Source organism: Rhodococcus sp. RS1C4 (genome assembly GCF_002258225.1).
Lineage (GTDB): Bacteria > Actinomycetota > Actinomycetes > Mycobacteriales > Mycobacteriaceae > Rhodococcoides > Rhodococcoides fascians_E.
This window is the reverse complement of sequence record NZ_NOXZ01000003.1, coordinates 1-57,671: the sequence shown is the minus strand read 5'-3', so window position 1 is coordinate 57,671 and position 57,671 is coordinate 1. Positions and strand designations below refer to the sequence as shown.

Genomic DNA, 57,671 nt, shown 5'->3' with positions numbered 1-57,671 from the left:
CCGAGGTGACGTCGGTGATCAGTCGCCGTGAGCGTCTCTTCCGCCAACGGGGTATCGATTCGATGGCCGAATTCAGACGCCGACGGACCGAGCATCCCGTCGATCCCGAGGATTCGTTCGGAGACGTGTTCCTGGTCATCGACGGGTGGGGGAGCATCAGAACGGATTTCGAGCCGCTGGAGCAGCAGCTCGCCGCCGTCGCCGCGCAGGGGCTGTCGTACGGCGTCCATCTCGTCGTCACTGCGACGCGGTGGGCCGAGATCCGGCCCGCGACGAAGGACCTGATCGGTACTCGAATCGAGCTCCGTCTCGGTGACGCATCGGACTCGGAGTTCGGACGGGTCAAGGCGGCCAGGGTGCCGGAGAACAGGCCCGGCCGCGGAATCACGAAGGACGGGCTGCACCTGCTGGTCGGCCTACCGCGCCTCGACGGTGCGTCGTCGACCACGGATTTGGGCGCAGGAATCACCGCTGCGCTGCGCAGTGTTTCGGCTCGATACGGCGACAGAGCCGCTCCTGCCGTACGCATGCTTCCGGACAGCTTGCCCCTCGCGGACCTCAGGCGGGTACTGGTCGGTCGATGGCCGCGGGTGCGCGGAGACGTCGCGGAGCTGTGGGTTCCGCTCGGCATCGACGAGGCCGAACTGAAACCCGTCGCGATCGACTTCGCCGAGCAAGCCCACTTCCTCGTGTTCGGAGACACCGAATGCGGAAAGACGTCGTTGCTGAAGTCCATCAGCTCCTCACTCGTGGAAGCGAACACGCCTCAGCAGGTCAAGATCATCTTCGCGGACTATCGACGGACGATGCTCGGTCTGGTGGACACCGATCATCTGGCCGGATACGCCGCGTCGCAGCCGGTTCTGACCACCATGATGACCGAGCTGGCGTCCAAACTGGCCGAACGCATGCCAGGCCCGGACGTCACGTCGCAGCAACTTCGCGAACGGTCGTGGTGGACCGGGCCGGACATCTTCGTGATCGTCGACGATTACGATCTCGTGGCCACCGCGTCGGGAAATCCCCTGACGCCGTTGACGGAATACCTTCCGCACGCGCGAGACATCGGCCTGCACCTCGTCGTCGCGCGGCGGTCCGGCGGAGCCTCGCGGACGATGTACGACCCGGTGATCTCGCGCATCCGCGATCTCGTGTCACCGGGGTTGGTGATGAGCGGCTCTCGTGACGAGGGCAACCTCGTCGGAACGGTCAAACCGTCGCCGATGCCGCCGGGACGGGGAATGTTGGTGGACCGGCGTGGACAGTCGCTCGTGCAACTGGCCTGGTCCCCGGCATGAGGGTGCGGGCCGCAGACTCCGCTGGAACCTACGCCGCAGTTCACCTCGGTGAGGATTGCGTGTCCGTGTTGGTGAGTTCGGCGGCTGGAGTGCAGTGCACCAGGTTCGACATCGCGCTGACGATGGACGAAGGCACCCTGCTCTTCCTGCGTTCCGATCCGCCGGACGTGGCGGCCGAGCATGCAGCGGCCGTCTCCGAGACCGAGCGGCGACCGTGGTCGTTCGTCGACGACGAAGCCGTACTCGTCGGATCGACCGTAGTTCCCACGGCTCGGGTGTTCGGCGGAATCGTGGGCGACGCACTCGCACGGTCCGGCGTCGTGGGTCACGTGGACCTGCTCGAGATCGCGTGTCCGTCGGCGTGGGGTGACGCTCGCCGCGACGTCGCACGGCGAGCCGTCCGTTCCTCGGCCTGTGAGGTGACGGTGATCGACTCCGCGACGGCGGTCGTTCGATCGCTCGGAGAGCGTGCCCCCGAGTCTGCTGTGGTCGTCGAGGTCGACGATCTCAGCTCGGTCGTCGTCGGTCTCGATCGACGGCGAGACGAGCCGGGGGTCGACGGGCAGCCACACGGCTACGTTCGCGATGTGCGCTGGGACGCGGTGGGCAGCAGAGACATCGATGTCGACGCCGCCGCGAGCCGCTCCGTTCTCGACCGTGTGGCTGCTCTCGTCGCGGCCGAACCCAGGCGTGGACGAGTCGACGTTTTCGTCCTCTCGACGACAGGCGACGAACCCGTCCTGCCCGGACTCACCGGACCCGGCGTCGGCGAGCCAGCGTCGGACGACCTGCACGCGTATCGGATTCACCGTGCGACGGGTCCGACCGTCGTTCGATCGATGGCGGCCGCCGTCGGACTGTCGGATCCGGGTGACGCACCCGGGGATTCGTACCGTTCGGCAGACGCGGGCTCGGCGTACGAGCCGGCCGCGGACACCCCCGACTGGGCCAGTCCGTTCGCAGCAGACATCTACGCGGCCGGGGTGCGCGGTGAAGTGGGGGCCGGTGACTTTCGAGCAGATCCCACGGTGCACCCGCCGGTGCCGTTGGGCCGAGCCGCGGCGTGGTTGACCGAGGCGACCGCGCCGTCGCCTCCGACGCGCCGTGTTCCCGCGCCGGCTGTCGGCGCGCTGGCTCTCGTCCTCCTGCTCGGCGGGCTGGTGTTCTTCGTGTTCCGCGCGGAGAAACCTGTACCTTCCGCCCAGCCTGTTTCCGCCCAGCCTGCATCCTCTCGACCCGTCCCGGCAGTGGCGCCGACGTCCGAGCCGCCGGTAGCCGGATCGTCGACGCGGGCCGCCGAGCGCTCGACGCCCGTGTCGACACCGAATTCGACGCCGGACCCGGTCTCACGGTCGGAGTTCGGGAGAGTCAGTATCGCCGGGCCTGCGACCTGGACGACGCGCAGCGAGCAGACGCGAATTCTGTTGATACCGCCGGACTTTCCCGAGCGGCGGATCGTCCTCTCCTCGACGGAACTGACACCGGGTGCATCGTTGGATTCGGTGGCCGAGGATCTGCAGCGACAACTCGACGCGCGCAGCGACGAGGGGTCGATCGTGGAATTCACCGCCGCGACCGATTTCGGTGAGCGAGTGGGCATCTCGTACGTGGAGAACCCGCCCGACGGTTCGACGGTGCAGTGGCACGTCTTCGTCGACGGCGGGCTGCAGGTCAGCATCGGATGCCAGAGTTCTGCGGGCTTCGCGGACGCGTTGATCGACGACTGTGCGCGGGCGGTGTCGAGCTTGTCCGTCTCGCCGGCTCGGTAGATTCGCACATCGCTTCGAAGATTCTTCGGATCCGATGGAACCGAACCACCGGCCGGTTGCGTCCAATCAGATGTAGGGGGAGATCTGCTGGTACGCCATGGCGAACCGGTGCCTCGACCGAGCATTCACCAGAGTGCTCGACACCGATGAACACGAAGGGGTCGACATGGCACAAACCGATATTCAGACCATGCTCGCAGTGTCTGCAAAGGTCGACGGCCTGCGAGGCGAAATTCACGATCTGCTGTCCGCGCTGCGCGGCGATGTGAACCACGCGGCGTCCGGTATCTGGCAGGGTTCGGCATCGACGACATTCGCCCAGGTCATGACCAACTGGGATTCCAGCGCCAACAAGCTGGAGAACGCTCTGTCCGGCATCGGGGAGTCGATCAAGACCAGTGGTGTGCAGTACGACCAGTCGGAGCAGGACAACACGTCTCAGCTCAACTCCGTCGCGAGCAGCTTGAACCTCTGATCGCTCGCGCTCGGCTCTCGAACGTACGGACCAATCAACTCGTCGGCCTGAAGTCGATGGACACGAATGCGAGGAAACGATGACCAGCGGTGAAATCAAGTACAACTTCGGTGCGATCGGCGATCTGGCCGGCGGCATGACCACCAAGTGGTCGCAGCTCAACGAGAAGCTCGACGACGTCAAGTCGTCCATCCAGCCGCTCGTCGCGACGTGGCAGGGTGCCGACTCCGATCAGTACCAGGTCAAGCAGAACGAGTGGAACGCTGCGCAGGCCGAACTCAACGGCGTTCTGCAGAGCCTGATCGGCGCGGTGAACTCCGGCAACCAGCGGATGCAGGAGCAGGAAGCGGCCAACCGCGCGCGCTTCTCCTGATCTTCGTCGTCCATTCGGCCCCGACGTCCTCGCGACTTCGGGGCCGAATTGCGTGTGCGCCGGACTGTCGGTGACGCGGGGGTTTCCATCGGACGCCGCGCGATGTTCACTGGACCGCGTGACGGATCAGCTGGGCAGGATCGAGGAGGCGAGGTCGGTCGTCGCTGCTCGGCTGGAGTCTCTGCGGTCTCAGTTCGCCGCGATCGTCGAGGGCTCACGGCGGTCCACCGACGACGACGAACACGACCCGGAGGGTTCGACCATCGCGTTCGAGCGTGCCACGGTCGCGTCGCTTGCCCGCGATGCGGAATTGGAGTTGCGCGAGCTCGATGCAGCCACGGAACGCGTGGCGTCCGGCACCTACGGGATCTGCGAACGGTGCGGAGAATGCATCGCCGACGCTCGTCTCGACGCATTGCCCGCGGCACGCCGCTGTATCCGGTGCGTCCGTGCACGGTGAGTCGGGCGCACCTTCCGGTCGACGGGCGTTTTGACCTGGGGGCCACGCAGCCGGTATCGTCCATCGTTGGCGTGTATGGGAACGCCGCGCACAATGCTGCGCGGCCGACTCCTTGATCTCGGGTCTCAACTGGCCGCCGAGGTCATCAATACGTCTTGGCCAGCAGCGACATCATGAAGACAGGACTTTTACGTGTCTACATACAGCCCGAAGGCCGGGGACACCACCCGGACTTGGCATGTGATCGACGCCACGGACGTCGTGCTCGGACGCCTTGCCGTCCAGGCCGCGACTCTGCTGCGCGGCAAGCACAAGCCGACCTACGCACCCAACGTCGACGGTGGCGATTTCGTCATCATCGTCAACGCCGAGAAGGTTGCCATCAGTGGCAACAAGCTCGACGGCAAGTTCCACCACCACCACTCCGGCCACCCGGGCGGACTGAAGTCGCGTTCGACTCGTCAGGTGTTGGAGAACAACCCGGACCGTCTCGTGGAGAAGGCCGTCAAGGGCATGATCCCCAAGAACAAGCTCGGTAATGCAATCGCGGGCAAGCTCAAGGTGTACGCGGGACCGAACCACCCGCACGCAGCTCAGCAGCCCGTTCCGTTCGAGATCAAGCAGGTGTCCCAGTGACGGCGCCGGAGGGAAATGACGTGACGTCGCAGGAAATCCCAGAAGAGGCAGTGGAGATCGCCGCGGACGAGTTCGTCTCCGTGGAAGAGCCCGAGGTCGTCGAGGAGATCGAGGCAGCTGCCGCCGCTCCCGCGCCCATCCTGTTCGACCGCCCGGTTCAGACCGTCGGCCGTCGTAAGGAAGCTGTCGCTCGCGTCCGGTTCGCTCCGGGCACCGGCGGATTCAAGCTCAACGGCCGCAGCCTCGAGGACTACTTCCCGAACAAGGTTCACCAGCAGCTCATCAAGGCTCCGCTGGTGCTCGTCGATCGTGCGGAGTCCTTCGACATCGTTGCACTGCTGCACGGTGGCGGACCGTCCGGACAGGCAGGCGCGCTGCGTCTGGCCATCTCTCGCGCCCTGATCGAGGTCACCCCCGAGGATCGCCCGCCGCTGAAGGCTGCCGGCTTCCTCACGCGTGATGCTCGTGCAGTCGAGCGTAAGAAGTACGGCCTGAAGAAGGCACGTAAGGCGTCGCAGTACTCCAAGCGCTGACGCGCCGCACAGTTCTACCCGCGAGGGCAGGCGTCCACGAAGTATCGGATGCCTGCCCTCGCGGCGTTTGTTCGACAGTTCTACATTCGAGCGGAGCCTGCGGAGCGACCGCATGCTCCATTCGAGCGGAGCCTGCGGAGCGACCGCATGCTCCATTCGAGCGGAGCCTGCGGAGCGACCGCATGCTCATTTCGGCGAAGGGGGACATGCCCGCATGACTCGACTGTTCGGTACCGACGGAGTACGGGGGCTGGCCAACGACCTGCTCACCCCCGAGTTGGCGTTGAAGGTGGCCAAGGCTGCGGCCGCGGTTCTCGCGCCCAGCTCGCCGGGTACGACTCCCGTCGCGGTGGTAGGACGTGATCCTCGTGCGAGCGGCGAAATGCTCACCGCTGCAGTCACTGCCGGGCTCACAGCGTCCGGAGTGGACGTCGTCGACGTCGGGGTTCTTCCCACGCCCGCAGTCGCATTCCTCACCGCAGACCTCGGTGCCGCACTCGGTGTGATGATCTCGGCATCGCACAATCCCATGCCGGACAACGGAATCAAGATCTTCGCCGCGGGCGGCCACAAGCTCGACGACGATGTCGAGGATCGAATCGAAGCGCACATCGCAGGCGATTTGCAGGGCGCCGCGCCGACAGGTGCAGGAATCGGCCGCGTCCGCGCATCGTCGGACGCCGCGGGTCGATACGTCGCGCACGTCGGACGTGCGTCGACTCATAGTCTCGACGGGCTGACCGTTGTCGTCGACTGCGCGCACGGGGCGGCCTCGGTGGTTGCACCCGCGATCTATGCGCAGGCAGGTGCCGACGTGATCGCCATCAACGCCGACCCCGACGGTCTGAACATCAACGACGGGTGCGGATCGACTCACATGGAGGACCTGCAGAAGGCCGTCGTGGAGCACGGCGCCGACCTGGGAATCGCACACGACGGCGACGCCGATCGGTGCCTCGCCGTCGACTCGACGGGTGCGATCGTCGACGGCGACGCGATCATGGCCGTCCTTGCCGTCGGTCTCAAGGACGCGGGCGTCCTGACCGACGACACGCTGGTTGCCACCGTGATGAGCAACCTTGGCCTGCACATCGCGATGCGCGAGGCAGGGATCTCGGTCCGTACCACCGCGGTCGGTGACCGGTACGTGCTCGAGGAGCTGCGGTCGGGCGGATACGCGCTCGGTGGCGAACAGAGCGGGCACGTGGTGATTTCGTCGTTCGGTACCACCGGCGACGGCGTTCTGACGGCCTTGCTGTTGATGGGGCGGATGGCCGAGACCGGACGTTCCTTGGCCGACCTGGCATCGGTGATGACGACGCTGCCTCAGGTGCTGATCAACGTGAAGGTGTCGGACAAGCGCGCTGTCGCGTCGGCCCCGGCTGTTCTGGATGCGGTGTCCGAGGCGGAACGGATCCTGGGTGACTCCGGGCGAGTCCTGCTGCGCCCCAGTGGAACCGAGCAGTTGGTGCGGGTGATGGTGGAAGCTGCCGAGGTGGATCTGGCGAACCGGCTCGCCGAGGATCTGGCGAGCCGGGTCGGCCAGGTCTGACCGGTGGTCAGGCCGTCAGTTCCCGTAGCTTGGTCAGCTGCGCGACGCGGCCGGCGGTGTTCTCGGCAAGTGGCGCGACGTTCAGCGTGGTGACCCCGGCTTCGGCGAACGCGGCGACACGCTCCTTGACGTAGCTTTCGGGACCGATCAGGTTGACGGCGCGGACCAGCTCGTCGGGCACAGCCGCCGCGGCCTCCTCCTTCTTTCCCGCGAGGTAGAGGTCCTGGATCTTCTCGGCTTCGGCCTCGTAGCCGTATCGCTGCGCCAGGTCGTTGTAGAAGTTCTTGCCCTTTGCGCCCATTCCGCCGATGTAGAGGGCGAGATGCGGCTTCACCCAGGGCAGGAACTTCTCGGCGTCGTCACCGATGGCGAGCGTCGGGCTCGCGAACACCTGCAGGTCGCCGAGCGACGGATCGCGCTTGGCCTTGCCTGCGGCCAGGGCGTCACCCCAGACCTGCTCTGCCTTCTCGGGGAAGTAGAAGATCGGCTGCCAGCCTTCGGCGATTTCGGCCGTCAACTCCACGTTCTTGGGTCCCAATGCTGCGATGACCACGGGGATGCGTTCGCGCACAGGGTGATTGATCAGCTTGAGTGGCTTTCCGAGACCGGTGCCCTTCTCGGCGGGAAGGGGGATCTGGTAGTACTTGCCCTGGTGTTCGACCTTCTCGCGGCGCCACACCTGGCGGCAGATGTCGATCACTTCCCTGGTCCGAGCGATCGGCGCGTCGTATTTGACGCCGTGGAATCCCTCGACCACCTGAGGTCCCGATGCGCCGAGGCCCAGAACGAACCGGCCGTCGGAGACGTAGTCCAAGCCGGCTGCCGTCATCGCCGTCAGCGACGGCGTGCGGGTGTAGATCTGGAAGATGCCCGACGCGATCTTGATCGTCGACGTCTTGGCGGCGAGGAACCCGAGCTGGCTGACGGCGTCGAACGAGTACGCCTCGGGGACGAAGATGATGTCGACCCCGGCCTTCTCCAGCTCCGCGACCTCGGCGACGGTCTCGTTGAACCCGCCCGAATAATTCAACATGGTTCCGATGTGCATGGGACTCCTCGCAGGTAGGTGCTATCCGATGTCGAGTCTTTCCGCTGGCTCACTGTGACCCGGCGGGTTCTTGTTATCGGACGATACCTGGGCACGGTGGAACCGAATGTTCTCGGGCTGCGTCGAACAGAGAAGGAGCACCGAACGGGTGCCGAGCAGTTCGTCGACATGGGGGAACGTCCGAGTATGGAAATCGACATCGAGAAGGTCGGTCGGGTGGCGGTGGAGTTGGACGCGTCCTCCCGGACGGTGGCGGATGTAGCTCTGGTGGCGACGACACTGTCGTTCGGGCCGGCCGCGGCCGGTCGTGACTACGGCGACGTCGGTCTGCGCATCGCCGCAGGGTACGACGGCGTGGAGACGGGAATTCGGCGGTGGAGCGAGGCCGTCGAGGACAATGCGGTGTCCCTGCGTGCCGTCCTCGACGCCTACCAGGCCGCCGACGGCCGGACGTCGTGGGCGATCGCGACCGCGGAAGGTCTGCGGTGAGTCCCACCGGACGCAGTGTCGACGAGATCCTCGACGCGGGGGCAGTGGGCCTTCTGTACTTCGAGAGGTACCTGCCGATCCTGCACCGACTCACAGCCGACACAGCGTGGGCGTACCCGGCCCTGTGCGCGCGGTACGACCAACAGCGTGGGCTCGACCTGGCGGTACTGTCCGAGGACGCGCGGCTTCTCGGCGACGGCGTCGTGTCGGCTCGGCGAGAGCTCGACAAGCAACGCGCACTCTTGGGCGACCTCGCGCAGGCCTGGGTCGGCTCTGCCGCGGAGTCCGCGGTTGCCGACATCGCATCGGACACGACGTTGGCCGATCAGCGTGTGCTCGCGACCGAACAGCTGGCACAGGTGCTCGGTCAGGCCGCCGAGAGGATTCGCGGAGCGGTGGAGCAGAAGGCGTCGGAGACGGCCCGGTTCGATCCGACCGTCGCGTCCGAGTGGGGAGCGATCGACGGCAAGATGCTGGAGATCGTCGAGCGTATCGACACGGTCGCGACGGTGGACCTTGCGGACCCGACGTCGTTGGATCGCGCGAAACAAGCCGCGGATGCGCTGGTGGACATGCTGCCGGTGTTCGACTGGCCTGCATCCAACGGACCGCTGTCTGCCGACTCCGCACCACGGAAGTTGATGCAGAACGCTCGGGACGTGTGCGACGAGTGGCTGCGCACGGTTCTGGTTCCCGTGGTCTCGGCTGCGTGCCGAACCTTCACGGACATCTGCTCATCCATCGATCAGGCAGTTCGGGACCACCTGACGACCGTGGCACTGGTCGCCGAAGCCGTTCGGTCCGAGCCGTTCCCGTCCGCCCCGCAGCCCCCGTGGGGTTGCGACGGTCCGAACCGACGAGCAGACGGGGGAGGGGGCACCCAGACCCTGCCTCCCGCTCAGCAGAACCCTCCCGATCCTCGGCACGACGGAGTGGTCCTGCCGGCACGCGTGCAGGAGTTCGGGCCGGACGTCGTCGACAGCCAACCGGGATCGGCTCCGATCACCCCTGGAAACGTCGCCGTTCCTGGCGATCCCGCCACCTCCGGTGAGCGCCGGATCGATCCGTCGGAGATACGCGCCGGTCTCGAGTCGCTGCTCGGTGAGGTTCCGAGCGGCAAGGACATCATCGCTGCCATCGAGCGCTCCGGCGCCGAGATGGTCGAACGTACCGAAGTGGCAATCGAGGCTCTCCTCGATCATCTGAACTCACCCGACGACGTCGGTGAAAACCCCTTGCCGCCAGCGGCATCGAACGACGCACCGCAAAGTCCGAGGCCGTCCGATGCGAGCGACCCAGCCGACACGACCGAGCGGAATCGGCCCGACGAACGACCGGATCCATCCGTCGCACAGAATCATCCGGTCTCCCCATTCGTTCCCGGACCGCCCGTCATGCCACCACCCGTTGCGGGCGGCGACGCCGAACGCGGACATGTCGAGGCTGCTTTCGACGGGCACAGTGCTCGATTGTCGTTGGCGCACAATGGGAATGTGGCGTTGCAGCTCGGAACTCCCGACGGCGAGAGTCGTCGTTTCGAACTGAAGCCGGGACCGTTCGGTCTTCCGATCGTCGAGTGCACGACGAACCCGGAGCCTCCCGCTCCCGCACCGGGGCCACCTGCGCTTCCACCGGAATCCACCGCGCTCCCCTCTGAATCCGCCGCGTCCGGAACCGGGCAGGCGCCTGCGCCGGACCTCCCACCAGCACAACTACCGACACCCGAACCGCCGACACCCGAACCACCGACACCCGAACCACCGACACCCGAACCACCGGTTACTTCAGAGCCGGACATGCCCGCACCCGCACCCGCTGGTTCCGGTGCTCGTCTGACCCAGGCGGGTCCCCTGTGACCCAGGCGGGACCGTCATGAATCAGCCCTTTCTGGATTCGGGCCGGTGGTGGCGGGAACGAATGGACCGCGCATCCCTGGAATGCGCGGAATCGATCGAGGCCGCGGGCCGCGGATACGAGGACGTCGTCAGACGTGTCCTGACGCGTGACTTCGAGGCGGACCCGGTCGCGGCGGCAGCTACAGGGCCCTCGCCGGGGTCCGACGTACATCGGCCCGCGTCGTGGGAGGAGGACGAGTACCGTACGGCGTCGTTCCTGACACCAGCGCAGCACGACCGCACTGTCCGGCCGGTGACCGGGCAGGACCGCAGTGACGGACAGAACGGACAGGAAGATCCGCACCAGGCGGAGACCAGGAGTTGGTTGGTCTGACCCGGCGGCGGTTCCGCAGCGAGTTCAGCGGCCGATCACGCCACGGATCGCGGTCAACGGGTTGGGCTTCGGCTGGTCCTGGACCGGCGCGTGCGGATCGACGACTCGCGTTCCCTTCAGCTCACCCGCTCCGGCGAGTTCGGCGTACTGCTCTTCGCCGGTGAGGTGGAACAACAGGAACGCGGTCAGGAGAGCGCGGGTGGTTCGGACGGTCGACTTCTCCGTCCCGCCGACTCCGAGGGGGCTCAGCAGTCGCCGGCCCTCGACGATTCCGTCGGACGACGCCTTGTCCAGACGCCGGAACGTCGTGGGGGAACGCAGTGCACCTGCGAGAGACACGGTGTTGTCGTTCAACGAGTCGGCCAGGGCCGCGTCACCCAGGACGATGCTCGGGATGTCGAGCGTCGCTGCCGCGTCCTCGGCGCTCGGTGCCGACGGCGCCGGGTACAGAGCAGCGACGGCCTTGACGTCCGATCGCGCTGCAGCGGTGAGTACCGCGATGCTGGCGCCCATGCCGTGGCCGGCCACCGCCAGTTTGTCCGGGTGAACGCTGATGTCTCCGGTTCCGAGCCGCACTCCGGTGACGATGTCGAGGGTTGTGGCGAGGTCGGCAGCCAGTCCGCGGTGTGACGGAACCGGTCCGCGCTCGGTGTCCGGAGCGGCGGCGACGATGCCCCACGACGCCAGGTGCTTCAGCGTGTCCGCGTACCGTTCGGCACTCAACAGCCAGCCGTGGCCGAACGCGACCGCAGGCAGGTTGTAGCCCGTGGCCGGGGTGAACACGACGCCGGGCTGGCCCGCCAACGCGAGGTTGCCGCGGAGCACTGGGTGAGGACCACGTTTCCCGAGCTGGGCGGCGAGCTTCTTCGATGTCGACACAGCGGCAACGCTATCGGATCAAGGCGGAACTGCGTGGGTACGGGGCAGAGAACGAGCAAGCGCCACGCTGATCGGGGTCCGGTGGCGGGTACCCTGAACCACCATGTGTGGAATCGTGGGATATGTCGGCCACCGCCCGGCGTTGGGTGTTGTCGTCGAAGCGCTCAGGCGCATGGAGTACCGGGGCTACGACTCTGCAGGCATCGCCATTCTGGACGGAAACGGCAACACCGCAGTCGAACGCAAGGCCGGTCGTCTCGCCAATCTCGAAGCTGAGCTCGACGAGGTCGGTGCGGAGAAGTTCGTCGGAACGTCGGGCATGGGCCACACGCGATGGGCAACGCACGGGCGGCCGACGGACCGGAACGCGCATCCGCACCGCGACGTGAGCGGCTCGGTGGCGGTCGTGCACAACGGCATCATCGAGAACTTCGGCCCCCTGCGCGCCGAGCTGGAGTCCACGGGCGTCGAGTTCTCCTCCGACACCGATACCGAGGTGGCGGTTCACCTCGTCGCCGCGGCGTATGCAGACGGCCCGACTGCGGGTGACTTCGTCGAGAGCGCCAAGAGGGTTCTCCGTCGACTCGAGGGCGCGTTCACGCTGGTCTTCACGCACTCCGATCATCCGGACACCATCGTCGCTGCTCGTCGTTCCACTCCGCTCGTCGTCGGTGTCGGCAAGGGTGAGACGTTCCTCGGATCGGATGTCGCGGCGTTCATCGAGCACACGCGTGACGCGGTGGAGCTCGGTCAGGACCAGGTGGTCGTCATCACCGCCGAGGGCTACACGATCACCGATTTCGACGGGAGCCCTGCAGAGGGCCGCCCCTTCCACATCGACTGGGATCTCGCTGCCGCCGAGAAGGGCGGTTACGACTACTTCATGCTCAAGGAGATCCAGGAACAGCCGGCCGCCGTCGCGGACACGTTGCTCGGTCACTTCGAGAATCGTCGGATCGTCCTCGACGAGCAGCGACTGTCCGATCAGGAGTTGCGTGACGTCGACAAGGTGTTCGTGGTCGCCTGCGGAAGCTCGTACCACTCCGGCCTGCTGGCCAAGTACGCGATCGAACACTGGACGAGGCTGCCGGTCGAGGTGGAACTGGCGAGCGAGTTCCGGTACCGGGATCCGGTGCTGGACAGGTCGACGCTGGTGGTGGCCATCTCCCAGTCCGGCGAGACTGCGGACACATTGGAAGCGGTGCGGCACGCGAAGGAGCAGAACGCCAAGGTACTGGCTGTCTGCAACACCAACGGATCGCAGATTCCTCGGGAGGCCGACGCGGTCGTCTACACCCGGACCGGACCCGAGATCGGAGTGGCCTCGACCAAGGCCTTCCTCGCGCAGATCACCGCGAACTACGTCGTCGGACTCGCGCTCGCCCAGGCCCGCGGTACCAAGTACCCCGACGAGGTCGCTCGCGAGTACGCCGACCTCGAATCGATGCCGGAGCTGGTGCAGCGAGTGCTCGACACCGTGGAGCCGGTACGGGTGCTCGCGCGCGAGCTCGCCCACACGCCGACGATCCTGTTCCTCGGCCGGCACGTCGGATATCCTGTGGCACTCGAGGGTGCGCTGAAGCTCAAAGAGCTGGCCTACATGCACGCGGAGGGATTCGCCGCGGGTGAACTCAAGCACGGCCCCATCGCGCTGATCGAGGACGGCGTGCCGGTCATCGTCGTGATGCCGTCGCCGAAGGGCCGCGCGGTCCTACACTCGAAACTGCTGTCCAACATCCGCGAGGTCCAGGCTCGCGGTGCGCTCACCGTCGTCATCGCAGAAGAAGGGGACGAGGCAGTCAGGCCGTTCGCGGACCATCTCATCGAGATCCCCGCCGCTCCGACCCTGCTGCAACCGTTGCTCTCGACGGTTCCGCTGCAGGTGTTCGCAGCCGAGGTGGCACAGGCTCGCGGATACGACGTCGACAAACCTCGGAACCTCGCGAAGTCCGTCACCGTCGAATAGATCCGGCAGGAAGGCATCGTGCGCAGCTACTACACACCCGACCAGGTTCGTGACGCCGAGCGTCCGCTGATGCAGTCACTGCCCGACGGTGCCCTCATGCGGCGTGCCGCGCACGGACTGGCCGGGGTGGTCGCGGCGGAACTGCACAGCAGGACTTCCGGGGTAGTCGGGCGCAACGTGTGCGTGCTCGTCGGATCGGGGGACAACGGCGGCGACGGGCTCTGGGCGGGCGCGATGCTGCGACGTCGGGGCGTGGCGGTCAGCGCTGTGCTGCTCACCCCGGAGCGCACGCACGCAGCCGGTCTCGCCGCGTTCCGCCGCGCGGGCGGGCGGATCGTGGATTCACCCGGTCGGCCGGACGTCGTCGTCGACGCCGTGGTGGGGATCTCCGGTCGTGGACCGCTGCGGCCCGAGGCCGCCGACGTGGTCTCGCGCGTGTCGGCTCCGATAGTGGCGGCCGACATTCCGAGCGGTGTCGATCCGACAACCGGTGCGGTGGACGGCCCGGCTGTCCGAGCCGACGTGACGGTGGCCTTCGGTGCGCGCAAGCCGGCCCACGTGCTGGCCGTCCCATACTGCGGCAGAGTCGACGTCGTCGAACTGGGCCTGAAACTCGGATCGCCGTACCTGCGAGCATTCGAGCCGCCCGACGTCGGTGCTCGATGGCCCGTTCCCGCCGCGACCGACGACAAGTACACGCAGGGAGTCGTCGGGGTCCTCGCGGGCAGCGCGCAGTACCCGGGCGCTGCGATCCTGTGCTCCGGAGCCGCGGTCGCTGCGACATCCGGGATGGTCAGATACGTCGGAAGCGCTGCGGCGGACGTGGTAACGCACTATCCGGAAGTCGTGGCGGCAACCGGAATGAAGGAAGCAGGACGGGTTCAGTCCTGGGTGGTCGGCCCGGGATTCGGCACCGACACCTCGTCCCGTGACGTGTTGTCGCAGGTCCTGACGTCGGACCTGCCCGTCGTCGTCGATGCCGATGCTCTCACGATCCTGTCGTCGTCGCCGGAGCTGGTTCGCGGACGCACCGCGCCGACGCTGCTGACCCCGCATGCCGGTGAGTTCGAGCGTCTGACCGGTGCGGCTCCCGGCTCCGATCGGGTCTCTGCCGTGCGGGAACTCGCGTCGACGTGGGGTGTGAGTGTTCTTCTCAAAGGTCGCGCAACCGTGATCGCGGGTCCCGACGGTGCCGTGGTGGTGAGCGATGCCGGCGGGTCGGCCGCGTCGACGGCGGGCTCGGGCGACGTGCTGGCCGGGATTCTGGGTGCCCTCCTGGCATCCGGACTGGACACGGTCACCGCGGCAGCTTGCGCGGCGCGGGTCCACGCTTTGGCCGCCGCGACAGCGGCACACGGTCGCGGCGGCGAGTTCGCCGCTCCGATCTCCGCGAGTCCGCTGCTGGGGGCAGTGTCCGACGCAATCCGAACTGTTCGTTCGGTCACAGGGCGTGCGTGATCGTTCACAGATCTCCACGGACCCGATGCACGATCGCGTCGCAGTGGTGGCACTATCGGGTGCTGTGGACAACGTGAGTGCGTCAACGGTGGATGCCGAGGAAGCGGACACCGGTGCGGGCGGGTCGGTGACGATCGACCTCGCAGCAATCGCGCACAACGTCGGTGTGCTTCGTGAACACGCGGAGAACGCCGCAACGATGGTCGTGGTGAAGGCGGACGGATACAACCACGGTGCCGTCCAGGTGGCGCGGACTGCACTCGCGGCAGGTGCCTCCGAGTTGGGAGTCACCACGGTGGGAGAGGGCATCGCACTGCGTGATGCCGGGATCACGGCGCCCATCCTGTCCTGGCTGCACCGTTCGGACACCGATTTCGCGCCCGCACTGACGGCCGGGGTCGGCATCGGAGTGTCCTCGCGCGCACAACTCGCCTCGGTCGTCGACGCCGCACGCCGCGTCGGTACCACCGCGGCAATCACGCTCAAGGTGGACACCGGACTCAACCGCAACGGGATCGAACCACAGGACCTCGACGACGTGTTGACCGTCCTCGGCGGCGCGGTCGCCGAGGGGTCCGTTCACTTTCGCGGCATGTTCTCGCACCTCGCGTGCGCCGACGAGCCCGGGCATCCGCTGAACGACCAGCAGGCGATGGTGCTGCAGGAAAGCGTCGTCAGGGCCGCAGCGGCCGGTGTACGACCCGAGATCGTTCACCTGTCCAACTCCGCCGCCACCGTGACACGGCACGATCTCCGCTTCGACATGGTCAGGCCGGGAATTGCGATGTACGGACTGTCGCCGATCCCCGAACTGGGCCAGTTCGACCTGATCCCGGCGATGACGGTGTCCGCGCAGGTGGCGCTGATCAAGAAGGTGCGGGCAGGAGACAGCGTGTCCTACGGCCACACGTGGACGTCACCCGAGGACACCGTCGTGGCGCTGATACCGATGGGCTACGCCGACGGTGTGCGACGCACACTCAGCGGTCGGTTCGACGTCACCATCGACGGCAGACGGTATCCGTCGGTCGGGCGAGTCTGCATGGACCAGTTCGTCGTGAATCTCGGACCCGACGGCGGATCCGTCGTCGAAGGCGACACGGCGGTGCTGTTCGGCGCCGGCGAGAACGACGCCCCCGTAGCGCAGGAATGGGCCGACGTACTGGACACCATTCACTACGAGGTGGTCACCGGGATAGGCGGACGGGCACGCAGACGCTACGTCGGGTCCGACTCGGCGTCGACCGAGCGACATGCCGCCGACACGACCGAGGAGGTTGCTCGGTGAAGTTGGCCGAGAGCTTCGGGATCTTCGGCAGTGTCGGGATCGCGCTGCGCGAGACTTTGCTGAGGTCCAACAAGGACCCGCTCGCAGGCGAGAACCTCGAGCTGATGGACGCCGACCGAGGATCGATCGTCATCGCCGACGACGGAGTTCCGCTGGCCGTGCGGGAAGTCGGGCCCACCGACGCGCCCATCACCGCAGTGTTCGTCCACGGGTACTGCCTGCGGATGGCGTCGTGGCACTTCCAACGTCAGGCGCTCGAGCAGGAGTGGGGCTCGAAGGTGCGCATGGTGTTCTACGACCAGCGAGGACACGGCAAGTCCGGGATCCCGACGCCGGAGAGTTGCACGATCGCCCAGCTCGGCCTCGACCTCGACGCGGTCATCCGCGCTGTCGCGCCGCGAGGACACCTGATGCTGATCGGGCATTCGATGGGTGGGATGACCGTCCTGTCCATGACAAGGCAGAAACCCGAACTGGTCCGTGAGCGGGTCGTCGGGGTCGGATTGATCTCGACGACGGCGGCAGGCCTGGCGGAGACAGGGCTCGGTCGCAGCCTCGACAACCCGGTGGTCGACGCGTTCCGGCTGGCCGTACGCACCTCGCCGGGCGTCGTACAGTTCGGCCGCGGCGCGGCGAAGACGCTCATCGCACCGGTTCTGCGCGCGGCGTCCTACGGAACGCGAGTGAGTCCGCGGCTGGTGGATTTCTCGCAGAAGATGATCGACGACACCTCTGTCGTGACCATCGTGAACTTCCTCGAGACGTTGGAACTGCACGACGAGAGCGATGCGCTCGCCGAGCTGCTGCGCATTCCGACGACGGTCGTGTGCGGCGACGACGATTGGATCATTCCGTTCGACAGTTCGGTTGCGCTCGCCGATGCACTTCCGGAAGCCGAGATGGTGCGGATTCGTCAGGCCGGCCACCTCGTTCAGCTCGAATTCCCGGACAAGGTGAACGCCGCACTGGTGCGGCTCGGAACCCGAGCCATGGAGCTGAGGGCACAGCGTCGATCCGGTAGGAGGGGCATTGTCTGACCTCACGGACCCGGGCGCGGACACCGACACGGACATGTTCGACGGCACCGAGCGCCTTCTCGAGACGGCGACCGACACCGAAGCGTTCGGACAGCAACTCGCCCGGCACCTGACCGCCGGTGACCTCGTTGTTCTCGACGGCCCCCTCGGTGCGGGCAAGACCGCGATGACACGCGGCATCGCGGCGGGTCTCGGCGTCCAGGGACGTGTCAGCTCACCGACGTTCGTCATCGCTCGCGAGCATCGACCGGGCCGGCGGGGCGAGGGCCTCGATCCGGTGACGTTGGTTCACGTCGACGCGTACCGACTGGGGATGACCGGCGAATCCGCGCTCGACGAGTTGGATGCGCTCGACCTCGATTCCGACCTCGCAGACGCCGTGGTCGTCGTCGAGTGGGGAGAGGGATTGGTGGAGAAGTTGGCCGATTCCCACATCTCCGTGCGCATCCGTCGTGATCCGGAGTCCGACACTCGTCGTGTACAGGTGCGGCGGATCGCCCAGCACTGACCCGCCGTGCTCGTGCGGGTACTCTGAGATACCGTGCTCGTTCTCGCCGTCGATACCTCCACGCCCGCTGTGACCTCCGGTGTCGTCCGATTCGAGGGCGGTGTCGCGCACACCCTCGCAGCCCGAGTCGTCGTCGATGCCAGATTGCACGCTGAGGTGTTGACGCCCAACATTCTCGAATGCCTCGCCGAGGCAAACCTGACGCCTGCAGATCTCGACGCCGTCGTCGTCGGCGTCGGCCCTGGTCCGTTCACCGGCCTGCGCGTCGGAATGGCAACCGGCGCGGCATTCGGTGATGCACTCGGCGTCCCGGTGCACGGCGTGTGCAGTCTCGATGCCATCGCGGTGCAGGTCGACACCGTGGCCGAGCTGCTCGTGGTCACCGACGCACGCCGCCGTGAAGTCTATTCGGCGCGGTACCGAGCCGGCGTGCGAGTGTCGGGCCCGGACGTGGGTGCCCCCGCTCTGGTCGATCCCGGTGACGCAACCATGATCGCCGGATCTGCGGGGCATGTCGGATTGTTCGATCTCCCTGCGGCAGAAGCCGAGTCGCCCACACCCGCGAGTCTGGTCCTGACGGCAGCCGACGGTTTGACGTCGGGAATCACCCCCGAGCCGTTGATCCCGCTGTACCTGCGCAGGCCCGATGCCAAGACGATCGCCGAGCGCGAGGCCGCAAAGGCAGCAGGCCGATGAGCGTCGACATCACCCCGATGGTCCGGTCGGATGCGCCGCGGTGCGCCGAACTCGAGGGCATCCTGTTTCCGGGTGACGACCCGTGGACCGAACAGGCGTTTCTCTCCGAACTCGCTGCGCCGCACAATCGTTACTTCGCGGCGCGAGAAGACGGAGAGCTTCTGGGGTACGCCGGAATCGCGTTGCTCGGACACGGCACCTCGGCGGAATCCGAGGTGCACACCATCGGTGTCGACCCGAGCGCGCATCGCCGCGGAATCGGTGGCGCCCTCATGGACCGACTGCTGAGCGAAGCGGATGCTCACGGCGGTTCGGTTTTTCTCGAGGTGCGCACCGACAACACACCCGCGATCGAACTGTACGTCCGAGAAGGCTTCGTGGTGGTCGGCACCCGCCGCAACTATTACCAACCCAGTGGCGCAGATGCTTACACGATGCAACGGCCCGATCCGAGGGCAGGTGCAACCGCATGAACGTGATGGGGATCGAAAGTTCCTGTGACGAAACAGGAGTCGGCATCGTTCGATGGAAGGACTCGGGAGTGTGCGAACTCCTGGCCGACGAGGTCGCCTCCAGTGTCGACGAGCACGCGCGCTACGGCGGCGTCGTTCCAGAGGTGGCGTCCCGCGCGCACCTGGAAGCAATCGTTCCGACGATGCGGCGTGCGCTCGCCGCGGCCGACCTGGATCGACCGGACGCGGTGGCCGTCACCATCGGACCCGGTCTCGCCGGAGCGCTTCTGGTGGGAGTCGCTGCAGCGAAAGCCTATGCGGCTGCCTGGGGTGTGCCGTTCTACGCGGTGAATCACCTCGGTGGACACGTCGCCGTCGACACGCTCGAACACGGGCCGATGCCGTCCTGCGTGGCGCTTCTGGTCTCCGGTGGCCACACACATCTTCTGCACGTGAACGATCTGGGCGAGCCCATCGTCGAGTTGGGGACGACCGTCGACGACGCCGCGGGGGAGGCGTTCGACAAGGTGGCCCGGCTGTTGGGCCTGGGCTACCCGGGTGGTCCGGCTCTGGACGACGCTGCGCGGCAAGGGGATCCGACCGCCATAGCGTTCCCTCGGGGTATGACCGGACCGCGCGATGCTCGATACGACTTCTCGTTCTCCGGGGTCAAGACGGCCGTGGCCCGATTCGTCGAAGCCAGGCAGCGAGCGGGAGACGCCGTTCCTGTCGCCGACGTGGCCGCCTCGTTCCAGGAGTCGGTCGCCGATGTGTTGACGATGAAGGCCGTGCGCGCCGCGACCGACGTCGGTGTCGACACCATCGTCCTCGGTGGTGGCGCCACGGCCAACTCACGCATTCGATCTCTCATCGGGTCGCGCTGTGAGCAAGCAGGTTTGACGCTCAGGATTCCACGACCGCGGCTGTGCACCGACAACGGTGTCATGATCGCGGCGCTCGGCGCCCACCTCGTCGCGCGAGGGGCCGAGCCGTCGGATCTGCGGGTGGCCACCGACCCGGGACTGCCCGTGTCCACCAGTCGGGTCACCGCTGCCCGATAGCGAACTGTCCGGTCACGCAGTCGGCGTCGTCGCTCCGCCGGCCGTATCCGATTGTGTGGTCAACGACGTGCTCGGAGCGCGCGACGGCGTCGGTTGCGCAGTGTCCTCGTCCGAAGCCCCGGCGTTCGGCGGGGGCGACCACACGGTGGTGGGAGGGCTCAAGCCCGGGGTCGTCGGCGTTCCGTTGACATCGGTGGTCGGGATACTCCCCGGAGTCGACGGAGGAGGGCTGAGTTCGGTGGACCCACCCGGTGCCGAGGTGGGCGGCTGAGGTGTTGTCACTGGCGGCGTCGTCACCGGCGGGGTGGTCACCGTCTCGCCCGGATCGTCGGTCGGCGGGGAGTCCACTCCGCCGCCGGGCGGTGATGTCGGAGACTGCGGCGCGGGCCGGGTCGTCGACTGCTCCGGCGGGCTGGCCGGCCACGGTATGACGGGGAGATCGGGAGCCGGACGCAGCGACGGCGTCGTCGATGGTCGGGTGGTGCTGCCCGACGTGTACTGCGTCGAGTCGACGACCGGCGGCCGAGGAGAACCGGTGCTGGGCGCGGCCGAGGAGCCGCGGGTGCCGGTCGGCGGCGCGCCGATCGGGTTGTCGTCTCCGGCGGGAACGTTCACGGCCTCGACGTCCTCGGACGTCGTTGCGGCCGAACCCGCGGGCGAAACGCCGGAATCGTTGCTGGGAGTGAGAGTCTGGATTCCGTAGGCCAAGACGATTCCGCCGACGAGCAAGGCCCCCGCGAGCGCAGTGCCGTAACGGCCGAACGACCGCGCACTCGAACCTCTACCGTCGGTGACGGTAGGAAAACGTCCTGGGGCGGCGTGCAACGCAAGCAGGGCCGCGCCCTGCGCGAGGACGGTGTCCGGGTCGGACGGGAGGATCACCGGAAGATCCAGCACCGACACGAGAACGGCGCGGATGGACGGGATGCGGGCCCCTCCACCGATGAGGACGACCGCCTCTGCATCGGCACCTGCGGATGCCGCGACTCGGCGTGCGAAGTGTCCGACCTTCACCACGTGTGGACGTAGTGCGGTCTCGAACTCGTCCCGGCCGTCGTCGCTTCCACCGCGTTCGAGAAGATCCCACTCCAGACGGTCCGCGAGATCACCGCCGAACTGCGACGTGCGTTCCGCATGGCGAACCTCGCCGGAGGCTGTGTCGATGACCGACGTGGTGGTCCCGGTGGCGCCGACGTCGACGACGGTCACCGTCCGGTAACGCGCGATCGAGCCCGCATCGTCGAGAAACGCATGCGCGGCGGCCGTCTCGGGCACGAGTACGACGGTATGGGTGGAGCGTCCGCACGCCGACCTGATGGATGCGGCGTGGTCCTCGGTGCGGTGGGTGACCGCGATGGCCTCGGGACGAACCCGCTCACCCGTGTGGGCACCGACGCCGTCGGGCGGCGGAGCGAGGGCCAGCACGACATCGATTGCCGACGCGACCAGATCGCCGACGTCGGTGTTGACCTCGCTGTCGGCGGAGACGGTGCGGTATTCGACCGTGCGGGAACCGTTGTCCTCTTCGATGACCAAAGCGGCACAGACGACCTCGGTGCCGGTGGATACGCCGATGGCAGTCCTCACCGTCCACCTCCCGTCCTGTCGGTCCCGTGCTGTGCCTGCGTTCGCTTCTTACGTCCGGTGGACATATCGGAGTCTCGTTATCTTAACGTTACAGAAGCGCCCAAGCGAATGTGAAACGCAGCACCGCCCCTGCGTCGAGGGCGCAGCAGGCCTCCACACGTGCGTACGAAAGTTTCCCCTGGCCTACATTTCCGCTCACAACGGCTGGTGAGTGCCGTGGTCGACGGGGTTTCGCTGCGGGCGTACGACTCGCCGACGGCCTTGCACCCTTAGGGGTTGAGTGCTGGCACTCGCGTGTATAGAGTGCTAGACAGCGATGCGCGAAGTCCCGGAACCCGCGACGACGGGAACAAGCGCAGAGCAGTGAACGTGCAGTACAAACACAGCAGTCCGGGGATCCGACCCCGGACGCGTACCCCATAACAATGGAGGGCTCAACGTGGCGAGCGTGAAAATCAAGCCGCTCGAGGACAAGATCCTCGTCCAGGCCAACGAGGCCGAGACGACGACCGCCTCCGGTCTGGTCATCCCCGACACAGCCAAGGAGAAGCCTCAGGAAGGCACCGTCGTCGCTGTCGGCGAAGGCCGTGTCACCGAGAAGGGCAACCGGATCCCGGTCGACGTCAAAGAAGGCGACACCGTCATCTACAGCAAGTACGGCGGCACCGAGATCAAGTACGCCGGCGAGGAGTACCTGATCCTGTCGGCACGTGACGTGCTGGCTGTCATCGCCAAGTAGGCCGTAAACGCTTCCCGCCCCGGAACCCGATTTCGATTCGGTCCCGGGGCGGAGTGCGTTCAATCGAGTTCACTGACTCGAAGGAGTAATACCGAAACATGGCAAAGCAAATCCAATTCAACGAGGAAGCCCGCCGGGCCCTCGAGCGTGGCGTCGACAAATTGGCCGACGCCGTCAAGGTGACGCTCGGACCGCGCGGACGACACGTGGTGCTCGCCAAGGCATTCGGTGGCCCCACGGTCACCAACGACGGCGTTTCCATCGCCCGCGAGATCGACCTCGAAGACCCGTTCGAGAACCTCGGCGCGCAGCTCGTCAAGAGCGTCGCCACCAAGACCAACGACGTTGCGGGCGACGGCACCACCACGGCCACCGTGTTGGCGCAGGCACTCGTGCGCGGGGGCCTGAAGAACATCGCGGCGGGCGCCAACCCGATCGCACTCGGTTCCGGTATCGCCAAGGCGGCCGACAAGGTTGCCGAGGCACTGCTCGCGGCAGCGACACCCGTCGAGGGCAAGGAAGCAATCGCGCAGGTCGCCACGGTGTCCTCGCGTGACCCGGAGATCGGCGAGCTCGTGGGTGAAGCACTCACTCGCGTCGGCGCCGACGGCGTCGTCACCGTCGAGGAGTCCTCGACGCTGAGCACCGAGCTGTCGGTCACCGAGGGCGTCCGCTTCGACAAGGGCTACCTGTCGCCGTACTTCGTCACCGACGTCGACTCGCAGCAGGCTGTGCTCGAGGACGCCTACGTCCTGCTGCACCGCGACAAGATCACCTCCCTTCCCGACTTCCTTCCCCTGCTGGAGAAGGTCGCCGAGAGCGGAAAGCCTCTGCTGATCATCGCCGAGGACACCGAGGGTGAAGTCCTGTCCACGCTGGTCGTGAACTCGATCCGCAAGACCATCAAGGCAGTTGCAGTCAAGGCACCGTTCTTCGGCGACCGCCGCAAGGCGTTCCTCGACGACCTGGCTGTCGTGACGGCCGGTACGGTCATCACCGCCGATGTCGGCCTCAGCTTGAAGGAAGCAGGCCTCGAGCTGCTCGGAACCGCTCGCCGCGTCGTCGTCACCAAGGACGACACGACGATCGTCGACGGTGCAGGCACGCAGGCGGACATCGACACCCGCGTCGCCCAGCTGCGTCGTGAAATCGAAGCAACCGATTCCGAATGGGACCGCGAGAAGCTCGAAGAGCGTCTGGCGAAGCTGTCCGGCGGAGTTGCCGTCATCAAGGTCGGCGCGGCAACCGAGACCGAGCTGAAGGAACGCAAGTTCCGCGTCGACGACGCCGTGAATGCAGCCAAGGCTGCTGTCGAGGAGGGCATCGTCCCCGGCGGCGGTTCGGCACTGACACAGGCTGCGTTGTCGCTCGCGGACAACCTCGGTCTGACGGGTGACGAAGCGACCGGTGTCGCTGTTGTGCGTACTGCACTCAACGCGCCGCTGTTCTGGATCGCCACCAATGCGGGCATCGACGGATCCGTCGTGGTCAGCAAGGTCGCGGCACTCGACAAGGGCCACGGCTTCAACGCCGCGACCCTGACCTACGGTGACCTGCTCGCCGACGGTGTCGTCGATCCGGTCAAGGTGACCCGTTCTGCGGTCGTCAACGCAGCGTCCGTTGCGCGGATGATTCTCACGACCGAGAGTGCTGTCGTCGAGAAGCCTGCCGAGGAAGAGGAGCCTGCGGCCGGACACGGCCACAGTCACTGATTCTCTGTATCTCGCAGCACGAGAAGCGGGGCCTTTCCTTCGAAGGAAAGGCCCCGCTTCTCGTATGTGGTCCTGCTACACCGCGATTCGTCGACGGTTGTGGCGTGCGTACATCTCCCGCTCGGTCTCGGACATTCCGCCCCAGATTCCATAGGGTTCCGAGACGCTGAGCGCGTGGGACCTGCACTGTGCGAGAACCGGGCAGGTTCGGCACATCTCCTTGGCACGCATCTCACGCTGAGCACGTGCTCGGCCGCGTTCGCCGTCCGGATGGAAGAACATCGACGAGTCGACGCCACGGCACAAACCGTGCATCTGCCAATCCCAGATATCTGCATTGGGCCCAGGGAGGTGATTCGGCTGCGGCATGAGAACTCCTAGGGTGTCTGCTCGCCGCAACGGATGCGGCGACGCTCCTGTGGAAGACAGAAGAAATGCGAATTCGTGGTTTCGTCCGGCGGCGGCGCCGAACTTGTGGTGAACTCGTTCCGCGAGATACTGCAATCGCGGTTGTCGTGAACAACGCCAACGTTATTCGTGGCGATGAAATCGAGTCAATAGGCCATCGCCGTGGCGAGGTGCATAGTCGTATCTCGAGAAATTAACGCGGGCGACATTTACTTCGACACAACTTCATGGGTCGATTCGTTGAGGAGTTCTCGATCGCAGCATGAACAGCGGTCTGACGGACTTCGGTCACGATCGAAAGCAAAGGGCACTGGCCTGCAGGTTCGTGGTCGTGTCGGAAGAAGGATCGCGGAATTCGTCTGCCGGATTCGAACGACTCGATCAGGTCGCGAGCAACACTGGTCCCCGGGTAGTGAATCCCGCGATTAACCTTACGGCTACATTCTCGTCAGAAAGCGCTCATCAAATGCATCCCGGGAGCGCATGTTAATTCCGTGAAACAAACGAGAATGTCGCGCGACGGATTCGACGATATTCGGCGATGGGCACGAAGCGGCCAGGAGTATCCATCCATTCGACGGTGAACCGAGAGGAATGCCGAGCCTCACGGTCGCAGGGGCCGCTCCGGGTCGTAACGTCGACACGATGGACGATCGGCTTCATCGCGCTGCCTGGGGCACCGAACCCGGTATGTGGCCACTGCCCGCTGCATCGACCGTCCGCGAGCGGTGGGACCGCGCCGTCGCACTCGGTGGGCAAGGCAGGTACCTCGCCGCGTCGGCCGAGCTCGATGCGGCTGCGCTGTCGGGCCCTGTTCCACCGTCTCTGCGGTCGCAGATGTATTCGACTCGCGCATCATGGATACGGCAGAGGGGAGTGCACAGTGCAGCGGCGCGGGTGGACGGGACGGCGATCGCTGCGGTCGGGCTCGACGAGCGCAGTTCTCCGTCGGGTGAGGACGGCAATGAGGCTGCTGTCGTTCGTGCGCGAGCGGATGCTCTCGTCGGCCTTGCCGCGGACGCCCTCGGCGTAGGCAGATTCGGCACCGCGGACGCGCTGCTGACTCGATGCGAGCACATCGTGGCGCGAGATGGGCGCGAGGACGTTCTGTGGCGTCAACATCTGAGGCTCGGGTGGGTCCGCGCGGAACTCGCGATGTTCTCGGGAAAAGGGCCCGACGCGGTCCGGCATGCGCTCGACGCGCGCGGGCGTGCCGACGAGATCGATTCGTTACGCCACATCGTCAAGACCGACCTCGTGCTGGCTGCCGCCTACAGCTCCGTGGGAGATCTGTCACGAAGTGGTGACGGCGCCCAGCGTGTACTCGATGCCTGCGAGGTGCACGGACTCCTACCGTTGCGCTGGGCGGCAGCGATGTTGTGGAGCGGCGTCGGGGGAGGAGCGGCCGCGCAGTCGGTCGCGCGGGAGTGCGAGGCGGAGCTGGCTCGGCGCGGTGGTCGGTTCACGGCCGTGTGAAGTCACGGACCGAGTGGTTCGATCGAGTGGGGTGAAGGTCGCTATCCTTACTAGGTTCCACTTCGGGTGGAAGCGCTGTCGAGATGCGGCGGCGTCACTGTAACGCGGGGAATCCTTGAGCGATGAACAACACGGGTGAGGAGTTGGACTCCTTCGTCGCTGCCGCAGCGCAGGGCGAGCGAGCCGCACTCTCCCGAGTTCTGGAAATCATCCGTCCGCTCGTGGTGCGGTACTGCCGCGCACGTGTGGGCTCCGCCGAGCGTGGTCAGCTCTCGGCGGACGACGTGGCTCAGGAGGTCTGCTTGGCAGTCATGACCGCCCTGCCGCGTTATCAGGACCAGGGCCGACCGTTCATGGCCTTCGTGTACGGCATTGCCGCCCACAAGGTCGCCGACGCACATCGAAGCGCCTCCCGTAACAAATCGGACCCGGCCGCCGAAGTACCAGATGTCGTGTCGACGGAACACGGACCGGAGCAGCGAGCTCTGGACTCCGAGTCGAGTAGACAGATGACCGCCCTGCTGGACACCTTGCCCGCCAAGCACCGAGAGATTCTGGTGCTCCGACTCGTCGTCGGATTGTCGGCCGAGGAAACGGCAGCGGCAGTGGGTAGTACCGCAGGTGCCATCCGCGTGGCTCAACACCGAGCCATCGCGAAACTGAAGAACGAAGTTGTGAAAGCGGGTGAAATGTATGGCTAGGAACAACGGCCGTGATGGCATTCCCCGTATCGGCCGCCCGGATGGTTCCACGCCATCCGAGGATTCTCTCGACAGCACCCTCGTGGGTTCGAGTCCGGTGGACATCGCAGCGGTACGCCGAGACGAGGAATTCATCGAGGCAATCCGTGGCGACGGACCGATCGCGACGGACGACGCGGACGAGTACCAGCTCGCTCTGCTCCTCGCCAACTGGCGTGCAGAAGTCGTCCACCCCGCGCTCCCCGCAGGTCCCGACCTCGACGAAGTGGCGGCAGCCGTCGATCAGGAGATTGCCGCGACAGGGCTACGCCGCAAGGCGTCGAGCCGCGGACGTCAGCGTCTGCTCCGCCCGGTAGCGGGCGCCGCAGCGGCGATCGCGCTGGTGATGGGCGGCTTGGTCGTCTTCTCCTACAACTCCTCACCGGGCGACGCGCTGTGGAGCGTCAAGTCCGTGGTGTTCTCGCAGCAAGCAGATTCGACCGTCGCGCAGATCGACACGACGTCGAAGCTCGAGCAGGCAGAACAGCTGATCGCAGCAGGCGACGTCGAAGGTGCACAGGCTCTGCTCGACGGTGCGTCGGGTGCGGCCGGCGCGGTCACCGACGACGCGCAGCGCACGGATCTGGAGATCTGGCTGCAGCGGTTGATCGAGCAACTCCAGACGATCATCCCGACGATTCCTCCGCAGTTGCCCCTACCGGTCGATCCGACGTTGCCTGCGCCCGTTCAGAGTGCACCCGAGTTGGGCTCGGTTCCGGTCACCACGGATCCGCTGCCTCCGCCGGTCTCCGGCACGGTCGACCCGTCGCAGGTTCCTTCGACCAGCGATCCGGTTCTCCCGACGACCGAGCCGCCCGCAGTCACCACGACGCCTCCCGGGCCGACGATTCTGAATCAGACCGGTGAGACGACGGCTACGGCCAGCGGTTCGAGTGACGGTACATCTGCTCCCCGGATCGACACGCTGGACACCAACGGAGGCTGATCGCCCTCCGGCCCTGCACCGCATACGACTGATGCCCTACACGAAAATCGTGTAGGGCATCAGTCGTATGATCGGGTGACTAGTTCTCGAAACCGTCGCCGTGCAGAGCGTCGTTCATGGACGCGTCCGCGTATCCGCGGCAGTAGTCCCATGTGACGTACGCATCGGGAACGGGGTCGTACGCAGGCTCGTGGGGACGAACGGTCCCGTCGACCAGGAGCTGGAGAAGGTTGGCTCGCAACATGTCCCAGTCGTGGTAGTGATCCTGCTGGCAGTCCTCGCAGCACACCACGAGTCCGCGAATACCGCGGTGTCCGAGGAGTGCCTCGTACACCGCGAGATCGGCGAGGTCTTCCTCGACGGCGAGCCGCTCCTGGGGGTCCAGAGGCTGGCCGGGCTCGATTGCATCGAGGGCGGCCGAGGGGTCGGCGGGGTCACCGGCGAAGGGATCCGGCGGTAAACCTGGAGGCAGTTGATCGCGCACGCCTCCACGGTACGCAGGACTGGTGGGTCTGCGCCAGCCGTTCACGCTTCGTGTCGACGCGCGACGAGGTCCACCGGGCGGCCGATCGGCCGCAGTCGGGGTGCGGTCGACCTGCTCGAACGACGCCGTCCGGTGCGCGTTCACGAGCGAACGGCGGAGCCGATACCATGTGTGCAGGCGCTGAGCGAGCGTACGCGTCCATGTTTTTTCGTCCGCACTGTCTCCATCCGCTTTCGAACACGCCGTCTTCTCCGGTGCACCGCCCGCGCGCTGCGAGAAGGGCACACAGGCTCTAGGGAGGGCCAGATCCGCATGAGTAGTTCCGGAGCCCACGTCCGTACCGGTGGCGACGACCCCAACAAGGTCGCCATGCTCGGTTTGACCTTCGACGATGTTCTGCTGTTGCCCGCTGCGTCGGACTTGATTCCCAGCGCCGTGGACACCTCCAGTCAACTCACCCGCGAGATCCGTCTGCGCGTCCCACTGGTCAGTTCCGCGATGGACACCGTCACCGAGGCGCGCATGGCCATCGCCATGGCCCGCGCGGGTGGCATGGGCGTCCTGCATCGCAACCTGTCACTGCAGGATCAGGCGTCCCAGGTGGAAACCGTCAAGCGGTCCGAGGCGGGCATGGTCACCGACCCGGTCACCTGCAAGCCCACCGACACACTCGCCGAGGTCGACGCGATGTGCGCACGGTTCCGCATCTCGGGTCTGCCGGTGACCGACGAGACCGGTGCCCTCGTCGGCATCATCACCAACCGTGACATGCGTTTCGAGGTCGACCAGAACCGCCGCGTCGCCGACGTGATGACCAAGGCACCGCTCATCACCGCGCGCGAGGGCGTCACCGCCGAGGCAGCTCTCGGTCTTCTCCGTCGGCACAAGATCGAGAAACTCCCCATCGTCGACGGACAGGGCGCTCTCACCGGACTGATCACGGTCAAGGACTTCGTCAAGACCGAGCAGCACCCCCTCGCCACCAAGGACCGCGACGGGCGCCTGCTGGTCGGAGCGGCAGTGGGTGTCGGGCAGGACGCGTGGTCGCGTTCCATGGCGCTCACCGACGCCGGTGTCGACGTGCTCATCGTCGACACCGCGCACGGGCACAACTCGTCGGTGCTCGAGATGGTCAGCAAGCTGAAAGCCGAAGTAGGAGAACGCGTCCAGGTCGTCGGCGGCAACATCGCGACCCGCGCGGGCGCATTGGCACTCGTCGAGGCAGGCGCGGACGCGGTCAAGGTCGGCGTCGGTCCCGGCTCGATCTGCACCACCCGCGTCGTCGCAGGCGTCGGCGCCCCGCAGATCACCGCGATCCTCGAGGCGGTCGCCGCGTGCAAGGCGCACGGTGTTCCGGTCATCGCCGACGGTGGTCTCCAGTTCTCCGGCGACATCGCCAAGGCGTTGGCTGCGGGCGCGTCGACGGCCATGCTCGGCTCGTTGCTGGCAGGTACGGCCGAGTCGCCGGGCGAGTTGATTCTCGTCGGTGGCAAGCAGTTCAAGAGCTACCGCGGCATGGGTTCGCTCGGGGCGATGCAGGGACGCGGAGCGGCCAAGTCGTTCTCCAAGGACCGTTACTTCCAGGACGACGTCCTCGCCGAGGACAAGCTCGTCCCCGAAGGCATCGAAGGCCGGGTCCCGTACCGCGGACCGCTGTCCCAGGTCATCCATCAGCTGACCGGTGGTCTCCGTGCCGCGATGGGATACACCGGGTCCAACTCCATCGAGGAACTGCAGGAGGCGCAGTTCGTGCAGATCACCGCTGCCGGACTGAAGGAAAGCCACCCGCACGACATCACGATGACCGCGGAAGCTCCCAACTACACCGTGCGCTGACTTCGCTCGCATCGGCCTGAACTCAAGACGAACTCCTAGGGAAAGGGGCGCGCGTGCGCGACCTCGTTGAAATCGGCATGGGCAGAGAAGCCCGTCGCACCTACCAGCTCGACGACATCGACATCGTGCCCTCGCGCCGTACTCGGTCGTCGAAGGAGGTGTCCACGGCCTGGCAGCTCGACGCCTACCGATTCGACATTCCGGTCCTGGCTCATCCGACCGACGCGTTGGTGTCGCCGGAATTCGCGATCGAGCTCGGCAAGCAGGGTGGCCTCGGCGTCATCAACGGCGAGGGGTTGTGGGCTCGCCACACGGACGTCCAGGCCAAGCTCGACGAGCTGGTCGCGATCGCCGAGAACGACTTCGACGCCGACGCTCCCGTCGCATTCCTGCAGAAGCTGCACGCAGCACCGCTGCAACCGGACCTCCTCGCTGCCGCCGTCGCGCAGGTCCGCGCAGCCGGTGTCACCGTCGCGGTCCGCGTCAGCCCGCAGAGCGCCAAGAACCTGACGCCTGCGCTGGTCGCAGCCGGTATCGATCTGCTCGTCATCCAGGGCACCATCATCTCCGCGGAGCACGTGGCGCACGGCGACGAGGAGCCGCTCAACCTCAAGACGTTCATCGCCGAGCTCGACGTACCGGTCATCGCCGGTGGCGTCAGCGATCACCGCACCGCGCTGCACCTGATGCGCACCGGCGCTGCCGGAGTCATCGTCGGCTACGGGTCGGTCGAGGGAGGCACCACCACCGGTGAAGTTCTCGGCATCGGTGTACCCATGGCAACGGCCATCGCGGACGCTGCGGCAGCTCGTCGGGACTACCTCGACGAGACCGGCGGCCGCTATGTTCACGTCATCGCCGACGGCGACATCACCACGTCGGGCGGCCTGGCCAAGGCAATCGCGTGCGGTGCGGACGCCGCCGTGCTCGGTGCTCCTCTCGCGGCGGCAGCAGAGGCGCCCGGTGGCGGTTGGTACTGGCCCTCCGCGGCAGCGCACCCGTCGATGCCGCGAGGCGCACTCCTGCCCGTCGCAGCCGGTGAGCGCCCGAGCCTCGACCAGGTCCTGCACGGTCCGTCGAGCGAGCCCTACGGTTCGATCAACCTCGTCGGAGGTCTGCGCCGGTCCATGGCGAAGTCGGGTTACTCGGATCTCAAGGAATTCCAGAAAGTCGGCCTGAACGTCCGAGCCTGACCCTCTCTGTCCCACGTTCGACAGCGCGCACCCCGAATCGGGGTGCGCGCTTCGTCGTTTGCTGGGGAACTCGGGTGCCGGGTGGGAGCGAACGTGACGTTCGGTCACCTGGGGGCCCGGGAGCGCGGGTTGCAGCGAGTGCGCGGGTTGCAGTGCGCGCGTGGGCTGAAAGCCGCGCGTTCGGGGGCCGAGAGTGAGCGAACGTGACGTTCGGTCACCTGGGGCAGCGCGGAGTGAGCCTTACCTCAGTTGGTGATACTTGGAGTTACAGCTACAGTGGCTTGTGTCAACTGTCACAGGGTTGTTGTCAGTTCGCCGCTGCTGTCATCTAGAGTGTGGTCGCAGTCACATCGAGGTGGTGCGCGGTGCGGCGGAGCTGGCTGAGTAACGCACGAGGCGCGGAGGTCAACAGTGGAGACACGGACAGCTGGGACACAGGCTCGCACGACCGACTACGACGTTCTGATCGTCGGGTCCGGTTTCGGCGGAAGCGTCACGGCGCTGCGCTTGGTCGAGAAGGGCTACAAGGTAGGCATCCTCGAGGCCGGACGGCGCTACGAGGACAAGGATTTCGCCAAGACCAGCTGGGACCTGAAGCGGTTCCTGTGGGCGCCCAAGCTCGGGTGCTACGGCATCCAGCGTGTTCACCTGCTGCGTGACTGCCTCATTCTGGCCGGTGCAGGGGTGGGCGGCGGTTCGCTGAACTACGCGAACACCCTGTACCAGCCGCCGGAGCCGTTCTTCAAGGACAAGCAGTGGGCGCACATCACCGACTGGAGCAGCGAGCTCGGTCCGTTCTACGACCAGGCGACGCGCATGCTCGGTGTCGTGCGTAACCCGCACATGACACCCGCCGACGAGGTCATGAAGTCCGTCGCCGAGGACATGGGCGTCGGGGACACGTTCATTCAGACACCGGTCGGCGTGTTCTTCGGCGACGAGCCGGGCAAGAAGGTCGGCGACCCGTACTTCGGCGGCGTCGGTCCCGAGCGCACCGGGTGCATCGAGTGTGGTGAGTGCATGACCGGGTGTCGCCACGGCGCCAAGAACACACTGCTGAAGAACTACCTCGCCCTTGCCGAGCGCGCCGGAGCCGAGATCGTCCCGATGACGACGGTGACAGGTCTTCGTGCTCTGCCCGACGGCACGTGGGACGTCGCCACCGAGCGAACCGGCGCGTGGGTTCGCAAGCACCCCAAGACCTACACCGCGTCGCACGTCGTCCTGGCCGCGGGCACGTGGGGTACGCAGAATTTGCTGCACAAGATGAAGGACACCGGCGCACTGCCGCGTCTGTCCGACAAGCTCGGTGAATTGACGCGTACCAACTCCGAATCCATCGTCGGTGCCGCCAAGTTGAAGGTCGACCCGGAGATGGATCTGACCAGGGGAGTGGCGATCACGTCGTCGTTCCACCCGTCGTCGAACACCCACATCGAACCGTGCCGCTACGGCAAGGGTTCCAACGCGATGGGCCTGTTGCAGACGCTGATGACCGACGGGGGTGGGCGCATTCCGCGATGGCTCAAGTTCGTTTTCGCGCTGCTGGCTCATCCGCTCGACTTCCTGCGGGTGGTGAACACCAAGAACTGGAGCGAGCGCACGATCATCGCGCTCGTGATGCAGAACCTCGACAACTCGATCACCACCTTCACCAAGCGTGGGCTGTTCGGTCGCAAGGTGTCCAGCAAGCAGGGACACGGCGAACCGAACCCGACGTGGATCCCTGAGGGCAACGACGCGACGCGGCGTATAGCGAAGAAGATCGGGGGCGTCGCGGGCGGCACATGGGGTGAGCTGTTCAACATTCCGTTGACCGCTCACTTCCTCGGTGGCTGCGCCATCGCGTCCGACGCCGAGCACGGCGTCATCGACCCGTATCACCGCGTCCACGGGTACCCGACGATGTTCGTCGTCGACGGGTCGTCCGTGTCGGCCAACCTCGGCGTGAATCCGTCGCTGACCATCAGTGCTCAGGCGGAGCGTGCAGCGGCGCTGTGGCCCAACAGGGGTGAGCAGGATCTACGGCCGCGCCAGGGTCTCGCTTACGAACGGATCGAGCCGATCGCTCCCAACGCTCCGGTGGTGCCGGTGTCCGCGCCCGCAGCGTTGCGTCTGCCCATCGTCGAGATCCGCTCTCCGAAACCCGCCACCACCGGTGCCGCGTAAGAAGATGCTGCGTGGAACCAGCCTGTCGCGCGCCACTAGACTGTTCCGGTGACCGCATCGCAGCAGCCTGATCCCGCCCTGCCTCGGCCCGTTCTCGTAGTCGACTTCGGTGCCCAGTACGCCCAGCTCATCGCGCGTCGTGTGCGTGAGGCGAATGTGTATTCCGAGGTGATCTCGCATACCGCGACCGTCGAGGAGATTGCAGCCAAGAACCCGGTTGCACTCGTTCTGTCCGGCGGGCCGTCGAGTGTGTACGCCGAGGGCGCGCCTGCTCTCGACGCGAAGGTGTTCGATCTCGATCTTCCGGTCTTCGGTATCTGCTACGGCTTCCAGGCGATGGCGCAGGCACTCGGCGGAACCGTCGCGCACACGGGGACTCGTGAGTACGGCCGGACGCAGCTGTCCGTCGATGGCGGTGTCCTGCACGACGGTCTTCCTGCGACGCAGCCGGTGTGGATGAGTCACGGTGATGCTGTGACGGAGGCTCCGGAAGGGTTCACGGTCACGGCGACGAGCGCCGGCGCTCCCGTGGCTGCGTTCGAGAACGCCGAGCGCAGGCTCGCCGGTGTCCAGTACCACCCCGAGGTGCTGCATTCGCCGCACGGTCAGCAGGTCCTCGGTCGGTTCCTGCACGAGACAGCCGGAATCAAGGCGGAGTGGACGGCGGCCAACATCGCCGACGCATTGATCGAGCAGATCCAGGAGCAGGTCGGGCCGGACGGTCACGCCATCTGCGGACTGTCCGGGGGTGTGGATTCCGCGGTTGCGGCAACCTTGGTGCAGCGTGCGATCGGTGACCGTCTGACGTGTGTGTTCGTCGACCACGGTCTGCTGCGAGAGGGCGAGCGGGAGCAGGTCCAGCAGGACTTCGTCGCGTCGACCGGCGCCAAGCTGGTCACCGTCGATGCGGTCGACACGTTCCTCGGTGCCCTCGACGGCGTCTCCGATCCCGAGGAGAAGCGCAAGATCATCGGCCGCGAATTCATTCGTAGCTTCGAGGGTGCTGTCGCTGAGGTGTTGGGTGACAACGCTGCTCAGGGTGCGGAGGTTCAGTTCTTGGTGCAGGGCACGCTGTACCCGGACGTGGTCGAGTCCGGTGGGGGATCCGGCACCGCCAACATCAAGAGCCACCACAACGTCGGCGGTCTGCCGGACGATCTGCAGTTCGACCTCGTCGAGCCTCTTCGTACCTTGTTCAAGGACGAGGTCCGGGCAGTGGGCCGCGAGTTGGGTCTTCCCGAGGAAATCGTCGGCCGCCAGCCCTTCCCCGGGCCCGGTCTGGCCATTCGCATCGTCGGCGAGATCACGCGAGACCGATTGGCCACGTTGCGCCAGGCCGATTCGATCGTCCGTGAGGAACTGACCGCGGCGGGCTTGGATCAGCAGATCTGGCAGTGCCCCGTGGTCCTGCTCGCGGATGTGCGCAGCGTCGGCGTTCAGGGTGACGGCCGGACGTACGGCCATCCCATCGTCTTGCGCCCGGTATCGAGCGAGGATGCGATGACGGCGGACTGGACGAGGTTGCCGTACGAGGTGTTGGAAACCATTTCGACCCGGGTGACCAACGAGGTTCCGGAGGTCAACCGAGTCGTTCTCGACGTGACGAGCAAGCCGCCGGGCACCATCGAGTGGGAGTGAGAATTCTCTAGTTCTTCTTCCCGCCCCGGCCTGGGGCGAGGAGAAGGGCCAGTCCGACGACGATCGCCGCGACGACGAAGACCCAGCGGAACTGAACGTTGCCGAGGGACTCGAGGGCCGAGGGCCCGATCAGAGCGCTGACGCTGACCAGCAGGGCCACGAGTCCGGAGAGAAACAGCAACGCCGAGGGTCGGGTGCGCGCGTTTCGTTCTTCGGCCGTGTCGGTGTCACTGTCTCCGTACTCGCTGCTATTCATGGATGATCTCCAAGTTTCCGAGACGGACATCTCCGTCGATGGTGAGAACAGGGGCGTCCTCGGCTGCGTCGGTGCCGCGCTGCAGGCCACCGGATCCGCAGGCAGCCGATCCCATGACTGCCACGCAGGTCGGGTCGATTGTCATCGTCGACGGTACCCAGATGGTCGCGTTTCCTCCGGTGACATCGATTGCGACAGTTCGGTTGTCGGTGAGGGCGAGGCCGCGCAAGTCGAGTTGGAGGTCACCGCCGGCGATGCTGTACGACGGTTGGAGTTGCGCGACCGTCGTCGGCCGTGCATCGACCGACCCGCTGGTTGCGCCGTCGAAGTTCACCGGTCCCACGATGGATGCGAGGATCACGAAACCGAGTACAGGGAATGCGACGACCAGCAGGCCGTACCCCTTGCGTAGGAATGCGCCGAGGATCAGTCCGACGGCGAGGACACCGAGAGCTACGGCCCCGATGCGTGCGGGGGAGAGCCACTCCGACCCCGTTGCCGCCGCGATGCCGCCGGTGACGGCTGCGGCGAGCAGGGCCAACCCGATGAAACTCGACGTCCACCGTGAGCGCCGCTTCTTCGGAGTGGTCGACGCCGGAAGGTGAACAGTCGTCGGTTCGGGTAGGTCCCAGGCGAAGGGGGCGACGCCCAACGGATCCCACGACGGTGGTGTCGGGCCGGTGGTCGTGTCCGTCGTCGGCTGGGCCGGCGCCGCGGACTCGTATTTGTTCAGGTTCACCTCGGAACCCGTCGACCGGTCGGTGGGTGGGGGTGTGGACGGAACGTACGTCGTGGGCAGTGTCGTGTACGGCGAGTACGCGGGAGGTGTGTAGCCCGCGGGTCGATAGTTGGGCGGGCGGTAGTTGGCACCTGCCCACGGCGCCGGGGTGTACGGCGTGTTGAACGAGATCGGGAAATCCTGTTGCGCGTAGACCTGTGCACCGCCGGGCAGGAACTCGGGTGGTTGCGGCTGCCTCTGGTGCAGTAGCCACAGTCCGGCGAGAAGCGCGACCATGCTGATGGCGCCGGATCCGCCCAATCCGACACCGACGGGACCCAGGGTGGAGACCGCGATGATCAGCGCCACGATCAGGACCACGATCTTGGTGTTGGATTCCGAGCTGGTGCCTCTGCCCATCAGCGACTCGGCGGGAGAGGCTGCATCTCCTGCCTTGCTGAAGAGCAGCCAGGCGGCGAGGTACAGGACGATGCCTGCTCCGCCGAAGATGGTGCCGACGACGAGCGCGACGCGAACGAGGACGGGATCGACGCCGTAGCGGTAGCCGATGCCGGCGGCGACACCCGCGACATGGCCACGCTGTGGCAACCGATACGGGCGCGTACGCCACATCTGCTGTAGCTGTTCGGAGACGGCCAAGTTGCTCATGGAACCATCGTGGCCCGTCGGGTGCACGGAGACCATCGGGGATCGCCCTGATGTTTTCCCTACCTTCACGCACGAGTTGCAGGAATGTTCTCGGCATCCCACGGCTTGCTACTTCGAGAACGACCATTCGCATCACGAAGGAGAAACGCGTGAAGATCGGAATCATCGGGGCCGGGCTCATCGGCGGCACCCTGACCCGCAAGCTGGCCGAACTCGGACACGACGTGCGCGTGTCGAATTCGCGTGCACCGGAGACGTTGGCCGAGTTGGCTGCCGACACCGGCGCCGAGGCAGTGTGGAGCAAGGACGCAGCCGCCGACGCCGATCTCGTTATCGTGAGCATTCCACAGAAGAACACCCCGGACCTGGCGTCGGACATTCTCGATGCGGCCAAGCCAGGCGCGCCGATCATCGAGACCAACAACTACTACCCGCAGCAGCGCGACGGCCTGATCGCCGAGATCGAGAACGGCAAGCCCGAAAGCGTGTGGGTTGCCGAGCATTTCGGTGATCGATCGTCGGATGTGTTCAAGGTGTTCAACGGAATCTGGTGGAAGCATCTTCTCGAGAAGGGCGTTCCCGCCGGAACCGACGCTGCGTCCACCCGGACGAGAATCGCGCTTCCCGTCGCGGGTGCCGACGGGCCGGGCAAGAAGCTCGTCTTCGACGTCGTCGACGCTCTGGGATTCGAGCCGGTGGACGCCGGCACGCTCGAAGAATCGTGGCGTCAGCAGCCTGGTACGCCGGTGTACGGCAAGGACTACGACGCCGACGCCACGAAGAAGGCTCTTGCCGAGGCGACCGCCGACAGAACCGAGGAGTGGCGCGCGATTCCGTCCTGACATCGGTCCGGTGCGGAAATCAGGGGAGACCCTGATGCGGGTGCGGCTCGATTCGTGCCAGGATCGATGACGTGCTCCCTGTCGATGCCGCGTCCTCTTCCCCGGGCGCCGAGCCGGTGAAGTTCTACCGGCGCGGCGGCGGAAGGATCGTGGGCGGAGTCGCAGGTGGACTCTCCGACCATCTGGGTGTCGACGTCTTCAAGGTCCGAGTCGCGTTTGCGTTGCTCGCCGTCATGGCGGGCGCCGGAATCTTCGCCTACGGGTTGCTGTGGGTGTTCACCCCGGCAGGTGACGACGTGGACCGGCCGAGTTCGGCCGAGCGCCAGCGGGCATTGGGTCTCGCGGCGCTCGGCCTCGGGCTCGCGGCCGGCTTGGCGTGGCTGCTGAACGGCACGGCGGCGTCGGTACTCGTTCCTGTCGTCGTGGTGATCGTCGGTGCGGCGCTCGTATGGCGGGAGTTCGACTCCGAAGGTCCGAGGTCTCTGCTCGGGATGCCGAAGAAGCCGACCGTCCTCAGCTGGGCTCGCGTCGTCGGCGGCGCGACGTTGATCATTCTCGGACTCTGCGTCGTGGTGCTGGCCAGGGTGGACATCGCGTCGATCAGGTCCTCGTTGCTCGCGGTCATCGTGACACTGGTCGGGGCCGGTCTGCTGACGGTCCCGGTCTGGTTGCGTCTGTGGCGCACCTTGAACGCCGAGCGGTCGGCTCGTATTCGGAACGACGAGCGCGAGGAGATCGCCTCCCATCTGCACGATTCCGTGCTGCAGACGCTGGCGCTCATCCAGAAACAGTCGGATCAGCCGCAGGAAGTGATGCGTCTGGCCCGTGGGCAGGAGCGAGAGCTGCGGAAGTGGCTGTTCGAGGGCGGGGACACCGATCATTCGTCCCTGTCCGAGGCGCTGAAGACCATCGCAGGCGAGGTGGAGGATCAGCACGGCGTCACGGTTCGGCCGATCACAGTCGGGGACGTGCAACTCTCGGCCGAGAACTCCGACTCCGGGCTTCCACGTGAGCACTTCACCGCTTTGCTCGGCGCGACGCGGGAAGCGCTCGTCAACGCAGCCAAGCACTCCGGCGAGACCAACATCGACCTCTTCGCCGAGACCGAGGCGGACAAGGTGACGGTCTTCGTGCGCGATCGCGGCAGCGGTTTCGACGAGAACCTGGTGCCGACGGATCGGCAAGGACTCGCGAAATCCATCCACGGCAGAATCGAACGTCGAGGTGGTCAGGTGTCGGTACGCTCCACCGTGGGCAGAGGAACCGAAGTGCGCATCCTGATGCCCCGGCACGATTCGGCTCCCGACAGGCAGATTCATGTTGCCGACCACATCACATCCTCTGAATCGCAGACGTCCGAACAACCACTACCGCAGGAGCAGCCCCGGTGACCGACACCTTCCGTGTCTTTCTCGTCGACGACCATGCAGTGTTCCGCTCCGGAGTCAGAGCCGAACTGGCGCGCGAAGGCGATATCGAGGTGGTCGGTGAGGCAGGCGGGGTTGCCGACGCGGTAGCGGGAATCGACTCGACCAAGCCCGACGTGGTCCTCTTGGACGTGCACATGCCCGACGGCGGTGGTGTGGCGGTACTCGGACGTATATCGTCCGGTCCGGTGTGTCTGGCGTTGTCGGTGTCCGACGCAGCCGAGGACGTCATCGCCGTGATCCGAGCCGGTGCACGCGGTTACGTCACCAAGACCATTTCAGGAGCCGAACTGGCCGACGGCGTGCGGCGGGTGGCAGGCGGGGACGCGGTGTTCTCGCCTCGACTCGCCGGGTTCGTTCTCGACTCCTTCACCGGCAATTCGGCCGTTCCGGAGCCGCCGCTGGATCCGGAGCTGGATTCGCTGACACCGCGCGAACTCGAAGTGTTGAGGTTGTTGGCGCGCGGTTACACGTATCGAGAGATCGCGGAGGATCTGTTCATCTCGGTCAAGACCGTAGAGACCCACGCGTCGAACGTGCTGCGGAAGACACAGCAATCCAATCGCAACGCCCTGACCAGGTGGGCCCACAAGCGTCGGATCGATTGACGGCTGGATGCAGGAATAGACTTTCGGAGACTGTCGGATCGACCTTCGGTGCCACTAGCGTCGAGGTCATGAAGGACAAGAGCGAATCGGTGCTGTGGCTTCCCACCGCCGACCGGGTGTTTCTGGCGGTGGTCGCGCCCGCGGTCGGTGGCGCCGTCGGATTCTTTCTCCCACGCTGGGCACCGTGGGCAGCGTCGCAGAAGTGGATCCCGTTCCAGGGAGTGTTCGAGTTCGTTGCTTCGTGGTCGCACTGGTGGGTGCAGTATCTGACCACCGGGATCGGTGTCGCACTGGGAGCCGCGTTCGTCGCCTTCGCATTTCACGACAGTCTCCGCGTCGTCGTCTCCGCGTCGGGCCTGCGTCTGACCGAGGAAGGCCGGACGACGTCGGTCGCTCGGGCCGATGCGTCGACGGTGTTCGTCGACGGCAAGGAACTCGTCGTCCTCGACGCGGCGTCGCGTCAGGTCGTTCGCGCACCGATCGAGGAGAAGGAACCCGCGGTGGAGCGTGTGTTCGTCGAACACGGCTACTCCTTCGTGGAGGGCGATCCGTACGAAAGCCTGTATCAGCGTTGGATTCCGGGATCGCCGACGCTTCCCGCCGAGGTCGACGCCGTGATGCGCGCCCGAGAAATGGCGTTGCAGAAGAAGTCTCGCGAGGATGCGTCCGAGCTACGTGAGGCGCTGGACCGGTTGGGAATCGTTGTTCGTGAACGCAAGAGCACGCAGTACTGGCGACCACTGGTGCGCGGATGACCGTGTCGCGTCGGCGTACCGGCGATCTCGGCGCAATGGCGTTCTCGCTGTTCATCGCAGCAATGGTCGTCTTCGACGGGGTGACCGCCGCCGATTTCTCGAACTTGCGTGTGGCGACCGCGGTTGCGATCGGCGTCGTCGCGACTGCATTGCTGTGGTGGCGTCGGCGCCGGCCGGTCGGTATCGCGCTCGTGCTCGCAGCCTTGACGGTGTTCTCCGACGCTGCGGGCGGCGCGGAGTTGGTGGCGATCTACACCGTGGCATCGATGCGAACGTGGAGGGTCACCGCGGCGATCGTTGCGCTGCATCTCGTGGCTTCGCTGGTGTACGCACGCTTCTCCTCGGTCGGTGACTCGGTGGTGTCGACGGGAATTCTGAGCTTGGCGCTGCTCAGTATCCCGATGGCGTGGGGTGCGATCGTCAAGGCGCGGCGAGAGGTCATCGATTCGCTTCGCGAGCGCGCCGAACGAGCGGAGGCTGCGGCGGCGGACCGGGCAGATCGGGTTCGTGGCCAGGAACGTGAGCGGATTGCCAGAGAGATGCACGATGCCCTGGCACACCGGATTTCGATGGTGAGTTTGCATGCCGGTGCGCTCGAGGTGCGGTCCGACGCCGATGCAGCCGACATCGAGAAGATCGCGGGAACCATCAGAACCAGTGCGCACGGTGCGTTGAACGATCTCCGGGAAATCCTGGGCGTACTGCGATCCGACGAGGATTCACCACCGATGAAACCGGGATCGTCGATCGATGACGTACCGGCGCTGATCGACGAGGTTCGCGCAGCCGGAGTCGTGGTCGATTTCGACAGTCGGTTGGACGCGGGCGGCGTTCCTGCGACCATGGGGCGTAACGTCTTTCGTGTCGTTCAGGAGGGCCTGACCAACGCCCGCAAGCATGCGGCGGGCTCTGCAGTGCAGGTGTCGATTCGGCCGGAAGGAGAGGGGATGCTCGTGTCGGTGTCCAACGCGCTGGGCGGGCGCGACTCGGTCGTGCCGGGTTCTCGCACGGGGCTGATCGGTCTGTCCGAGCGGCTGTCCTTGGCCGGCGGTCGGCTCGAACACGGGGTGAAGACCGTCGACGGGTCGGTCGGATACGTACTGGAAGCATGGTTGCCGTGGCCGAGGTGATCGATGTTCTCCTCGTCGACGACGACGCTCTGGTCCGATCGGGTTTGTCGATGATTCTGCAGTCCGACAGTTCGATTCGGGTGGTCGGTGAGGCCGCGGACGGCGCGAGCGGTGTCGACGCGGCTCGACGGCTCGAGCCGGACGTGGTTCTGATGGACATACGAATGCCCGTCATGGACGGTCTGGCCGCAACCGAGATGCTCAGGACTAGCACGGGAGGTCCGGCGATCCTGGTGCTCACGACATTCGATACCGACGAGTACCTCCTTCGAGCACTTCGGCTGGGCGCCAACGGCTTCCTGCTGAAGGACACTCCTCCGCGGGACATCATCGAGGCCGTCAAGCGAGTGCAGGACGGTGAGTCGATGCTGTCGCCGTCGGCCGTCGGAACACTCGTGTCGGCCTGGCGCGAGCAGGATCGACGCACGGCCGGGGCCGACGATGTACTGGACGTGCTGACCGATCGGGAACGTGAAGTGGCAATCGCGGTGGCGCAGGGATTGTCGAATGCCGAGATCAGCGGGTCGCTCTTCATGAGTGTCGCGACCGTCAAGACCTACGTGTCGAGAGTGTTGGCCAAGCTCGGATGCACCAACCGAGTGCAGATCGCCATTGCCGTGTTCGAGAGTCGATAGCTCTCCGGCCTCGGTCGTTCGCCGAGCGTTCTCGCGCAGTTCTTCCGATTCCTGGACGGAGATTCAGAGGAGGACGATCAGCAGCACCACCATCAGTAGGACGACAGCCACTCCCACGCCCAGAATCACCGCAGGCGGGATGTCGACCTTGTCTCCCACGGCGTCGTCGACTGCATCGAGCACCTTGTCCAACGGATTCTTCTTCTTGGGCACGTCGAACGGGGGCGGGGCGTAGGGCTTGGGTGTGGTGTCCGAGAGCCCGGTCGAGCGCACTGCGGGAAGCCCTGCGACAGTGTTGCCGAATTCGCGTGACGGGCGGCGGGTTTCCGCGACGGGCGTGGATCGGTGTGCCCACCCCGGAACGACGCCGTCCGATGTGGTGAGTGGAACACCGCGAAGCGACGCAATGGATCCTTTGCTGCTGACCGCGCTCCGGATGATCTCGTCTCTGGCCTGTGCCATGGTCGGCCTGCGAGACGGGTCCGGCTCGAGCATGTGCAGCAACGCCGGGGTGAGATCTCCTGATCTGCTGGGCGAGATGATCTGGCCGCGAGCGACTCGGTGCAGCAGTGCGATGGAGTCCTCGTCGATGTCGAACGGCGGTCTGCCCTCGATCGCGGTGTACAGCGTCGCGCCGAGGGAGAAGACGTCGCTTGCCTCGGTCGGATCCTGTCCGCGTGCGACCTCGGGAGCGAAGTAGGCGGGAGTTCCGGTGATGACGCTCGAATCCGACTCCTCCACATCACCTTTCGCACGCGAGATCCCGAAGTCGCTGATCTTGACGATCCCGAGCGTCCGGCCACGGTCGGCGATGAGGATGTTGCCCGGTTTGATGTCGCGGTGGACGATACCTGCCTCGTGTGCCTCGGTGAGCGCGTCGGCAACCTGGGCGCCCACCTGCGCTACCTCGTACGGTGGCAGCGTCTCGGCGATGTTCAGTGCCTGCGCCAGCGACCGTGACGGCATGTACTCCATGACGAGCCACGGTTCTCCGTCCTCGATCGCGACGTCGTGCATGGCGATGGCATGTGGGCTGGACAGCCGCGCGGCGATCCGTCCCTCACGCATGGCGCGATTACGGACTTCGCGCGCGGCCTTCTCGCTCAGGTCGATCGTCGAGGTGACCTGTTTGACGGCAACTTTTCTTCCCATCAGCGTGTCCTGCGCAAGCCACACGGCACCCATTCCGCCACCGCCGAGCTTGTAGGCGAGGCGGTATCTGCCGGCGAGGAGATAATCGGGTCCGACGACCCGTGCGGTGCGTTGCTGCTCGGTCACGCCCACAGGTTAGTTGACAGTGAGCATCGCTGCCCGCGACGTCCGGCGTGACGCGCCGCCCCGGCCGTCACCAGCCGGTTCGTCGCTGCCTTGACGGAGGTCGCCGGAACGGCTTAACTTGGGGGTGTTCGAAAGTCTGTTCGAAGGCGGGACTTCCCCATCGTCTTCGGAAGAGGGCCGAGTTCCACGATTCCATCACCATGGGGAGGTAAGCATGTCTGTTTCCGCCGACTCTCGGCACGGTATCTCCCGCGACAACAGAGTTGCTCGTGACGGCAGTGTTGCTCATGACGGCAGTGTTGCTCGTGACGGCGGTGTTGCGCTGGAGAGCATGTCGTTGCCGGAGAGGGTGGAACATCTTCGGCGACGCATGGCCGCTGTGCCGTCCAAGGGCGAAACACGCTCGGTCGCCCGTCCCTCGGTTTCACGGTCGAGTGCCCCTGTGTCGGCCGAGCCATCGGCGCCCGACAACCGCCTCGAACAGCAGAAAAGCACACGCGCACCTGCAAAAGAAGTGTTGAGTGTCCCGGAGGCGCTTGCGGCTGTCCTCCCTCACGGAGGCCTGGTTCGAGGGTCGGTGACCGCAGTGTCCGGCGCGGGTTCTCTGATGCTCGGCATGGTCGCGTCGGTCACGGCTGCAGGCGGTCACGTGGCAGTGGTCGGTCAACCGCGCTTCGGGCTGCTCGCAGCGTCCGAGATGGGAGCGCAGTTGCACAGACTGGCCATGGTTCCCGATCCGGGAGAGGACCCGGTGGAAGTGGCCGCGATCCTGCTCGACGGAGTGGACCTGGTCGTGCTCGGTCTCGGTGGTAGGTCGGTGCCGCCGTCGCGAGCACGTGCCGTCGTTGCACGCGCTCGAAGCAAGGGTGCGTCGCTTCTGGTGACGGACGGGCACTGGGACGGGGTGGATCTGCGGCTCGATGCGTCCGTGGCGGGCGTCGACGGTGTCGGAACCGGAGACGGTGCAGGCCGCGGGCGGCTTCGTGGTCTCCGGTTGGAAGTGCGCGCGCAGGGGAAGGCGATGCGCACTCGTTCCACTCGATTCGACCTACGTTCCGAGCGCGGCCGCGTCGAGTGGTTCGAGGTCCCGTCCGTTGCGGCCGTCGGTGCCGACAGAGTGGCGGTGCTGGCATGAAATGGGAACAGGCATGAGCCGGGTGTTGGCGCTGTGGTGCCCGGACTGGCCCGCGGTCGCGGCTGCTGCCGTCGCCGATCTTCCGGCGACCAGCCCGGTGGCGGTGGTGTCCGCCAATCGTGTGATCGCATGTTCGGCACCTGCCCGCGCACACGGTGTACGGCGGGGTCTACGCAAACGTGAGGCCCAGGCTCGCTGTCCCGATGTGCATGTGGTGACGGCTGATTCGGATCGCGACGGCCGGATGTTCGAGCCGGTCGCCGCAGCCGTCGACATGGTTGCGCCGGGTGTGGAGGTACTGCGGCCGGGGTTGCTGATCCTCGGTGCCCGAGGTGTCAGCAGGTACTTCGGATCCGAGCACAACGCAGCCGAGCGGTTGATAGATCAGGCGGCCGCGGCCGGCGTCGAATGTCAGATAGGGATCGCCGACGAGTTGTCGACGGCGGTCATCGCAGCCAGGCATGCCGTGATCGTTCCCCGGGGCGGCGGGGCTCGTTATCTCGCCCCGCTGCCGGTGTCGGAACTGGCGGCAGAACCCAGTCTGGCCGCGGCGGACAGGGAAGACCTGATCGATCTCCTACGACGTCTGGGTCTGCGCACCATCGGTGATTTCGCGGCCCTCACTCCCGGTGATGTGGCGTCCCGTTTCGGGACCGACGCCGTGCTCGCCCATCGGAGCGCGAGGGGTGAGGCGGAGCGTCCACCGTCGGCTCGCGCCCTGCCACCGGACCTGAACGTGGAGTACCAGTGCGATCCGCCGATCGATCGCGTGGATGCAGCGGCCTTCGCGGGCAGGGGGATGGCGGAGAAACTGCACACGAAGTTGGCGGCCGCTGCCGTTGCCTGTACTCGACTGCTCGTCCATGCATCCACCGGCAACGGCGAGAACCTCTCGCGAACATGGCGATGCGCCGAGCCTCTGACCCCGGAAGGAACCGCAGACCGCGTGCGGTGGCAACTCGACGGCTGGCTCACCGGGCGTAGCGTCGCCAAACCGACGTCGGGCATCACGATGCTGCGATTGGAACCGGTCGAGGTGGTCGCAGCCGGTGAGCTCCAACTCGGCCTCTGGGGAAGCGTCGGCGACGAGGAGGAACGCGCCAGACGTGCCCTTGTCCGTGTGCAGGGACTTCTCGGCGGCGACTCGGTGAAAATCGGCGTGCTGAGCGGGGGGCGTGGCCCCGGCGACCGGGTGACTCTGCGCAGTCTGGGCGACGAGTTGGTGCCCCTGTCGGATCCTGCTGCTCCCTGGCCCGGCCGGCTCCCGGCGCCCGCACCGGCAGCAGTGATGGACACGTCTCCTCGGGTGACGCTGGAGGACGCGAACGGCAACGACGTGCACGTCGGCATGCGCGGAAGTTTCGACACCCGCCCGGTCACACTGCGGTGGGGGAGCAAGGCGTGGCCACTACGAGGATGGGCCGGACCATGGCCGATCGACGAACGCTGGTGGGATCCCACCGTGGGTACACAGGGCGCGCGCGTTCAAGTGCTGTTCGAAGAAACCCGTGCCCTGCTGCTTCTCTACGGCGACGACGGGTGGCGAGTGGAAGGTATCTACGAATGATCCGCGGTGAGGATCTACCATCAGTGCATGAGACTGTCGAAGCGAGATGTTCCCTTGATCGCCAGTGCAGCGCTTTTCGTTGTCTCGCAAGCGAATATCGTTCGGCTGCTCGGTCCGGCCGGCCCCCGCGTCCTCGAAGTGCAGACGGCGTGGTCGGCACGACGATATCGAGAGATTCTCGAGAAGATGGACTCTCGAGAGACCGCGCGTTTTCGAAGCCACTACTACCCGGATTTCGTCCACCCGGCGATCTACGCCGTCGCGCTTCGTGCCGGTGCCGAGCGGTTGGGTGAACTGACGCCGATACCGCCCGCCACCGCATGTGTGCTTGCGCTCGCTCCTGTCCTCTCGGCAGCAGGAGATTACGTCGAGAACATCGTCGGCCTGCACCTGCTGGATCGGCCCGAGCACATCACCGATTCGGTCGTGCGAGCCACCTCGGCCGTCAGTATCGCCAAATGGACTCTGGCGCTGGGATCTCTGGGGTATCTGACCGCCGGCTTCGGTTCGGTGCTGGTGCGCTCGATACGCAGGTGATCGGCACCGGCCTCGTCACCAGTTGGCTCCGGGAACCAGCCTTCCGAGTCGCCTCGCCAGCTTGCCGACCCGCGCCGATGCGCTGGACGCGTCGTAGGTCGAGGTCGGAGGTACAGGGATCGGCTGAGATTCGCCCTGGTCTTCCGTCACTTCGCCTTTGGCCGCAGCCGAATCGGGGAACCGCCGGTAGAACTGATGCATCGTCCGGTCCTTGCCCTTCGGCGTGAAGATGCTGCCGAACTGACCGAGAGTGCCGAGTGGAGTGTCGATGCGCTTCGGCCTGTCGGTCAACGCCCTGATCACCATTGCCGCGGCTTTCTCCGGTGACACCACCGGGCCGACGTTCTTGTCGCCGGTGGGTGTGATCATCGGCGTCGCAACGAGCGGCATATGGATGGTCGTGAACGTTATTCCGTCGGACAGAGTTTCGGCTGCAGCCACGTCGGAGAACGCGTCGAGAGCGGCCTTGCTCGCCACGTACGCGGAGAAACGTGGTGTGTGGCCCTGCACTGCCGCGCTACTGACGTTCACGACATGGCCGAAGCGGCGCTCACGCATGTGCGGAAGTAGCGCCAACACGAGTCGGACGGCACCGAAGTAGTTGACGGCCATCGTTCTTTCGTAATCGTGCAGTCTGTCCGTCGATCGGTAGAGCGAACGCCGGATGGATCGCCCGGCGTTGTTGACGAGCATGTCCACGTGCCCGTGCTCACCGAGAATGGCCTTGACCGTCTGCTCCACCGACTCGGTGTCCGTGACGTCGCAGGGATACCCGTACGCGTCCCCGCCGGAGGAACGGATGTCCGCAACAACGCTTTCCAGCTGCTCGGCGCCGCGCGCCAGCAGAAGAACCGTTGCGCCCTTGCGCGCTGCGGACACGGCGCTCGCCTGTCCGATTCCAGAGGAACCCCCGGTGATGACGATGTGACGGCCGACCAGCGGTCCGCGTGGATCCTGCTTGCGCGCGCGGTCCGGGTCGAGGTTGCGCTGCCAGTGCGTCCACAGTTTGTCCGCATAGGACTTCAACGGCGGCGGAACGAGTCCGTTCAGCGCAGTCTGGGTGGCAGTGGACGTGAACACCGTCGGAAGCGTCAGATGATCGAGCATGACGGGTGGAACACCGAACCGTGTGAGCACGGCGTCGCGACCGTTCTTGACCACCCTCGTCCGCGGCGAGACGACAGGAGCAGCAACCGCCCCCGGTATCCCCACGACCTTGGCCTTCGAACCCGCGGCCGCGCCGAACGCGGAATACACCTCGACCATCGACTGAGGCTCGGGGTTGACGAGATGGAACACCCTCTGACCCAGAGGATTCCGCACGATCAGATCGACGATGGCAGTGGCAACGTAGTCCACCGGTACCAGATTGGTCGCACCGATATCAGGCACTGTGACAGGCAGGATCGACGGTAACTTGGCAAGTTCGGCGAAGAACGGAAAGAAGAAGTACGGCCCGTCGATCTTGTCGATCGCGCCGGTCTCGGAATGGCCGACAACCGCGGACGGCCTGTACACGCGCCAATCGGTAGCCGAATCGCGGACGATCGCCTCCGCCTCGAACTTGGTCCGGTGATACGCCGTCGGGAATCCCTGGCCCTTGTCGAAATCGTTCTCGGTGAACGTCCCCACATGGTCACCGGCAATTGCGATCGACGACACGTGGTGCAACCTCGCCCCCGTCGCCACCGCCAGATCGACCACGGCCCGGGTGCCGTCCACATTCGCCCCGGACTGCTCATCACCGGCGGTCAGGTCGTACACCGCGCCGAGATGAACGATGTGATCGACATCCGACGGCACCTCCTTCACCCCGAGCCCCGGTTCGGTGAGGTCTCCCACGAGCGGATGAACCCTGTCGTCACCGGGCAGCCCGGCGACCTGCTGTTCGAGCTTGGCAACCGACTGTTGCCGAACCAGAACATGCACCTCCGCAGCCGAATCGCGCTCCAGTATCAGGGGCAGCACATTCTGCCCGAGAAAACCCGTACCGCCGGTAACGATGTACTTCGCCATCCCTCGAACTTACTTGATAGTAAGTTCCTCGGCCACCCTTGATTTCGGACCGAACGTGGCATTCAGTCACTTGAAGTGACCGAACGTCACGTTTGGTCACTTGAAGTGACCGAACGTCACGTTGGGTCACTCGAGGTGACCGAACGTCACGTTCGGTCCACGAAGACAGGGATGCGGCGAGGTCAGTGACCGATACCGACTTTTTCGTGCACTTTCTTCATCCATGCAGGCGCCCACCAGTTGACTTCGCCCATCAGTTTCACCAATGACGGGACGAGCAGCATTCTGATGATGGTGGCGTCGACGATCAAGGCGAGGATCATTCCGACGCCGAGGAATCTCATGATCGACAGATCGGAGATGGTGAATGCGCCGGTGACGACGATGAGGATGAGGGCGGCGGCGGTGACGATGCGTCCTGTCCGTTGTGCGCCGACGGTCACTGCTTCTTCCGTCGTGGCGCCGCCGGCTCTGGCTTCTACCATTCGGGACATCAGGAAGACCTCGTAGTCGGTGGACAGGCCGAAGACGACGGCGAGGATGAGGACGACAAATGTCGCTTCGAGTGGTGCCGGGGTGACGCCGAGCAGTTCGGCGCCGTGTCCTTCCTGGAAGACCCAGGTCAACACACCGAAGGTGGCTCCGAGGCTCAGCCCTGCCATCAGGACCGCTTTGATGGGGAGGACGATCGAGCCGAAGGCGAGGAACAACAGGATGAGCGTCGAGACGACCATGATCGCGATCATCGCCGGCAGCCACTTGGCGATCGCTGCGTTGCCGTCGTCGACGAGAGCTCTCGAGCCTCCGACGAGGATCTCGGTGCCCTCCGGCGGTGTCATCTGTCGCAGGGAAGCGACGGCGTCACTGGTCGATTCGACTTCGCTCTTGCCTTCACTGGGTTCGCTGAATGTTGCTTGGACGACGACGAAGTCGTCCGCGGACCCGGTGAACTGGACCCGGGCAATTTCGTCGACGGCTTCTGCCTGGCGGGTGATGTCTGCGATCGGGGCGCCCTGGGGTTTCTGCCCGTCGGTGCCGCGGAGAACTACGGTGGCACCTTCGCCCGTGGTCGGGAATTCGGAGTTCAGTGTCTCGACGGCGACGCGAGCCGGATCGTTCTGAGGCAGTGCGGTGTAGTCGACTTCTCCCAGCGTGACCTTGAGAATCGGCGCTGAGAGCACGAGCAGTGCGGCGACGATGACTACAGCGACGATTCCGGGAGTGCGCATCACCCGGGTGACGACGGCTCCCCAGAACTTCTGTGCGCGCGCGTCGCCGCGGTCGGATGCGCTACGGCTCCAGGTGAGCGAGTTGATGCGATGACCGAGTATCGCGAGCAGGGCAGGAACAGCCGTCAGCGACAGGATTGCCGCGCTGGCGACGGCGGCCATGGCTCCGAATCCGAGCGATTTGACGACCGGTTGCGGAAACACGAGCATTCCCGCGAATGCGCAGATCAGCAGCAGCCCCGAGAAGACGATGGTTCGGCCTGCGGTCAGCACGGTGCGAACTGCGGCGTTCTGCGGGTCGACGCCTGCGCGCATCTCCTCTCGAAATCTACTGACGATGAACAGTCCGTAGTCGATGGCGAGGCCGAGCCCGAGAAGTGAGGCGACGTTGATGGAGAACGAGCTGACCTCGGTGACCACCGTCAGCGCCCGCAGGATTGCCAGTGCGCTGATGACGCTGAGGATACCCACGAACACCGGCACCGCGGCCGCGACCACGCCGCCGAAGATGAAGATCAACAGCACCAGGGTGATGGGGATCGCGATCGCCTCGGATCGCACGAGGTCGCTCTGCAGCGTGGTGCTGAAGGACACTCCTACCACCGATCCGCCGGCGAACTGCGAAGTCACGCCGGGGACGACGAGTTTCGGCGGCAGGTCGCCGAACGTCGAGAACGTGACGCCTGACTTGGGGCCGAGGGTGACGGTCGCGAGCGCCTTGGTGCCGTCGTTGGACAGGAGGAACTGCTTGGCTGCGGCGTTCGCCGTCCAATAGGACGTGACGTTCTCGACGGAGTATTCGTTCTGGAACTCGTCGAGCACGGCTGTGACATCGGGTGCGATGTCGTCGATCGTCTTGCCTTCGGGTGCGGTGTAGATGGCGACGATGTCCGGTGTCGGTTGCCCGAGGCCGGCGACGAGTGTGCTGACTTCGGCGGCCTCGCTTCCCGGGTCGATGAAGCCGCCTTCGCTGAGCTTGGAGAACACGCCGATTCCCCATACCCCGCTGAGGGCCACCGCCACGATGGCGATGGTGAGCACCCAGCGTTTACGGGAAACGACGAACGAAGCCCAACGTGTCACGTTCTCACTCCAGCTCTCTAGTTACATGCGATCGCAGAGCGAGCCTAGTGGCTGGAGACGACACGTTGATTTCTGTCGGTGCCATGCGTTCTAATAGAACACACGTTCGAACGGTGTCTTCCCCTCTGTTCGACCGTGCTGTTCGAGTTCTCGATGAACGAGGGGATGGTCATGGGCTGGAACGATGGTCCACCGACGTGGTCGGAGATGGAGCGGGTGCTGTCGGGGCGTCCTGCGCGGCCGGACAAGCCCGAGATCGTCGGCGACGGCGGGGACAGTCCTGCCTGGTCGCGTAAACGTGCGGCGTACGAAGGGTCGGTCACTTCGGCACCCGTGACAGGAACTCCGTATGCGGAGTTGCATGCGCATTCCGCGTTCAGTTTCCTCGACGGGGCGAGCCAGCCGGAAACGATGGTGGAGGAGGCCGCGAGGCTCGGGCTGGAGTCGATCGCCCTCACCGATCACGACGGTCTCTACGGGGTCGTGAGGTTCGCCGAGGCCGCCAAGGCGCTGGGTGTGGGGACTGTCTTCGGTGCCGAACTGTCGCTGGGAACGGACAAGTCGCGGGCAGGTGAGCTCGACCCGGACGGTACGCATCTTCTCGTGCTCGCTCGCGGCCAGGAGGGGTATCGCAGACTGTCGAGGGAGATCGCGGCGGCGCATCTGGCCGGTGGCGTCAAGGGAAAGCCTCGGTACGACTTCGACGCGTTGTCCGATGCCGCGGGTGGGCATTGGCAGATCCTCACCGGGTGCAGAAAGGGGCACGTGCGGCGTGCCCTGCGCGACGGCGGGCGGGACGCGATGGATGCTGCCGTCCGGGACCTGGTCGACAGATTCGGCGCCGACCGTGTCACCGTCGAGCTCACTCATCACGGATTGCCGGAGGACGACGAGCGCAACGACGCGCTGTTCGACGCCGCCGCCCGCTTCCGCCTTCCGGTGATCGCCACGACTGCGGCCCATTACGCGACGCCGGAGAACCGCCGTCTTGCCATGGCGATGGCTGCGGTGCGCGCCAGAAGCAGCTTGGACGAGGCATCGGGATGGCTCGCACCGACCGGTGGTACCCATCTTCGGTCCGGTGCGGAGATGGCTGCGCTGTTCCGACATCATCCCGGCGTGGTCGACGCCGCAGCCCGGCTCGGTCGTGAGTGTGCGTTCGATCTTCACTTGATCGCGCCGAAGCTTCCGCCGTTCGATGTGCCTCCCGGACATACCGAGATCAGTCACCTGCGTGATCTCGCGCTGCGTGGTGCACGCCTCAGGTACGGCTCGCCGACGGAACATCCTGCGGCGCACGCTCAGATCGAGTACGAACTGGACATCATCGAGCGGTTGGGTTTTCCCGGGTACTTTCTCGTCGTCCACGACATCGTGAAATTCTGCAAGGACAACGACATTCTGTGCCAGGGGCGGGGTTCGGCAGCGAACTCCGCCGTCTGTTATGCCATCGGCATCACCAACGTGGACCCTGTTGCCAACAAGCTGCTCTTCGAGCGATTCCTCGCGCCCGAGCGGGACGGTCCACCCGATATCGACGTCGACATCGAATCGGACAGGCGTGAGGAAGCTATTCAGCACGTCTACTCCAAGTACGGGCGCACGTATGCCGCGCAGGTCGCGAACGTGATCACCTATCGAGGTAAATCCTCGGTGCGTGACATGGCTCGCGCGTTGGGATTCTCTCAGGGGCAACAGGATGCGTGGAGCAAGCAGGTCACCCGTTGGTCCAACATCGGTGACCAGGAGGGAAGCGACATACCTGCTCCGGTACTGGATCTGGCGCGGCAGATCGAAGGGTTTCCGCGTCATCTCGGTATTCACTCGGGCGGCATGGTGATCTGCGATCGCCCCATTGCGGACGTGTGTCCGGTGGAGTGGGCGACGATGGCCGACCGCAGTGTTCTCCAGTGGGACAAGGACGATTGCGCTGCGGTGGGTTTGGTCAAGTTCGACATGCTGGGACTCGGGATGTTGTCGGCCCTGCATTACATGATCGATCTGATCGACGAGCACAAAGGCATCCGGATCGACCTCGCGGACATCGATCTGAGCGAGAAGGCTGTCTACGACATGCTGCAGCGAGCGGATTCGATCGGCGTGTTCCAGGTGGAGTCGCGCGCGCAGATGGCGACGTTGCCTCGCCTGAAGCCGAGTGAGTTCTACGACTTGGTCGTGGAAGTGGCACTGATCAGGCCGGGGCCCATTCAGGGTGGATCCGTTCACCCGTACATCAAGCGCCGCAACGGGCTCGAACCGGTCACGTTCGATCATCCGTCGTTGAAGAAGGCTCTGGATCGGACGCTCGGAGTTCCGCTGTTCCAGGAACAGCTCATGCAGATGGCGATCGATGTCGCGGGTTTCAGCGCTGCGGATGCCGATCAACTCCGCCGAGCCATGGGTTCCAAACGGTCCCCGGAGCGCATGAACGAACTGCGCGGAAAGTTCTACGACGGTATGCGTGAGCTGCACGGAATCGTCGGGGATGCGGCCGATCGTATCTACGAGAAACTGTCCGCCTTCGCCAACTTCGGTTTTCCCGAGAGTCATTCGCAGAGTTTTGCATCGCTCGTGTTCTATTCGTCGTGGTTCAAACTGCACCATCCGGCAGCGTTCTGCGCGGGACTGCTGCGGGCACAGCCGATGGGCTTCTACTCCCCGCAATCGTTGGTCGCCGATGCACGGCGTCACGGTGTGCAGGTGCACGGACCGGATGTCAACGCCAGCTCCTGGTACGCGGACTTGTGCGGTGGTGGACTCGAGATTCGTATGGGTCTGGCCGATGTTCGTCACATCGGTCAGGCGCTCGCGGAGAAGATCGTCGAAGCTCGGGTACTGGGGGGGCCGTACACCTCGTTCCTCGATCTGACCGGACGTGTGGAGCTGTCCACCGCCCAGGCCGAATCGTTGGCGACAGCAGGCGCTCTCGGCTGTTTCGGGACCACTCGTCGCCAAGCGTTGTGGGCTGCCGGCGCTGCGGCAGGGGAGCGGCCGCATCTGCTTCCCGGTCTCGGGGCGTCGACCCACGCGCCCGTGCTTCCCGGTATGAGCGATCTCGATCTGGCGTCCGCGGACGTATGGGCAACGGGGGTATCACCGAATTCGTATCCCACTCAGTTCTTTCGAGATCGACTCGACCGCCTCGGGGTGGTTCCGGCGCATCGGCTGTTGGCGATTCCCGATGGGGACCGGGTGCTCGTCGGGGGAGCGGTGACGCATCGTCAACGGCCTGCGACAGCGGGCGGAGTCACGTTCGTCAATCTGGAGGACGAGACGGGAATGGTCAATGTCGTGTGTTCGGTCGGACTGTGGGCGAAGTATCGAAAGCTTGCGCTCACCGCTCCTGCATTGCTGATCCGAGGCAAGGTGCAGAACGCCGAAGGGGCCGCCACCGTGGTGGCGGATCATCTGCAACTGCTGGATCTGCGGGTGCAATCCAAGTCGAGGGATTTCCGGTGAACCCCGCGCATCGTCCGATCCGGATTCCCCGCCCGCGACAGCCGAGCGTGCACACTGGAGCACGTGAAACTTCTGTTGCTGGCAGACACTCATGTGCCGAAGCGGGCGAGGGCACTGCCCCAGCAAGTCTGGGATGCCGTCCGAGATGCGGATGTCGTCGTCCACGCCGGCGACTGGGTCGAGGTCGACCTGTTCGACGCGCTGCAGGCCGCGTCGACACGGTTGATCGCATGCTGGGGGAACAACGACGGCGAAGACTTACGCGCACGCATGCCCGAGCGGGCAGACGTCGCACTCGACGGCGTCCGACTCACCGTCGTCCACGAGACAGGTCAGGCCACCGGACGTGAGAAACGCATGGCGGCGGCCTATCCCGACACGGATGTACTCGTGTTCGGGCACAGTCACATTCCGTGGGACACCACGGCCGACAACGGGCTGCGCCTGCTCAATCCAGGATCTCCCACCGACCGCCGTCGGCAACCGTTCTGTACGTTCATGACCGCCGACATCGAGGATTCGACGCTCGGAAACGTTCGCCTGCATCGAATCGAACGGTAGTGGCGTCGATCAGGAGTGCGACGCCTCCGACTGGACGCGGGCCTGATCGACCAGATCGTGGACCAGTCGGATGATCACGTCCATGTCGGTCATGACACCCGCGCGAAGCTCGTCCTGCCCCTCGGGGGACAGTGCGGGCGGGTCGTCCGAGTCCAGCGCCATCACGGTGTCGATCTTCGCTCGCAGCGTCTGCAACGGTTCCATCAACTCCTCGCCGGCGTCGGTGACGAGCTTGTTCTGCCGGCGGCCGGAGACGGTGAGCGCGGCGAGCATCTCGTTGTAGCTGGTGGCCAGCGATGCGAGTTCGTCGTCTCCGCTGACGACGATGGGTTCCAAGTCGCCGGTGCGCGCCACCTGCTCGGTGGCGTTGCGCAGACGTTTGACCGGTCTCAGCCCTGTTCGAGCCACCGCCGAACCGGCGATTCCGGCCAGGGCGACCAGGAATGCTCCGATCATCACGAGAGCGAGCGTCAGCTTCCCCAGCAGTGGATCGTTGGACTCGAGCGACTCGGCGACCATGACGGTTTCGCCGGTGGTCGTCCGCTCGGCCGCGACCATGTATCCGCGCACCTCGCGGAGGGAATCAGGCGCCGTCCCGTCGACGACTGCCTGCTCCTGGGAGTCGAGCACACCCGCCGAGTTCGTGAACGGCTTGGACTCGGTGTTGAACGTGACGAGTTCCCCGGTCGACGAGACCAGAGCTACCTTGATCGCGGGGCCATCGGGGCTGCTGACGCCGAAACCGTACGCGTTCGGCGGGACGCCCAACTGTGCTCCGGTGATGAGTGCTTTGGCGTTGCGAGACACTCGGTCACCGAGCTGATCACGAAGAGCCTGGTCCGCGACGACGTAGATGGCGAGCGCACTGACCGCGACGGCGAGAGCCGCAACACTGATCGTGAGGACACGGATGCGGCCGTGCAGCGTCAACGCTGTGGGGCGATGGGCTGCGCGGGGGATCACTGGACGAGTATGACCGTGACTGCTGAGAGCGTTCTGAGAAACGGGATTACTCGGTCGGTGACGCGTGGAAATGCGTTGGGCGACCGTGTTGTCGATGTAGTACTCTGGCGATCTTCGCGCATGCGGAGTAGTCCACGTACTCGGCGTGGTGAAAGAATCGTGACTCCCACATGGCATCAGAAGTGCACGAAAGCCTGTCCGGTGAACCGGAATCCGTCCGTCGCACCGTCGCCGCGATAGCGAACCTGCTCCTCGGCGCCTCGCGCTCGGCCACCACGGCAGACGCATTCGTCTCGACCTCACTCGGAGTGTCGAGCGACGACGTCGTCTGCGCCACCGAACTCCTCACGGTCTCCACGCGTCCGGCAGTGGCTGCAATCCTCGCGGACGAGATGTCGACATGGAACCCTCCGGTCGGTCCCGCAGAGGATTCGTGTCCTCCGACGTGGGAGCGAACGGAAATCGACGGCACGTCGATCTCGCTGCCCAAGGAACTTGCCGTGTTCTTCGTCGGTGGCTCGTTCGCCCCTATCGACGTCGTGGGGTGCCTGAGGGAAGCGTCGTTCATGAACGACGAATTCGAGCTTCGCATCTACACCCGCACGGTCGACGCCGAGGCGGGCAGGGCACTGCTCGCGCAGACGATGACCGCGGCGCGCGGTCCTCGAAACTTTTTCCGAGGGCGTGTTCTTCAGGCGACCGCGAAACCTGTGCTCGGCCTGTCGATCGTCGACCTTCCCCGTCAGGACCGCTCGAATCTGGTGTTGCCAGCCGAAGTGTGGAACGAACTGGACACCAATATCGCTGCAGTGACCACTCGCGCCGACCTGATGCGTCAGCTCGGCCTCGGCACCAGCCGAGGAGTGCTTCTGACCGGTCCTCCCGGTGTGGGCAAGAGTGCCGTCAGCCGTGTCGTGGCCGGGGAGCTGATGGGAGACGCCACCGTCATCATCGTCGACGCCCTCGCTGGATCTCGTGCGCTGAGGTCCATCTACGAGGAGACCAGATATCTCGGACGCACCGTCGTCATCCTCGAGGATCTCGATCTGATCATCGGCACGAGGGGAAGCGGGGGTCGGGACGAGCCGTTGGCGGAGTTTCTGACCGTCCTCGACGGCACCCGGCAGTACGACGACGTTCTGACCATCGCGTCGACCAACGATCCGAAGTCTCTCGATTCCGCGGCAACGCGGTCGGCTCGGTTCGATGCGATCATCGAGATCGACTACCCGGACACCGCCGCGACAGCCGAGATCCTGCGTCGGATACTGACGTCGATACCCGGCGCCGACGCTGTGGACTGCCATGCCGTGGCGCGGTCTTTCGCTACTGCGGTCTCCGGGGCGGATGTGCGAGAAACGGTGCGACGCGCAGTGCTGGAACACGGAACTGCAGTGACCACACAGGTGCTGCTCCGCACCATCGCCGACGGACGCTGGCGCGCAGCCGAATTGACGGGGCAGTACCTGTGATTCGTCGCTGCCGGTTCAGTCGCCCGAATGCTCGTCGTCGCCGGTGGCCAGTGGTTCTCGACGCGCCTTCTCGAGGACTTCGGTGGTGTGTCCGCCGTGGGCACCTGGTCCGACGTGGGCTTCGGCGCGGAGGCGTTCGACCATGTGCGGGTAGTGCAGTTCGAACGCGGGACGCTCGGAACGGATCCGGGGCTTC

General features: G+C 65.7%; 52 protein-coding genes (1 of these 52 running past the window's edge). 40 read left to right on the top strand and 12 right to left on the bottom strand.

Translation table 11 applies throughout. The features are described from left to right. The 8 genes from eccCa to glmM all read left to right on the top strand — a co-directional run. A protein-coding gene (gene eccCa, locus CH289_RS00375) for a type VII secretion protein EccCa (protein WP_027498696.1) crosses the window boundary here: on the top strand, nt 1-1,298 show its 3' portion. It extends 2,722 nt beyond the left edge of the window; only the last 1,298 of its 4,020 coding nucleotides appear in the window; its start codon lies off the left edge, out of view; its stop codon occupies nt 1,296-1,298. After that, a complete protein-coding gene (locus tag CH289_RS00370) occupies nt 1,295-3,067 on the top strand; it encodes a type VII secretion-associated protein (protein ID WP_094726967.1) in 1,773 nt (590 codons plus the stop codon). The genes eccCa and CH289_RS00370 overlap by 4 nt, the downstream gene beginning before the upstream one ends. A gap of 166 nt (nt 3,068-3,233) precedes the next feature. Then, nucleotides 3,234-3,542, top strand: a complete 309-nt coding sequence (locus CH289_RS00365) for a WXG100 family type VII secretion target (protein WP_230593817.1) — start codon at nt 3,234-3,236, stop codon at nt 3,540-3,542. A gap of 79 nt (nt 3,543-3,621) precedes the next feature. Continuing rightward, nucleotides 3,622-3,915: a WXG100 family type VII secretion target gene (locus CH289_RS00360; RefSeq protein ID WP_019663588.1), complete on the top strand. Its 294-nt coding sequence runs from the start codon at nt 3,622-3,624 to the stop codon at nt 3,913-3,915. A gap of 118 nt (nt 3,916-4,033) precedes the next feature. Beyond that, on the top strand, nt 4,034-4,375 hold the full coding sequence (locus CH289_RS00355; protein WP_020111145.1) for a TraR/DksA family transcriptional regulator: 342 nt from the start codon (nt 4,034-4,036) through the stop codon (nt 4,373-4,375). A 192-nt stretch (nt 4,376-4,567) separates the two neighbouring features. Next, nucleotides 4,568-5,011, top strand: coding sequence for a 50S ribosomal protein L13 (gene rplM, locus CH289_RS00350; protein ID WP_019663590.1), 444 nt, complete (start codon nt 4,568-4,570; stop codon nt 5,009-5,011). Next, complete coding sequence (gene rpsI, locus CH289_RS00345) at nt 5,008-5,544, top strand: 30S ribosomal protein S9 (RefSeq protein WP_019663591.1); 537 nt, start codon at nt 5,008-5,010, stop codon at nt 5,542-5,544. The genes rplM and rpsI overlap by 4 nt, the downstream gene beginning before the upstream one ends. A gap of 214 nt (nt 5,545-5,758) precedes the next feature. Next, on the top strand, nt 5,759-7,096 hold the full coding sequence (gene glmM / locus CH289_RS00340; protein WP_020111144.1) for a phosphoglucosamine mutase: 1,338 nt from the start codon (nt 5,759-5,761) through the stop codon (nt 7,094-7,096). Nucleotides 7,097-7,103: 7 nt separating this feature from the next. On the opposite strand, the gene CH289_RS00335 is transcribed toward glmM, so the two are convergent. Then, a complete protein-coding gene (locus tag CH289_RS00335) occupies nt 7,104-8,144 on the bottom strand; it encodes an LLM class F420-dependent oxidoreductase (RefSeq protein WP_020111143.1) in 1,041 nt (346 codons plus the stop codon). 96 nt (nt 8,145-8,240) lie between these two features. On the opposite strand from CH289_RS00335, the gene CH289_RS00330 reads away from it, so the two are divergent. Genes CH289_RS00330 through CH289_RS00320 form a run of 3 tightly spaced genes read left to right on the top strand, consistent with a single transcriptional unit; the run spans nt 8,241 to nt 10,862 of the window. Then, the gene (locus CH289_RS00330; protein WP_020111142.1) at nt 8,241-8,633 is read left to right on the top strand and encodes a hypothetical protein; all 393 of its coding nucleotides are present in this window, start codon (nt 8,241-8,243) and stop codon (nt 8,631-8,633) included. After that, on the top strand, nt 8,630-10,489 hold the full coding sequence (locus tag CH289_RS00325; protein ID WP_231383796.1) for a hypothetical protein: 1,860 nt from the start codon (nt 8,630-8,632) through the stop codon (nt 10,487-10,489). Before CH289_RS00330 ends, CH289_RS00325 begins: the two co-directional genes overlap by 4 nt. 16 nt (nt 10,490-10,505) lie before the next feature. Next, nucleotides 10,506-10,862 carry a hypothetical protein gene (locus CH289_RS00320; RefSeq protein WP_231383795.1) on the top strand — a complete coding sequence of 119 codons (357 nt, stop codon included), beginning with the start codon at nt 10,506-10,508 and terminating at the stop codon, nt 10,860-10,862. A gap of 24 nt (nt 10,863-10,886) precedes the next feature. Here the strand turns inward: CH289_RS00320 and CH289_RS00315 are convergent, their stop codons facing one another. Next, on the bottom strand, nt 10,887-11,741 hold the full coding sequence (locus tag CH289_RS00315) for a dienelactone hydrolase family protein (RefSeq protein WP_033189918.1): 855 nt from the start codon (nt 11,739-11,741) through the stop codon (nt 10,887-10,889). A gap of 103 nt (nt 11,742-11,844) precedes the next feature. On the opposite strand from CH289_RS00315, the gene glmS reads away from it, so the two are divergent. From glmS to tsaD, 8 genes are read left to right on the top strand one after another with little or no spacing between them, the layout of a single operon-like run. Then, nucleotides 11,845-13,707: a glutamine--fructose-6-phosphate transaminase (isomerizing) gene (gene glmS, locus CH289_RS00310; protein WP_026347516.1), complete on the top strand. Its 1,863-nt coding sequence runs from the start codon at nt 11,845-11,847 to the stop codon at nt 13,705-13,707. An 18-nt stretch (nt 13,708-13,725) separates the two neighbouring features. Continuing rightward, nucleotides 13,726-15,165, top strand: coding sequence for a bifunctional ADP-dependent NAD(P)H-hydrate dehydratase/NAD(P)H-hydrate epimerase (locus CH289_RS00305; protein WP_020111138.1), 1,440 nt, complete (start codon nt 13,726-13,728; stop codon nt 15,163-15,165). Beyond that, entirely contained in the window at nt 15,158-16,453 is a 1,296-nt protein-coding gene (gene alr / locus CH289_RS00300; protein ID WP_020111137.1) for an alanine racemase, read from the top strand. Before CH289_RS00305 ends, alr begins: the two co-directional genes overlap by 8 nt. Continuing rightward, a complete protein-coding gene (locus CH289_RS00295; RefSeq protein WP_019663601.1) occupies nt 16,450-17,490 on the top strand; it encodes an alpha/beta fold hydrolase in 1,041 nt (346 codons plus the stop codon). The genes alr and CH289_RS00295 overlap by 4 nt, the downstream gene beginning before the upstream one ends. Before the next feature lie 34 nt (nt 17,491-17,524). Next, nucleotides 17,525-17,998 carry a tRNA (adenosine(37)-N6)-threonylcarbamoyltransferase complex ATPase subunit type 1 TsaE gene (tsaE, locus tag CH289_RS00290; protein ID WP_026347517.1) on the top strand — a complete coding sequence of 158 codons (474 nt, stop codon included), beginning with the start codon at nt 17,525-17,527 and terminating at the stop codon, nt 17,996-17,998. A gap of 33 nt (nt 17,999-18,031) precedes the next feature. Then, complete coding sequence (gene tsaB, locus CH289_RS00285) at nt 18,032-18,694, top strand: tRNA (adenosine(37)-N6)-threonylcarbamoyltransferase complex dimerization subunit type 1 TsaB (protein WP_020111136.1); 663 nt, start codon at nt 18,032-18,034, stop codon at nt 18,692-18,694. Then, the gene (gene rimI / locus CH289_RS00280) at nt 18,691-19,167 is read left to right on the top strand and encodes a ribosomal protein S18-alanine N-acetyltransferase (protein ID WP_019663604.1); all 477 of its coding nucleotides are present in this window, start codon (nt 18,691-18,693) and stop codon (nt 19,165-19,167) included. The genes tsaB and rimI overlap by 4 nt, the downstream gene beginning before the upstream one ends. Further along, nucleotides 19,164-20,207, top strand: coding sequence for a tRNA (adenosine(37)-N6)-threonylcarbamoyltransferase complex transferase subunit TsaD (tsaD, locus tag CH289_RS00275; RefSeq protein ID WP_019663605.1), 1,044 nt, complete (start codon nt 19,164-19,166; stop codon nt 20,205-20,207). The genes rimI and tsaD overlap by 4 nt, the downstream gene beginning before the upstream one ends. A 12-nt stretch (nt 20,208-20,219) precedes the next feature. Here tsaD and CH289_RS00270 read toward each other — a convergent pair whose 3' ends face one another. After that, nucleotides 20,220-21,794, bottom strand: coding sequence for an Hsp70 family protein (locus CH289_RS00270; protein WP_020111135.1), 1,575 nt, complete (start codon nt 21,792-21,794; stop codon nt 20,220-20,222). Between the two features lie 439 nt (nt 21,795-22,233). On the opposite strand from CH289_RS00270, the gene groES reads away from it, so the two are divergent. Beyond that, nucleotides 22,234-22,533 (top strand): co-chaperone GroES, encoded by a 300-nt coding sequence (groES, locus tag CH289_RS00265; RefSeq protein WP_008718149.1) that lies wholly within the window; start codon nt 22,234-22,236, stop codon nt 22,531-22,533. A gap of 98 nt (nt 22,534-22,631) precedes the next feature. After that, nucleotides 22,632-24,245 (top strand): chaperonin GroEL, encoded by a 1,614-nt coding sequence (gene groL / locus CH289_RS00260; RefSeq protein WP_019663607.1) that lies wholly within the window; start codon nt 22,632-22,634, stop codon nt 24,243-24,245. Nucleotides 24,246-24,320: 75 nt separating this feature from the next. On the opposite strand, the gene CH289_RS00255 is transcribed toward groL, so the two are convergent. Further along, nucleotides 24,321-24,614 carry a WhiB family transcriptional regulator gene (locus CH289_RS00255; RefSeq protein ID WP_026347518.1) on the bottom strand — a complete coding sequence of 98 codons (294 nt, stop codon included), beginning with the start codon at nt 24,612-24,614 and terminating at the stop codon, nt 24,321-24,323. A 684-nt stretch (nt 24,615-25,298) separates the two neighbouring features. Here CH289_RS00255 and CH289_RS00250 point away from each other — a divergent pair. The 3 genes from CH289_RS00250 to CH289_RS00240 all read left to right on the top strand — a co-directional run bounded on the left by CH289_RS00250 (nt 25,299) and on the right by CH289_RS00240 (nt 27,815). Further along, on the top strand, nt 25,299-26,129 hold the full coding sequence (locus CH289_RS00250) for a hypothetical protein (RefSeq protein ID WP_026347519.1): 831 nt from the start codon (nt 25,299-25,301) through the stop codon (nt 26,127-26,129). Between the two features lie 122 nt (nt 26,130-26,251). Beyond that, nucleotides 26,252-26,830, top strand: coding sequence for a sigma-70 family RNA polymerase sigma factor (locus CH289_RS00245; protein ID WP_019663610.1), 579 nt, complete (start codon nt 26,252-26,254; stop codon nt 26,828-26,830). After that, nucleotides 26,823-27,815, top strand: coding sequence for an anti-sigma-D factor RsdA (locus tag CH289_RS00240; RefSeq protein WP_094726965.1), 993 nt, complete (start codon nt 26,823-26,825; stop codon nt 27,813-27,815). The genes CH289_RS00245 and CH289_RS00240 overlap by 8 nt, the downstream gene beginning before the upstream one ends. Before the next feature lie 79 nt (nt 27,816-27,894). Here CH289_RS00240 and CH289_RS00235 read toward each other — a convergent pair whose 3' ends face one another. Then, nucleotides 27,895-28,299, bottom strand: a complete 405-nt coding sequence (locus CH289_RS00235; protein WP_026347520.1) for a DUF5319 domain-containing protein — start codon at nt 28,297-28,299, stop codon at nt 27,895-27,897. 312 nt (nt 28,300-28,611) lie between these two features. Between CH289_RS00235 and guaB the strand changes: the two genes are divergently transcribed. The 4 genes from guaB (at nt 28,612) to guaA (ending at nt 35,135) form a co-directional block, all read left to right on the top strand. Then, the gene (gene guaB / locus CH289_RS00230) at nt 28,612-30,135 is read left to right on the top strand and encodes an IMP dehydrogenase (protein WP_170945130.1); all 1,524 of its coding nucleotides are present in this window, start codon (nt 28,612-28,614) and stop codon (nt 30,133-30,135) included. A gap of 53 nt (nt 30,136-30,188) precedes the next feature. Next, nucleotides 30,189-31,328, top strand: coding sequence for a GuaB3 family IMP dehydrogenase-related protein (locus CH289_RS00225; protein ID WP_019663614.1), 1,140 nt, complete (start codon nt 30,189-30,191; stop codon nt 31,326-31,328). 411 nt (nt 31,329-31,739) lie between these two features. Beyond that, entirely contained in the window at nt 31,740-33,497 is a 1,758-nt protein-coding gene (locus CH289_RS00220; protein ID WP_094708192.1) for a GMC oxidoreductase, read from the top strand. A gap of 48 nt (nt 33,498-33,545) precedes the next feature. After that, on the top strand, nt 33,546-35,135 hold the full coding sequence (guaA, locus tag CH289_RS00215; RefSeq protein ID WP_020111133.1) for a glutamine-hydrolyzing GMP synthase: 1,590 nt from the start codon (nt 33,546-33,548) through the stop codon (nt 35,133-35,135). A 7-nt stretch (nt 35,136-35,142) separates the two neighbouring features. Here the strand turns inward: guaA and CH289_RS00210 are convergent, their stop codons facing one another. Together CH289_RS00210 and CH289_RS00205 are read right to left on the bottom strand one after the other, a co-directional pair. After that, a complete protein-coding gene (locus tag CH289_RS00210; protein WP_019663617.1) occupies nt 35,143-35,391 on the bottom strand; it encodes a hypothetical protein in 249 nt (82 codons plus the stop codon). After that, nucleotides 35,384-36,814 (bottom strand): PspC domain-containing protein, encoded by a 1,431-nt coding sequence (locus tag CH289_RS00205; RefSeq protein ID WP_020111132.1) that lies wholly within the window; start codon nt 36,812-36,814, stop codon nt 35,384-35,386. Before CH289_RS00205 ends, CH289_RS00210 begins: the two co-directional genes overlap by 8 nt. Nucleotides 36,815-36,828: 14 nt before the next feature. Here CH289_RS00205 and CH289_RS00200 point away from each other — a divergent pair, with 14 nt between their 5' ends. The 6 genes from CH289_RS00200 to CH289_RS00175 all read left to right on the top strand — a co-directional run bounded on the left by CH289_RS00200 (nt 36,829) and on the right by CH289_RS00175 (nt 42,175). After that, nucleotides 36,829-37,620, top strand: coding sequence for an NADPH-dependent F420 reductase (locus CH289_RS00200; RefSeq protein WP_256976891.1), 792 nt, complete (start codon nt 36,829-36,831; stop codon nt 37,618-37,620). 71 nt (nt 37,621-37,691) lie between these two features. After that, nucleotides 37,692-39,011, top strand: coding sequence for an ATP-binding protein (locus CH289_RS00195; protein WP_094726963.1), 1,320 nt, complete (start codon nt 37,692-37,694; stop codon nt 39,009-39,011). Then, nucleotides 39,008-39,655 (top strand): response regulator, encoded by a 648-nt coding sequence (locus CH289_RS00190; RefSeq protein ID WP_019663621.1) that lies wholly within the window; start codon nt 39,008-39,010, stop codon nt 39,653-39,655. Before CH289_RS00195 ends, CH289_RS00190 begins: the two co-directional genes overlap by 4 nt. Nucleotides 39,656-39,723: 68 nt before the next feature. Further along, on the top strand, nt 39,724-40,410 hold the full coding sequence (locus tag CH289_RS00185) for a YqeB family protein (RefSeq protein WP_033189925.1): 687 nt from the start codon (nt 39,724-39,726) through the stop codon (nt 40,408-40,410). Next, the gene (locus CH289_RS00180) at nt 40,407-41,540 is read left to right on the top strand and encodes a sensor histidine kinase (protein WP_094726961.1); all 1,134 of its coding nucleotides are present in this window, start codon (nt 40,407-40,409) and stop codon (nt 41,538-41,540) included. Before CH289_RS00185 ends, CH289_RS00180 begins: the two co-directional genes overlap by 4 nt. Then, nucleotides 41,519-42,175 carry a response regulator gene (locus tag CH289_RS00175; RefSeq protein ID WP_019663624.1) on the top strand — a complete coding sequence of 219 codons (657 nt, stop codon included), beginning with the start codon at nt 41,519-41,521 and terminating at the stop codon, nt 42,173-42,175. The genes CH289_RS00180 and CH289_RS00175 overlap by 22 nt, the downstream gene beginning before the upstream one ends. Before the next feature lie 63 nt (nt 42,176-42,238). Here the strand turns inward: CH289_RS00175 and CH289_RS00170 are convergent, their stop codons facing one another. Next, nucleotides 42,239-43,459 carry a serine/threonine-protein kinase gene (locus tag CH289_RS00170; protein WP_019663625.1) on the bottom strand — a complete coding sequence of 407 codons (1,221 nt, stop codon included), beginning with the start codon at nt 43,457-43,459 and terminating at the stop codon, nt 42,239-42,241. 325 nt (nt 43,460-43,784) lie between these two features. Between CH289_RS00170 and CH289_RS00165 the strand changes: the two genes are divergently transcribed. Genes CH289_RS00165 through CH289_RS00155 form a run of 3 tightly spaced genes read left to right on the top strand, consistent with a single transcriptional unit; the run spans nt 43,785 to nt 46,692 of the window. After that, on the top strand, nt 43,785-44,588 hold the full coding sequence (locus CH289_RS00165; RefSeq protein WP_230595891.1) for a hypothetical protein: 804 nt from the start codon (nt 43,785-43,787) through the stop codon (nt 44,586-44,588). Nucleotides 44,589-44,601: 13 nt separating this feature from the next. Then, nucleotides 44,602-46,155 (top strand): DNA polymerase Y family protein, encoded by a 1,554-nt coding sequence (locus CH289_RS00160; protein WP_037181935.1) that lies wholly within the window; start codon nt 44,602-44,604, stop codon nt 46,153-46,155. A 27-nt stretch (nt 46,156-46,182) separates the two neighbouring features. Further along, the gene (locus CH289_RS00155) at nt 46,183-46,692 is read left to right on the top strand and encodes a hypothetical protein (RefSeq protein ID WP_094712637.1); all 510 of its coding nucleotides are present in this window, start codon (nt 46,183-46,185) and stop codon (nt 46,690-46,692) included. 15 nt (nt 46,693-46,707) lie between these two features. On the opposite strand, the gene CH289_RS00150 is transcribed toward CH289_RS00155, so the two are convergent. Further along, nucleotides 46,708-48,708, bottom strand: a complete 2,001-nt coding sequence (locus CH289_RS00150; protein ID WP_019663629.1) for an SDR family oxidoreductase — start codon at nt 48,706-48,708, stop codon at nt 46,708-46,710. A gap of 182 nt (nt 48,709-48,890) precedes the next feature. Further along, the gene (locus CH289_RS00145) at nt 48,891-51,020 is read right to left on the bottom strand and encodes an MMPL family transporter (protein ID WP_179276694.1); all 2,130 of its coding nucleotides are present in this window, start codon (nt 51,018-51,020) and stop codon (nt 48,891-48,893) included. Nucleotides 51,021-51,191: 171 nt separating this feature from the next. Between CH289_RS00145 and CH289_RS00140 the strand changes: the two genes are divergently transcribed. Both CH289_RS00140 and CH289_RS00135 read left to right on the top strand, forming a co-directional pair. Next, nucleotides 51,192-54,479, top strand: a complete 3,288-nt coding sequence (locus CH289_RS00140; RefSeq protein WP_052061884.1) for an error-prone DNA polymerase — start codon at nt 51,192-51,194, stop codon at nt 54,477-54,479. 63 nt (nt 54,480-54,542) lie between these two features. Further along, complete coding sequence (locus CH289_RS00135) at nt 54,543-55,040, top strand: metallophosphoesterase family protein (protein WP_019663632.1); 498 nt, start codon at nt 54,543-54,545, stop codon at nt 55,038-55,040. 9 nt (nt 55,041-55,049) lie between these two features. Here the strand turns inward: CH289_RS00135 and CH289_RS00130 are convergent, their stop codons facing one another. Further along, nucleotides 55,050-56,003 (bottom strand): HAMP domain-containing protein, encoded by a 954-nt coding sequence (locus CH289_RS00130; protein ID WP_094726956.1) that lies wholly within the window; start codon nt 56,001-56,003, stop codon nt 55,050-55,052. Between the two features lie 170 nt (nt 56,004-56,173). On the opposite strand from CH289_RS00130, the gene CH289_RS00125 reads away from it, so the two are divergent. Then, the gene (locus CH289_RS00125; protein ID WP_230594061.1) at nt 56,174-57,475 is read left to right on the top strand and encodes an ATP-binding protein; all 1,302 of its coding nucleotides are present in this window, start codon (nt 56,174-56,176) and stop codon (nt 57,473-57,475) included. A gap of 15 nt (nt 57,476-57,490) precedes the next feature. Here CH289_RS00125 and CH289_RS00120 read toward each other — a convergent pair. Continuing rightward, nucleotides 57,491-57,671 (bottom strand): hypothetical protein (locus tag CH289_RS00120; RefSeq protein WP_218828439.1); only part of this gene is annotated, 181 nt, incomplete at its 5' end.

Excerpts from the sequence above, each read along its gene's own strand:
- tsaE (WP_026347517.1), top strand. The coding sequence starts at position 17,525 with ATGTTCGACGGCACCGAGCGCCTTCTCGAGACGGCGACCGACACCGAA.
- CH289_RS00210 (WP_019663617.1), bottom strand. The coding sequence starts at position 35,391 with ATGAATAGCAGCGAGTACGGAGACAGTGACACCGACACGGCCGAAGAA.
- CH289_RS00365 (WP_230593817.1), top strand. The coding sequence starts at position 3,234 with ATGGCACAAACCGATATTCAGACCATGCTCGCAGTGTCTGCAAAGGTC.
- glmS (WP_026347516.1), top strand. The coding sequence starts at position 11,845 with ATGTGTGGAATCGTGGGATATGTCGGCCACCGCCCGGCGTTGGGTGTT.
- tsaD (WP_019663605.1), top strand. The coding sequence starts at position 19,164 with ATGAACGTGATGGGGATCGAAAGTTCCTGTGACGAAACAGGAGTCGGC.
- CH289_RS00175 (WP_019663624.1), top strand. The coding sequence starts at position 41,519 with ATGGTTGCCGTGGCCGAGGTGATCGATGTTCTCCTCGTCGACGACGAC.
- CH289_RS00155 (WP_094712637.1), top strand. The coding sequence starts at position 46,183 with ATGAGACTGTCGAAGCGAGATGTTCCCTTGATCGCCAGTGCAGCGCTT.
- glmM (WP_020111144.1), top strand. The coding sequence starts at position 5,759 with ATGACTCGACTGTTCGGTACCGACGGAGTACGGGGGCTGGCCAACGAC.
- CH289_RS00200 (WP_256976891.1), top strand. The coding sequence starts at position 36,829 with ATGTTTTCCCTACCTTCACGCACGAGTTGCAGGAATGTTCTCGGCATC.
- CH289_RS00160 (WP_037181935.1), top strand. The coding sequence starts at position 44,602 with ATGAGCCGGGTGTTGGCGCTGTGGTGCCCGGACTGGCCCGCGGTCGCG.
- CH289_RS00320 (WP_231383795.1), top strand. The coding sequence starts at position 10,506 with ATGAATCAGCCCTTTCTGGATTCGGGCCGGTGGTGGCGGGAACGAATG.
- CH289_RS00205 (WP_020111132.1), bottom strand. The coding sequence starts at position 36,814 with ATGGTCTCCGTGCACCCGACGGGCCACGATGGTTCCATGAGCAACTTG.
- CH289_RS00240 (WP_094726965.1), top strand. The coding sequence starts at position 26,823 with ATGGCTAGGAACAACGGCCGTGATGGCATTCCCCGTATCGGCCGCCCG.
- rimI (WP_019663604.1), top strand. The coding sequence starts at position 18,691 with ATGAGCGTCGACATCACCCCGATGGTCCGGTCGGATGCGCCGCGGTGC.
- CH289_RS00125 (WP_230594061.1), top strand. The coding sequence starts at position 56,174 with ATGGCATCAGAAGTGCACGAAAGCCTGTCCGGTGAACCGGAATCCGTC.
- CH289_RS00180 (WP_094726961.1), top strand. The coding sequence starts at position 40,407 with ATGACCGTGTCGCGTCGGCGTACCGGCGATCTCGGCGCAATGGCGTTC.
- CH289_RS00140 (WP_052061884.1), top strand. The coding sequence starts at position 51,192 with ATGGGCTGGAACGATGGTCCACCGACGTGGTCGGAGATGGAGCGGGTG.
- CH289_RS00335 (WP_020111143.1), bottom strand. The coding sequence starts at position 8,144 with ATGCACATCGGAACCATGTTGAATTATTCGGGCGGGTTCAACGAGACC.
- CH289_RS00245 (WP_019663610.1), top strand. The coding sequence starts at position 26,252 with ATGAACAACACGGGTGAGGAGTTGGACTCCTTCGTCGCTGCCGCAGCG.
- groL (WP_019663607.1), top strand. The coding sequence starts at position 22,632 with ATGGCAAAGCAAATCCAATTCAACGAGGAAGCCCGCCGGGCCCTCGAG.
- CH289_RS00165 (WP_230595891.1), top strand. The coding sequence starts at position 43,785 with ATGTCGTTGCCGGAGAGGGTGGAACATCTTCGGCGACGCATGGCCGCT.
- CH289_RS00150 (WP_019663629.1), bottom strand. The coding sequence starts at position 48,708 with ATGGCGAAGTACATCGTTACCGGCGGTACGGGTTTTCTCGGGCAGAAT.
- CH289_RS00360 (WP_019663588.1), top strand. The coding sequence starts at position 3,622 with ATGACCAGCGGTGAAATCAAGTACAACTTCGGTGCGATCGGCGATCTG.
- CH289_RS00185 (WP_033189925.1), top strand. The coding sequence starts at position 39,724 with ATGAAGGACAAGAGCGAATCGGTGCTGTGGCTTCCCACCGCCGACCGG.
- CH289_RS00255 (WP_026347518.1), bottom strand. The coding sequence starts at position 24,614 with ATGCCGCAGCCGAATCACCTCCCTGGGCCCAATGCAGATATCTGGGAT.
- CH289_RS00370 (WP_094726967.1), top strand. The coding sequence starts at position 1,295 with ATGAGGGTGCGGGCCGCAGACTCCGCTGGAACCTACGCCGCAGTTCAC.
- guaB (WP_170945130.1), top strand. The coding sequence starts at position 28,612 with ATGAGTAGTTCCGGAGCCCACGTCCGTACCGGTGGCGACGACCCCAAC.
- CH289_RS00250 (WP_026347519.1), top strand. The coding sequence starts at position 25,299 with ATGGACGATCGGCTTCATCGCGCTGCCTGGGGCACCGAACCCGGTATG.